This is a genomic window from uncultured Thalassolituus sp. (genome assembly GCF_950066645.1).
Classification (GTDB): Bacteria; Pseudomonadota; Gammaproteobacteria; order Pseudomonadales; family Oceanobacteraceae; genus Thalassolituus.
Genome location: NZ_CATMFB010000016.1, coordinates 1 through 56,777, shown reverse-complemented (window position 1 = coordinate 56,777; position 56,777 = coordinate 1). Strand labels below are relative to the sequence as shown.

Here is a 56,777-nt window from a genome sequence, read left to right as displayed (position 1 = left end):
ATCACCGTAGCAATATACGGTATATGAATCCTGAGCAACGCTGTTACTATCCCAACGGTTAATATTGACCGTTTTTGTAAATACTTCAGCAAGATCTTCAGGGCTTAAGATCTTAAATCGCTTTTCCGGGGTGTCATATTCTTCGCCGTTATTTACAACAGCTAAAGGGCAGTGATAGAGATTAAAGTCGGTCTTATATGTTGCTTGAGAACTAGCCTCTAGCAACTCGTCCGCTAATTCATCTAATTCCATCAAGCCTGAACTCGTTACTTGCGACCCCATTCTTAAGATATTCGTAGATAACGTTCCTTGTGGCTCAGCCGCCCCCCTCCAGCTACCAGCTTCGTGCTTCATCCGGAAGAGTCCAGTACCGGTACCCGCAGAGTTATTCTGAAAACGCTTAATGTCATGGATATACACTCCCGGACCCCGACTGTTTTCACTGCATTCCGCCTGCAGGATCCGATAGAACACCCGTACAAATCTCTGATCGATACTACCGATATCAGAGTAGAACTCAGCCGCATCTCCAACGGACTGGCCAGACTTCACACCGCCAGCAGTAGATGACAGCTGCTGCTGAATCTGAACCGCTACATTGCGCCCGACTTCACAGGTTGGATCAACACATTCCGTGAATGTCGCTATAAGGGAGGGGTCGATGTATACAGCACGTCCAACGCCTTCTTTAGCTTCCGACGAATAAACGAGGTAATTTGAGAGAGGTACATCAGCCATCATGCGTCCTTTGCAATGCAGTTCCATAATGGCCGACAGGATAAACGATTGGCCTGTTAAATCAATCTGTACAGGCCAGTTGTGAGATCTACTTCCGGGGTGGTATCGCGTAGCTGCCGACCGCATGCGCAACGGGTTCAGGCTGGCCTTCTGAATACAGGGATACCTCACCAACAACCAGCGACTTCCCGACTTTCATCAGTGAGCAATCCGCAATAATGTCTTTATCTGCCGCCGGTTTTCTCAGAAAGTTAACATTCAGACTGGTCGTCACTGCCATCGCCACCAGGCCTAGCTCACCGAGTATGGCGACATACAAGGCTGCATCGGCGACTTCCATCAATACTGGCCCAGATACCGTACCACCGGGGCGGAGGTGGTTCTGGGTGATCCGCTTTCGGATTTTCGCCGCTCTGTCACCCACATCTTCGATGACGAAGTCGGCTTGCGGGAAATCATTTTCGAAAAACTGCTCTAACTCTGACTTACTTGCCATAATCAACCTGACTAACATTGGGACAGAACACCATACAGTATAGGCGCCCCACTCAACGGAGACATTCGTCATGGCCCAGAGACTGACCGGAAAAAGCAAAGACCTTGATGGCTTCAGTGTGACCCGGATACTTCCTCACGCTCAGAAACGAATGGTTGGGCCTTTTATCTTCCTTGATCACATGGGGCCCGCCCATTTTGACGCGGGTCAGGGCATTGATGTGCGCCCTCACCCTCACATTGGCCTGGCTACCCTCACCTATCTTACAGAAGGATCCATTCTTCATAGGGACAGCCTGGGAAATCATGTAGAGATACTCCCGGGCGACGTAAACTGGATGACCGCAGGGCGAGGCATTGTTCATTCCGAACGCGAGACCCACGAAACCAAAGCGGCGCCTCACGCCATGAATGGCCTGCAATGCTGGATCGCACTGCCCGAACAGTTCGCAGAAATTGAACCGTCATTTACCCATCATAAGAAATGCCAGCTCCCCCAGTTTAATGAGAAAGGAGTATTCGCTCGCCTGATCGCCGGGGATGCACTGGGTATGACATCCCCCATCAAAACCTACTCCCCGATGTTCTTTCTCGACGTAATATTCAGCCAGGATACTCAGCTGGAACGTCCTGAGCCTGAACAGGAGTGCGCCATGTATGTACTGGAGGGCAAGATACATTACGAAGGCGAGACCTACGCGAAGGGCGATTTCGTACTGCTTGAGGCAGGCACAGAGCTGAATGCCCCAGAATACTCGCGGGTCATACTTCTTGGCGGAGAGCACTGGCCTGTCGTGCCTTACATTTACTGGAACTTCGTGTCCTTCAGCAAAGAACGCATTGAGCAGGCCAAAACCGACTGGGAGGAACAACGTTTTGCGGATATTCCGGGCGATAACCGCGAATACACGCCACTTCCCTGATTTCGCAAGGATCCCGTTGGTCAAACAGGTCACTGTCATCTACGCTTGAATATAGCCTGTTGCTTGCGCAGGCATATTCAATGTTCAGTCACAGTAGCCCGGAAATGAATCAGGACTCAAAAGCCAGCGCCATCGGCAGCTTTCTTAATATCCGAATATCTAACCCTATGGACTGGCGGCCGATCGACCGGTTTATCCTGCTCGCCTGTCTGGTCATTCTTGCGCCACTATCATTCGGCAGTACCATGTGGATCGCTAACACCCAGGTGCCGGAATGGCTCAACCAGCCTCTCGTCAGCTTCCTGACTGTTCTCTATATCGGGCATATCGCCGTCATGGTGGGCTTTATTCTGGCAGCGCTGAAGCTACGTCGTTACACCGACGACTGGCCGCTATTTGAGAATGTGATCATCGCCAGCTTCCTGATCGTCGTTCTCACAACCGGCTATCTGACCGGCACTTACCTGTCGGAAGCACTGTTGATTATATTTCTGGGAGTCATCATCACCTGTACGTTGGCGGACGTGAACAAAATACAGTTCTGTTTCTGGATAGTTGTGCCCCTTCTGGGCGGTATGTCGGCGCTGGACCTGATGCAGATTCTCCCCCACGCTATGCTTCTCGAAAAATCTCCGGTGGCTGACAACGGCCGTCCGTTTGATGGCTGGATGGCAATCCGGATGACCGTCGCCTTTATTCTCGCCCCCCTGATCTACCTCTGTATTCTGGCAATGAAGCGCTGGGCAGAACGGGAGAACCTCTACCTTGAGATGTCGACCATTGATGGCCTTACGCGTCTGTCAAACCGTAACTCTCTGATCACCCGGGGACAGGAAGAAATCCGTCGCGCCAGAGCCGCAGATTCAACGACCCTGCCGCCTCTCGCCTGCATCATGATCGACCTTGATCACTTCAAGCAGATCAATGACACCTGGGGGCATCATGCGGGTGACGAGGTGCTTGTCGCCGCGTCTAAAGTGATGATGGAGAACGCCCGCCCCAACGATGAAGTCGGCAGATACGGCGGTGAAGAATTTGCGGTACTGTTGCCGGGCACCACGCTGGTACAAGCGAAACTGATCGCCGAGCGTCTGCGCAAGCGCATCAGTCATATGGCCGTTGAAGTGGATGGTCAGAAAATAGAAGTGACGGCCAGCCTGGGAGTCGCCTGCTACCCATCACCGGGGGTTGAAGCCATGAGTGATCTGCTGAAGACCGCAGATAAAGCACTGTACGAGGCAAAAGAAACCGGACGGAATAAAGTCGTATCAGCCTGATACTCGGGGCAGATTTCAGAGGCGGATCAACCGGCCGCCTCTTCATTCAGCTTGTCGCGAACCGCCATCAATACTTTGCCGTAGTTATTTTTACCACGCATATCCCGGCCGCTCCCCCAGAAATAGTCATACATGGTCAGGTTCGAGATCTTAATCTCACCACTTTCCAGTAGTTTGTCCGCCACTTCCCGATGTGTCCGGCACTTGGTATAAGTGCCCCGGATCATGTAAGTCACACTATTTTTCTTCCAGTCTTTACGACGCTTCTTAAACTTCGCATGACCAAGCTTTACGGCTTGCTTCGGATGCTCGGCATGACGAATCTGCTCGCGATAACCGGCATCCTCAAATTTCATTGCCTGATAGTAATGCTCAACCGACGGCCACTCAGCGCCATCAAGCTCAAAAGCATGTTTTGACCAGGCTGACAGCGGATCATTGGCGTCATCGCGGTTGACGGTCAAGAGTTCGACTTTTGGGTGTTCAAGCATTGGTTTGGCTCTATTGCTAAATTACCTTTTCGGCTTATATGTGACTCTTATATTGCGACCCACATCTTCACCTTCTATCGATAATACATCTCTATGAGCAAGCATGTATACATCAAGTGCCAATTCAAAGCTTTCACTTTTTCGAGATAACCAAAGGCCTCGTAAAAATACGTAATGGTAATACAAATAATACGCCAATCGTCCCCTCAAGCGCTCAGCCTCAACAATACGATCGACCTGTGCTTAAACGCTCTTTTGTACCTTAGAGGAAATTCAAAGGAAACGCTCCTTCCCTATTCGAGCTCTTCTATGAAAACGTATCCTAGAAATTTGTTACTCACTACAACCTCCATATTTCTACAGTACTCTTTCCGTCATACTAATCCCGAAGATATCCAGAATATTTTCTCGACTACAATAGTAGCGATATAACACAGCAACCAAAGACTATCAGGATCTTAGTTCTCTGACTTTTCGTTCTATAATTAGAACAATCACTAGGATCAAATTGAACATATAAAAACCAACATACCCAAAAGCTATCGAAATTGAATAAATGAGGAAAAGAAACAGTGAAATTACAGCCAGAGTGCTAGAGTAACCAATTACCCTTGCTAGCAATACTCCTAACATCAGTAGTATTCCAGAAGCCAATGGCACCAGAAAGATAAATAAATAATCCAAACCCGTAAGCGCAATATGCATTTTCAAGAAATAATCTGGAAAATTGGAATCACCTCGAAAAGCGTAGATTGGATTGGCAAGGATCGTATAAAACAATGCCAGAAACATGTGTGCATAAAAACTTAACGCCTTGATCTCACTGAGATCTTTCATCCTTAACACAGCATCTCTCCTAGTGTATCGGCTATGACAATCGGTATAACCGAAATCAAAAAAAGCATACCAGAAGATATAAACTTCTGTTCTGACAACTGACATATAGCGCAAGACAAGTCTCTTCGAAGAAAAATCAGACTAAAAAAATATTATTCGAAAGCATCCAACTCTTTGAAAAACCTAACGGACCTATCAATACTCTAAATAAAAAAAACGCCACTAAAAAGCGGCGTTTTTTTCTAACTCAACCGATAAGCGGTTTCGCAAGTTAGCAATCGCGTCACGAGCGCAGTAGCGATTTGTAAGACCGTCGCGAGCGATGATGAGACAAGGCAAAAATTTCTGGGGGAGCGGAGTGTACAAGTAGTACATGAGCACCCCACGGAAATTTTTAACGCCGTATCATCGAGCGCAGCAGGTATTACTGGCCCTTAATTTCAGAACGGCCCTTGTATGGCGCTTTCGCTCCGAGTTGTTCTTCAATACGCAGCAGACGGTTGTACTTAGCAACACGGTCTGAACGGCACAGTGAGCCAGTCTTGATCTGGCCAGCAGCAGTACCGACTGCCAGGTCAGCGATGGTCGCGTCTTCAGTTTCACCTGAACGGTGAGAGATCACAGCGGTATAGCCTGCATCTTTCGCCATTTTGATCGCATCCAGAGTTTCTGACAGAGAACCGATCTGGTTGAACTTGATCAGAATAGAGTTGGCGATATCTTTTTCGATACCTTCTTTCAGAATCTTGGTGTTGGTTACGAACAGGTCGTCGCCCACCAGCTGTACTTTGCTGCCCAGTTTTTCGGTCTGGTATTTCCAGCCAGCCCAGTCAGATTCGTCCTGACCGTCTTCGATAGAAACGATTGGGTACTGGTCACACAGCTCTGCCAGATAGTCAGAGAATTCTTCAGCGGTGAAGACTTTGCCTTCGCCTTTCAGATCGTACTTACCGTCGTTGTAGAATTCAGAAGACGCGCAGTCCAGAGCCAGAGTGACGTTCTTGTCCAGCTCGTAGCCAGCGTTAGATACGGCTTCTTTGATCGCTGCCAGTGCATCGGCGTTAGACGCCAGGTTTGGTGCGAAACCACCTTCGTCGCCAACGGCAGTGTTCAGGCCCTGAGAAGACAGTACTTTCTTCAGTGCGTGGAAGATTTCTGCACCACAACGCAGTGCTTCAGCGAACGTAGGTGCGCCAACTGGCTGTACCATGAATTCCTGAATATCAACGTTGTTGTCTGCGTGCTCACCACCGTTGATGATGTTCATCATGGGTACTGGCATAGAGTAAACGCCTGGGGTGCCGTTGATGTCTGCGATGTGTTCGTACAGTTCAACGCCTTTTGCAGCCGCAGCGGCTTTGGCAGCAGCCAGTGACACGGCCAGGATGGCGTTTGCGCCCATGTTGGCTTTGTTGTCAGTGCCGTCGATCTCGAGCATTTTGTTGTCGAGTGCGCGCTGGTCCAGTGCATCCATACCGACCAGGGCAGGCTTGATGGTGTCGTTTACGTTAGCAACGGCTTTCAATACGCCTTTACCCAGGTAACGGCTTTTATCGCCATCACGCAGTTCCAGTGCTTCGCGGGTACCGGTAGATGCGCCGCTTGGAGCACATGCTGTACCGAAGAAACCACCTTCCAGGGTGACGTCTGCTTCGATGGTTGGGTTACCACGAGAATCCAGCACTTCGCGTGCTTTGATGTCGATAATCTTCGCCATTTTAATCTCCAGATTTAGGACAGGACGCACTCTCGTGCGCCGCTTATCAGGCAATGTTTAAAGTTAAAGTGTTTAAAAATTATTTGTTGTTCAGAGCCGCTTTAATAAAGGCTGAGAACAGGCCATGGCCATCACGTGGTGTCGAGGTAAATTCCGGATGGAACTGACATGCCACAAACCATGGGTGATCTGGTACTTCCACAACTTCCACCAGTTCGCCGTCAACAGAGCGACCAGCGATACGCAGGCCGGCTTCTTCCAGCTGTGGTACCAGTGAAGAGTTCACTTCGTAGCGGTGGCGGTGACGTTCAGTGATGATGTCTTTGCCGTACGCTGCTGCGGTGTTTGATCCCGGAGTCAGAACACACTCCTGACCGCCAAGGCGCATCGTGCCGCCGAGGTCAGAGTTTTCGTCACGGGTTTCAACGTTACCGGACGCATCCTGCCATTCAGTGATCAGGCCAACCACAGGGTGCTTGGTATCGTGAGTAAACTCAGTCGACTGTGCGTCTTTCCAACCCACAACGTTACGGGCGAACTCGATTACAGCCACCTGCATACCCAGACAGATACCCAGGTATGGAATTTTGTTTTCACGTGCGTACTGAACCGTACGGATCTTGCCTTCAACGCCACGGTTACCGAAACCGCCCGGTACCAGAATCGCATCAACGCCGCTCAGTACCTCAACGCCTTTGCGTTCAACATCTTCGGCGTCGATGTAGCGGATGTTCACTTTGGCGCGGTGGTGAATGCCGGCATGATCAATCGCTTCGATCAACGACTTGTAGGCATCCAGCAGGTCCATGTACTTACCGACCATAGCGATGGTCACTTCTTCTTCCGGGTTGAGTTTGGCGTCGGCCACGTCATCCCATTCAGAGAGGTCAGCTTCTTTGCATGACAGATCGAACTTCTCAACGATCAGGTCATCGAGGCCGGCTTCGTGCAGCATGCGTGGAATCTTATAAATCGTATCGGCGTCTTCCAGTGGAACCACCGCACGCTCTTCAACGTTGGTGAAGAGTGCAATCTTACGCAGCGAAGATGCATCGATCTTGTGATCAGAACGGCAGATCAGGACATCAGGCTGCAGACCGATGGTGCGCATCTCTTTTACTGAGTGCTGAGTCGGCTTGGTCTTTGTTTCACCTGCGGTCGCGATGTACGGCACCAGTGTCAGGTGCAGAGACAGCGCGCGCTTGGAGCCCAGCTCGACTTTCATCTGACGGACCGCTTCAAGGAACGGCTGAGATTCGATATCGCCCACGGTGCCACCGATTTCGACCAGAGCAACGTCTGAGCCTTCAGCGCCTTCAAGTACACGACGTTTGATTTCGTCAGTGATGTGCGGAATCACCTGCACAGTACCGCCCAGATAGTCACCGCGACGCTCTTTCGCCAGCACGTCCGTATAAATACGACCTGTGGTGAAGTTGTTGCGGCGTGACATGGTGGTACGGATGAAACGCTCATAGTGACCCAGGTCGAGGTCAGTCTCGGCGCCATCGTTGGTCACAAAGACCTCACCGTGCTGGAACGGGCTCATCGTGCCCGGGTCCACGTTGATGTACGGGTCGAGCTTGAGCATGGTGACCTTAAGGCCACGGGCTTCCAGAATGGCAGCCAGAGATGCAGAAGCGATGCCTTTCCCCAAAGAAGAAACAACACCACCCGTGACAAAGATAAAACGTGTCATAGAAGGTCCGCGAGCAGAGATGAAAAATTTGTTTCAGAGTGGCTGTCAGGCTTGCTTGAGAACTATGCGCAGCGCGCGGTAAGCAGCTTCAGACCCCTCTCTTAAGATGGGAGGGCAGTTTACCTGAATCGGCTTCGTGGGTAAATGAAACTGGCGCTTTTCTTTGTCTGTGAGGTCTGCTAGTTTTCAGTAATCTTTATCCTTTCCGGACGATACTGAATATGTATCCAGCGCGCGTGATGTGGCTATGCAAACCTGCCTCTCTATGGTGGCAGGCACACTCACGCGCAGCACATAGGTAAGGATCCACAGAGTCCACACCGGTTAAGGCTGCGAAAGAGCAGCTTTGAACGGTTTTTCACCGCACTTATTTTCTCTCTCGCAGCCACCACAAAGCACCATAACGACAAAGGAATCAACATGGCTGCCCCACAGACAGGGCCTGTCCCTGACACCGAAAACACCTCTCCGGATGATCCGGGGAACATACGCTTTGGCCTTATCCTCGCCTTAAGTGCTGCCTTTCTGTTTTCAACCAAGCCGATCATCATCAAGTGGCTGTATGGCCTCGGCATGACGGCGATGCCGCTTATGGGCCTGCGCATGGTCATTGCCCTGCCTGTTTATCTGATCATCGGAGCAGTACTCTGGGGTCGTATGAAGAAGAAGCCGAAGGCGACTGATGTTGCACGCGCGGCGGCGGTCGGCCTGCTCGGCTACTACCTGGCCTCATTACTTGATCTGTCCGGACTGGAGTACGTCAGCGCTCAGCTGGAACGTCTGATGCTGTACGCCTACCCAAGCATGGTGGTGGTGATTGGCGCGCTGTTTTTTGGCGCAAAAGTCAGCAGAACCGTGATCCCTGCGTTGGTGCTTACTTACATTGGATTAGGCATTGTGTATGGCCACGACCTGCAGATCGCCCCTCCGGGCACCAGCGAAGCCGACATTACCAAGGGCACGCTGTTAATTCTTGGGAGCGCTCTGTCGTTCTCGCTGTTTATTCTGTTCAGCAAGCGCAGTATTGCTGAGCTCGGGAGCCTTTTTTTCACCTGTATTTCCATGGGATCGGCCACGGTAGCAACCCTACTGCACTATGCGATCAGTGAAGGGCTGGTGATTCCTGAGATGGACACACCTCGTTGGACAGGCACATTGGTGCTCGCAATCATGGCGACAGTTCTCCCTTCGTTCATGGTCAGCGAAGCCATCAAACGGATTGGCCCAGCGAAAGCCAGCGTCTCAGGCACGATAGGCCCGGTAATGACCACGATTATGGCTATTCTGTTTCTGGGAGAACCGTTTGGCTGGACGGCCGTGATCGGTATGGCACTGGTGATGCTTGGCGTATCGCGCCTGAAGTAGCCCGGAAGCGACCCGTTCAACCGACACTGGAGAATCTATACAGACTGCTACAATTGTATAGATTCTTCTTTCAACCACCGTTGAAAGCGCGGACGCCCCTCAATACACAGCTAGCCAGGAGTTATCCATGTCGAAGTCTGTTGCTGACTATCTCACCCGTGAGGGGGCTGCCCTCCCCAGAACACTCACTAAGGCCGTAATTCTGTCATCCTCTGCACTCCTGATGACCATGGTTTCCTCTCACAGCATTGCCAGCCCGGATATTTCAGGTGGGATATGGTTTAACTACCAGCACCAACAGAACGACGAATCTCAAGAGAACAGCTGGGGAGTAATCGACAGCGAAGCGCTGGTGATTTATGCCGATGGCCAGGTCGCAGGCACACCCTGGAGCTATTCTGCGGAAACGCGGTTCGGCCCGGGTGCCTTCACCGATACCGAAAACAACAGCACTGGCGGTCAGTTCGCTCTTCACAAGGCCTGGGTTGGTTACCAGTTTGACGATGGTCCGCAGGTGCTGATTGGCAAAAACCAGGTTCCTTTTGCATGGGCCACCTATAACTTCTGGCCGGGCGATATGTTTCTCGCCGGCTACGGCGACCAGATGGATGTTGGCGTAAAAGTGTCTCAGACGCTGGACCGGCTGCACTACGACGCCGCCCTCTTTCTGGCGGATGACTGGAGCACCAGTACAGACACCATGGATGACAACGGCCACTGGGGCAGTAAAGCCACATACAGGAAAGTACAGACGCTGGTCGGCAATCTGTCTTATGCACTGAATGGTTATGTTCAGGTCGGTGTGTCTGCTCAGAGCGGCGGCTTGCAGGAGCTGATCTCAGGCACCGGCGAAGTCAGTGGTGATCATTCCGCTGCTGCCCTCTACTACACAGCAAACTATTACGGCTTCTGGGGTAAGGTGTCGGCCATCACCACAGAGCGGAATCTGCCAGAGGAATATCTGGACGCCACTGTAGAAAACACCCGTTACGCCGCCGAACTCGGATACAGCATTGGCAACTGGTCGTTCTACACGGATCTGACCTACGCAGAGCCGGGCACCGAAGGTAACGACAGTAACACCATCCGCGCCTTCGCTCCCGGCCTGAGCTACAAATATGGCCCTGGTTGGATGTACCTCGAGTACCTGACACAAAACGGCTATTTCGACCGTGACGGACAGGCGTTAGAGGGGGACTTTGATGCCCTGTATGCCACGATCGATTTTTATTTCTGAATGGATTAAATAAATACCCACTGCAGACTTTTTAAAGACTCATCCGCAGTTGGCGCTTTTCCCTCTTCTGCCCGCGTATTATGCTGGTCGCTACTGTGCCAATACCTAAAAAGGGAATGACTTATGGCCGCGGGCAGCCTTCTCGCATTACTTGATGATATCGCCTCAATACTTGATGACGTTGCAGCGATGTCAAAACTCGCAGCTAAGAAGACTTCAGGTGTACTTGGTGACGACCTCGCGCTGAATGCTCAGCAAGTGACTGGCATCCGTGCTGAACGCGAATTACCTGTCGTCTGGGCCGTTACCCGGGGATCGCTGTTAAACAAGCTGATACTTGTGCCATCGGCTCTGATCATCAGTGCATTTCTGCCCCAAGCGATTATCTGGCTGATGATGATTGGTGGCGCATATCTCTGCTTTGAAGGGGTAGAAAAACTGGTACATAAGTTTTTCCCCCACGAAGAAGAGAAAGAGGAGCGACGCGCAGCCGTGGCAGATCAATCTGTCGACATGGTGGCTTTTGAAAAAGAGAAGATTAAAGGGGCTATCCGGACCGACTTTATTCTGTCCGCAGAAATTATTGTTATTTCACTGGGCACCATGGCCGAAGCTGCACTTCTGACACAGATTATTGCACTGTCCGTACTGGCGCTGTTATTTACTTTTGGCGTTTATGGTCTGGTGGCAGGGATAGTGAAACTGGATGATGCCGGCCTCTGGCTGACAGAGCAGCGCAATGCTGCATTAGGCAGATTTAAAGCCCTGCTCGGACGATTCTTGCTGAACCTCGCGCCCCGCCTGATGAAGCTTCTGTCCGTGGTTGGCACTCTGGCAATGTTTCTCGTGGGAGGCGGTATTCTCGCTCACCATATTCCGGCGCTCGAACACTGGGTTCATGACACCTCACAAAGCCTGAGCTACCTTGCCATCCCTGGTGCAGCCACCCTGATCGCCATGATGGCTAATCTGACGACTGGCGTTCTGGCCGGAATCGCAGTGCTGATCCCGGTGACTCTGATTAAAAAGCTCCGCTCTTAAACCGGGTTGTCGATGTCGATAAATTCGACGTCGACCGGAAACTCATCGGCCAGATATTCACCCAGAGCCTTTGCACCGTAACGCTCTGTGGCGTGGTGTCCGGCACTGAAAAAGTGAGTACCGGTTTCTCGCGCAAGGTGCACCGCAGGCTCGTTAATCTCGCCAGTCAGGAAGGCATCGACGCCAGCATTCACAGCTTTCTGCAGGTATCCCTGAGCACCACCAGTACACCAGGCGATGGTTTCTATGGTGTCATTCTCTTCGCCGATATGAAGCGGTTCACGTTTAAGGCACTCACCCAGCCAGGCGCGGAATTCTTTACCACTCATCGGACGCGGCAGGCGCCCTATATTTCCGGGCACGGACAGGTCGCTTTCGTCCAGAGGCCCATCCACCTGAAGCCCAAGCACGTCAGCCAGCTGAGCGTTATTTCCGTATATGGGGTGCATATCCAGTGGCAGGTGATAGGCAATCAGATTGATATCGTTCGCGAGGAGGCTTTTCAGTCGCTCACGTTTTATGCCGGTGATACGTTCGTCCTCACCTTTCCAGAAATAACCATGGTGAACCAGAATGGTATCCGCCCCACGCTCAATCGCGGCATCGATCAGCGCCTGACTGGCGGTGACCCCCGTTACGATACTGGAAATATGCTCTGCGCCCGCCACTTGCAGACCATTGGGACAATAATCGCGGATACGATGGCTCTGCAGAAGATTATCGAGATGCTTTAACAGTTCCTTACGCTCGACAGCCATGGTCTTGTCACCTGTAAATTTGTTAAATTAGCAGCAGTTTATCACCAGCACCCCGGATCTCTGAACTGTGCCAGTCTGCATCGGCCAACATGAGGGTGCTTTATGCTCTCCGTACAGGCCGTCAGGTCTGTCGGAACACCAGGAGTTATCAGATGTCTTTGGTGCAAGGATTTGCAGTGCGCTTTCTGCTTCCGGCAATTGTCGGGGGCGTTATCGCTATCTCAATTCTTACCCTGGCCCCACACTGGGTCTACCCTGAGCGCCTGATTCTCAGCGCGCCACTGATTGAAGAGGAGGTCGTAGTCCCTCCCACTGAAACTCCGGTAACGCCACCGCCTGTTGCCAGCGGCCCGGTCAGTTACGCAGACGCTGTCGCTTCTGCGGCACCTGCAGTGGTGAATATTTATACCCGTAAGCGGGTTCAGCGTAAGACACACCCACTGCTGAATGACCCCGCTTTCCAGCGATTTTTCCGTAACAGCCCGCAGCCCAGCGAGCGAATGCAGTCCAGCCTGGGCTCCGGCGTCATCATGTCGGAAAATGGCTACATCATCACCAACTACCATGTGGTTAACGGCGCCGATGAGATCGTTGTTTCTCTGCATGATGGTCGTGAAGCCAACGCAACGATCACAGGAACCGACCCGGAAGCGGATCTCGCGGTTCTGCACGTCAACCTTCAGCCATTACCCGTAATTACGAAAGCCGCTGCAGATAAAGTGCGTGTTGGTGATGTCGTGCTCGCGATCGGTAACCCTTTCGGTGTGGGTCAGACCGTCACCATGGGCATTGTTTCGGCGACAGGACGCAATCGCGTTGGGCTGAACACCTTCGAAAATTACATCCAGACGGACGCAGCGATTAACCCCGGCAACTCCGGTGGCGCCTTGATTAACGCATTAGGGCAACTCGTTGGGATCAATACCGCAATTTACTCTCAGTCAGGGGGGAGCGAAGGAATAGGTTTTGCAATTCCTGCGCACCTCGCACTGAGGGCCACCAACGATATCGCAAAATACGGCACGACTATCCGCGGCTGGCTGGGGATTGAAGTACAGGAAGCCACACCTGAATTATTGACCGCACTGAAACTTCCCGGTGCCCTGACAGGCTTGCTGGTCACCGGCATATTTCCCGATGGTCCTGCGAGTCAGGCCGGGCTGAAAGTCGGTGATATTATTCTTTCAATTAATGGGGAAGAGACCAGCAACGCCAGAGCTGCCATGAACCGGATCGCTGAATTACGTCCGGGAGACGAGATTGCTGTTGAGTATCTTCGGGCAGGAAAGACGGCGACAACCCGCGCAATTGCGGGTCGACGCCAGACCAAGTAATACTCAGAGAATGTCCTGAAGCGCAGCAAACAGCTGCGCATTTTCTTCAGGCGCTCCAACCGTAAAGCGCAGACAGTCACTCAACAGAGGGTGGCCACCATCCAGGCACTTAATCAGAATTTTCTTCTCTTTCAACGCATCAAAAATAACGCGCGCATTTTTTTCCGGGCATCGGGCAAGAATAAAATTTGCCTCTGAAGGATAAGTTTCGAACCCCAGACCAGCCAGAACATTCATCATGTTTTCGCGCTCGCTCCGCAACACTGCGCACTGCTCCATCAGCACGTTATAGTGCTTCAACGCAAATGCTGCAGACGCCTGAGTCAGAACATTGATGTTGTAAGGCATGCGGATTTTATCAATTTCATTCAGCCACTCAGAACGACCAAACAGCATACCCAGACGCAGACCCGCAAGACCGACTTTAGACAGCGTACGCATCACCACCACGTTATAGAAACGGTCGAGCCAGCTCAGGTGGTTGCGACTGGAGAATGGCAGGTATGCCTCATCAAGCACCACCAGACCATTCGACGCCTCGATAATCGCCACCAGATCATCTTCTGCCCATAAATTGCCGGTCGGGTTATTCGGCTGCGCCAGGAAAATCAGCGCCGGATTCTTCTCAGCGATCACCGCCAGCATCGCATCGCGATCAAGCGAGAAATCAGACTTCAGCGGGACACCGACATAATCGGTGCCAACGAACGTCGAAATCATCTTATACATCACAAAGCCCGGCTCTGGTGCCATTACACAAGCCCCCGGCTTTGCTACTGCCATCGTCAACAGCTGAATAATCTCGTCAGACCCATTGCCGAGCAGAATGCCATATTGCTCAGGCACTTCCATCACCTCACGCAGACCGGCAACCACCTCTGGCGCAACAGGATGCGGATAACGATTCAGCGCGCAGCCGGCTAATAAAGTCTGCCACTCGGCCTTCATCGCTTCAGGCCACTGGAATGGATTCTCCATCGCATCGAGCTTGATCATGCCGCTGGCGTTACCGACGTGGTATGCCTGTAATGCGCGGATTTCAGGGCGGATGAGATTTTCGACGAGTGCGTCTATCGACATGAGATGGGCCTGTGGTCTGAGGTTTCGAGGCGGGCATTATACATCGGTGGCCACCTTCGGTGGGAGGGGGCTTAGGCTGCCGCCGGGTTCCTATGCCCTTGTTGGCAGTAGCTGCCTTCGGCAGGGAGGCTTTCCTGGCTGCCGCCAGGCCTTTGTTTTTTCTGCAAGGGGCAGGCCCCTTCCGATCCTCAAGGTTTATAGCTGCCTTCGGCAGGGAGACTTTTTTGGCTGCCGCCAGGTCTATATGCCCTTGTTGGGGGATTGCATCCCCCGGGCGGGCGGCCCATCCCCCTGCTTTCGCGCTTTCTGGGCCGTGAACCCGATATTTACTGGCTTTTCCGGCAACCGGCTCCGTCGGGCATCCATGCCCGTATGGAGCCTCGTTCGGCATCCTGCCTCACGTTGCCTGCAAAGCTGGCGTAAATCCCGGCGGCCCCAGAGGCGCATTACCATCCCGCGAAACCTACTCTCAAAATGAAAAACGATGTCACCGCGAAGCGCTGATAAAACCCGGCTTGTGATGACCCCGCGGGATCGCAGATAACGATGGGTGCTAACCGGCAGGACGCCGGTTAAGCCTGCCCCTTGCAGAAAAAACAAAGGCCTGGCTGCAGCCAAGAAAGCCTCCCTGCCAAAGGCAGCTACAAACCTTGAGGATCAGCAGGAAGCCAAAACCAAAAAGCCCGGCATCGCCGGGCTCTTCAAACCAGATAAGACGTCAGTCCTTAATCCGATACTCCGCTGAACGCGCGTGCGCGGTCAGGTGCTCTCCCCGTGCCAGCACGGAAGCCACTTTCCCCATTTCAGACGCGCCGTCTGCAGAGAACTTCACCAGCGATGAACGCTTCTGGAAGTCATATACCCCCAGCGGTGATGAGAAGCGCGCAGTACCAGAAGTCGGCAGTACGTGGTTTGGCCCAGCACAGTAGTCACCAAGAGCTTCTGCGGTATAGCGGCCCATAAAGATGGCACCGGCGTGGCGGATACCTGGCAGCCAGCTGTCCGGATCTTCCACTGAAAGCTCAAGGTGTTCTGGTGCGATACGGTTGATCAGCGCCAGCGCGTCTTCTTTACCGCTGGCCAGTATCATAGCGCCGCGATCAACCAGCGAAGTACGGATGATCGGCTCACGTTCCATGGTTGGCAGCAGTTTTTCGATGCTGGCCTGTACCTGATCCAGGAAGGCTTCGTCGGTCGCGACCAGTATCGACTGTGCGTCTTCGTCGTGCTCGGCCTGCGAGAACAGGTCCATGGCGATCCAGTCTGGGTTGGTATCACCATCGCACACGACGAGAATTTCGGATGGGCCAGCGATCATGTCGATACCCACCGCACCAAATACCATGCGCTTAGCGGTCGCGACGTAAATGTTGCCCGGACCAACAATTTTGTCGACCTTAGGAACGGTTGCTGTGCCGTAGGCCAGCGCAGCCACAGCCTGAGCACCACCGACGGTGAATACGCGGGTTACGCCTGCAGCTGCAGCGGCTGCCAGTACCAGCTGATTCAGTTCGCCGCCCGGAGTCGGTACGACCATGATGATTTCAGATACGCCTGCAACGTGGGCCGGAATCGCGTTCATCAGCACAGACGATGGGTACGCTGCTTTGCCGCCCGGTACATAGATACCAACGCGGTCCATTGGTGTGACCTTCTGGCCCAGCATAGTGCCGTCGGCTTCGGTGTAGCTCCAGGAATCCTGTTTCTGCTTTTCGTGGTATGCACGTACGCGCTCGGCTGCAGTCACCAGAGCGGTGCGCTCAGCATCGCTAAGACCATCGAGTGCGGCCTGAAGTTGTTCCTGCGACAGTTCCAGTTCAGCCATAGTCGCGACTGAGGTACGGTCAAATTTGTTGGTGTATTCGATCAGGGCTTCGTCACCACGTGCACGGACATCGTTAACGATGTTGGTCACGGCGGTCTGAACGCCAGCGTCTGACACGGCTTCCCATGCCAGCAGCTCGTCCATCTGTTGGGCGAAGTCTGCCTGATCAGAACGGAAACGACGGATGTTAATGCTCATGCCGGTACCCCTCAGGCGTTACGCTGACGCTCAACGGCGGCAGCCATCTGGTCGATGATAGGTTGGATCTGGTTGTATTTTACTTTCATCGAGGCACGGCTCGCTACTAAGCGTGAGCTGATCGGTGCGATCAGATCACGGGCTTCGAGGCCATTAGCCTTGAGGGTATTACCGGTATCAACGATATCTACAATCAGATCGGCCAGACCCATAATAGGTGCCAGCTCCATACCACCATAAAGCTTGATGATATCCACCTGACGGCCCTGCTCTGCAAAATAGCGCTTAGCGACATTCACAAACTTAGTCGCGACTTTTAAACGGCCTGCTGGCAGTTCAGCATCTTTCAGTGCCGCCGTCATAAGGCGACAGGTCGCGATATTCAGGTCCAGTGGCTCGCAGAGGTTGTCGCTGCTGTATTCCATCAGTACGTCTTTGCCCGCGACGCCCAGGTCGGCCGCACCGTATTCAACATAGGTAGGAACGTCGGTCGCACGGATCACCACCAACTTGATGTGCTCATGGTTGGTATCGAAAATCAGCTTACGGCTTTTCTTGATATCTTCAGCCGGATGAATACCCGCTTCCGCCAGCAGGGGAAGTGTGTCATCCAGAATACGCCCTTTGGAGAGTGCGATGGTCAATGGCTGAGTCATGGTAAGTCTGATCCTCTCTGAATCTCAGATGTTCTTGTGTCAGGCAGGCAGGCGACGGATGTTCGCGCCCAGCTGCTGGAATTTTTCTTCAATGCATTCGTAACCACGGTCGATGTGGTAAATACGGTTTACGTCGGTCGCCCCTTCGGCCACCAGGGCAGCCAGTACCAACGAGGCTGAGGCCCGCAGGTCGGTCGCCATTACCGGTGCTGCGCTCAGAGTGTCTTTGCCAGTCACCACGGCGGTATTACCCTCGACGTGGATATCTGCCCCCATACGCACCAGTTCCTGAGCGTGCATAAAGCGGTTCTCGAAGATGGTTTCAATAACCGTCCCGGTGCCTTCCGCAATTGCATTAAGTACAACAAATTGGGCCTGCATATCCGTCGGGAAAGCCGGATGAGGCGCGGTACGGATGTTCACAGCCTTTGGACGCTTGCCGTGCATATCCAGCTGAATCCAGTCGTCACCGGAGGTGACTTCGGCACCTGCTTCCTTGAGCTTGTGCAGAACCGCCTCAAGCAGAAGTGGATCAGTGTCTTTACACAGGACTTTGCCCCCGGTGACGGCAGCGGCCACAAGAAACGTTCCGGTTTCGATACGGTCTGGCAGAACACGGAACTCACACCCGTGCAGTTTTTCAACTCCCTGAATCACCAGAGTGTCAGTGCCTGCACCGCTGATCTTCGCGCCCATGGCATTGAGACAGTTCGCCAGATCGACCACCTCCGGTTCACGGGCAGCGTTTTCAATCACGGTTTCACCGTCGGCCAGCACAGCGGCCATCAGGATATTTTCTGTCCCGGTAACCGTCACAGTGTCCAGGAAAATATGCGCACCTTTCAGGCGTCCTTCCGGGGCCCAGGCTTTGACATAGCCTTCTTTAACCTCAACCTCAGCACCCAGGGCTTCCATACCACGCAGATGCAGATCAACCGGACGTGAGCCAATCGCGCAGCCACCCGGCAGCGACACTTCGGCTTCACCATAACGAGCCAACAGTGGACCCAGCACCAGAATAGAGGCGCGCATAGTGCGGACCAGGTCGTAAGGGGCAACCAGGCTGTTCAGCTCGCCACAGACGGTCTCAACGGACATGTCTTCATTGATCGCCACCTCAACACCCATGCGGCCAAGCAGCTCCAGCATGGTGGTAATGTCGTGCAGGTGAGGCAGGTTGCCTACATGCATCGGGCCTTCTGCCAGCAGGGTGGCTGCCAGAATAGGTAGTGCGGAGTTTTTCGCTCCCGAAATACGGACTTCGCCCTCAAGTCGGCGGCCGCCTTCAATTCTCAGTTTTTCCATAGAAGGCTCTTAGGCACCTGCTTTTTCAGCGGGCGTGAAGGTTTGAATGGACACCGCATGCAGACGGCCATCCACGATAAAAGGATTCAGGATTTTGTAGACATACTGCTGACGTTTCACGGCGTTCAGGCCATCAAATACCTCGCCAACACCGGTGATTTCTTTGACATAGCCGTCGGCGACCTGCCAGCTCACATCCGGGGCTGCAGTCTGCAGTACTTCGAGGATTTCTTCCGGGGACATAACCCTTTTACCACTCAATTCAGGAAAAGCGCCCAATAATAGCGGATTTATCCCACGAACCGAAGTGGCTGAACCTGATCTGGGTTAAGAGCAGGGTCTGCCGGACCACAGTTCAGGTTATTTTCCTGTCAGGGGCGCAAAAACAGATTCCAGGTCGCAGACATCAATGATGGCCTGCATATCGGCAGGAATGTTATCCAGTCGCAACGATACTTTCTGTGACAGACAGAAGCGCATCCAGTTCAGTAGCAGAGCCACGCCGGCGCTGCTGAACCGATCTACCCCAGACAGATCGAGGGTCCACTCCCCGCCTGCCGCTCTGATCGCGGCTTCGCCTGCGTCAATAACTCCGGCAACAGAGTGCACCGTCAGATCACCACTGAGGGTCGCGGTGGTTGCCGAAGTCGCAGTCAGAACTGGCGCGGCCATCAGCCTTCTGCCTTATCCAGGAAGAAGCGACCGATCAGCTCCTCAAGCACGATGGCAGACTGAGTTTCGTGGATCCAGTCTCCATCGGCCAGATAGTCAGCCTCGGCTCCCACCGTCAGCCCGATATACTTTTCGCCTAACAGGCCTGCCGTCAGGATTGCCGCAGACGTATCAGTGCTCAGTGTCGCCATGGCATTGGAATCAATCTCCATCTCGACGACCGCCATGTACCATTCTTTGTCCAGATAAATGCGGCTGACTTTGCCTACCGTCACCCCCGACATAGATACTTTGGCGCGCTCGGTGAGCCCCCCCAGATTTTCAAAGCGGGCCTTCAGCGTATAGGTCTCACCGCCTGCTTCCATCGACAGCCCACTGACCCGGAATGCCATCAGTACCAGAGCGATGATTCCCATTACCATAAATCCGCCGACCATCAGCTCGACATTACGCATTTGCATGGCTTATACGCCTCCCAACATGACCGCAGTCAGTACAAAATCCAGTCCCAGCACGGCCAGTGAAGAAATCACTACCGTCTGGGTTGTTGCTTTACCAATACCTTCAGAAGTAGGCGCAGAGTCATACCCCTGATACACCGCGATCCAGGTCACCACCAGACCAAACACGCTGGCTTTGATCAGTCCTTTGACCACATCTTCATAAAACGTCACTGTGTTGGCCATATTGCTCCAGTAGGCACCGTCGTACAGCCCAAGCAGGTCAACGGCAACGAAAGCGCCTCCCCAGATGCCGACTGTGCTGAACAACAGCGCCAGCACAGGCACGCTGATCACACCCGCCCAGAGGCGCGGTGTGACGACCCGTTTAAGAGGATCAACCCCCATCATCTCCATCGCGGACAACTGTTCGGTGGCTTTCATCAGACCAATCTCTGCGGTCAATGCAGAACCAGCACGTCCGGCAAACAGCAGCGCCGCCATCACCGGCCCCAGTTCACGGAGCAGAGTAAGCGATACCATAGTGCCCAGTGCAGACACGGAACCAAACTTAACCAGAATGTTGTAACCCTGGAGCGCAAGCACCATACCGACAAAAAAACCGGCCACGATAATAATGGAGAGTGAGCGGACACCCACTGAGTAGATCTGGCGGATCAGGTCGCGGAAACCTGCACTGCCTGGCCCACCCCAGGTCACTGACTGAGCAAACAGCATCCCGGCACGACCGATTGACTGGATCGACTCGACACCATAACGCCCCAGGCTGCGGATTTGACTGACCATGTGTTACTTCACTCCTGTCAGCAGGTCCTGACGGTAATCATCCGCCGGATAATGGAACGGCACAGGTCCGTCCGGATCACCATTAAGGAACTGACGGACTTCGGCATTATCGCCATTGCGTAACTCGTCAGGGGTCCCGAACCCGATCACTTTGCCTCCTGACACGATGCACAGAAAATCGGCAATCTGACAGGACTCCTCAACATCATGAGACACCAGCAGACTGGTCAGCCCCAGAGCCTCGTTCAGCCCTTTAATTAAGCGGAGAATCATCCCCATTGATATCGGATCAAGGCCAGTGAAAGGCTCATCGTACATGATGAGCTCAGGGTCCATCGCGATGGATCTGGCCAGAGCAACCCGGCGCACCATGCCACCAGACAGCTCCGCTGGGAACAGATCCCGCGCGCCGCGCAGTCCAACCGCCTCCAGCTTCATGAGTACAAGATCACGGATCATGGCTTCTGGCAGGTCAGTATGAACGCGCAGGGGAAATGCGACGTTTTCAAAAACGGACAGGTCAGTAAACAGACCACTGGTCTGAAACAGCATGCCCATCTTGTCACGTCGGAGCGCCAACAGTTCGTTGCGGGACATTCGGCCAACGTCACCACCGTTTACCAGCACCTCTCCGGAGTCTGCTTTCAGCTGTCCGCCGATCATGCGCAACAGGGTCGTTTTACCTGTCCCGCTCGGCCCCATAATCGCAGTAATTCTGCCTCGGGGGAAAGAGACGTTGAGTCCGTCGTAAATCAAGCGCTCGCCACGCCGGAAGCGGACATCCCGGACTTCGACGTGTGCACTGCTGTCAGACATCTTCTGTGCCTTTTTAAATCACGAAAAGTCGCTAGCATATCGGAATGTGACTGGCATACCAACGGCCAAAAGCCGACCGGCCCGGCCTGTACCGGGAACGACCTGTTGCAATTGCGCGGAAAATTACCTCCGGTACAATGGCAGGCTGTTTTTTCTCACGGGTTTTTCTATGTACGCTGAAATCGGCGCCGTCGTCGCAGGCCTCATTCTTCTGGTATGGAGTGCTGACAAATTTGTGATCGGTGCGGCAGCGACTGCCAGACACATGGGAATGTCCCCTCTTCTGGTGGGCCTGACGATAGTCTCTATCGGCACGTCCGCGCCTGAAATGTTCGTATCGGCGATGGCTGCTCTGGATGGTGCAGGTAACCTTGCGATCGGTAACGCACTGGGCTCCAACATCACCAACATTGCGCTTGTGCTGGGGATTACCGCGCTGGTTGCTCCCATCCCGCTGCAGAAAGGTCTGTTGAAAAAAGAACTGCCGTTACTGGTGATCGTCAGCCTGCTTGGCGGGGTTGTCCTGTTTGACCTGACACTGGATATGACTGACGCCATCATTCTGATCGTCGCCTTTCTCTTCGCCCTCTACCTTATGTTTCAGGATTCGTCCGACAGTGGCGACGCTATCATGGACGAAGATGAAGCCGCTGAGATTGAAAGCACGCCGACCGGCATGGCAGTTTTCTGGTTGATTACCGGTCTGGTTCTGTTGATGGTTGCCTCAAAAGCACTCGTCTGGGGAGCGACCGGGATTGCTACGGCCATGGGCGTGAGCGAACTGATTATCGGACTCACTATCGTCGCCATCGGCACCAGCCTCCCGGAGCTGGCAGCCTCTGTCACCAGCGCCCTGAAAGGCCATCACGACATCGCCATCGGCAACGTGATTGGTTCCAACATATTCAACCTGCTTGCTGTAATGCCGATTCCCGGTCTGCTGGCAGTCACCGCCGTTGAGCCAATGGCACTTTACCGCGATTACGCTGTCATGATGGCTGTGACCATTGCCCTACTGGTTTTTTTCCTGATCAGTTACCGCAAGGGCACCATGGGTCGGATCACCGGCACACTGCTGACCGGATCCTATGTCGCGTACCTCGGCTTTCTTTTTATAGCGAATCAATAAGTTATGAGCGAATCGAACACATTTAATTTTATCGAATCAGCACGCCGCACCCTGCGCCTGGAGCAGGAAGCGGTTGGTCAGCTGCAGAATCACCTTGATGAGAATTTCACCCGCGCCTGCCAGCTGGTCATACAGTGCCGCGGCCGCGTTGTCGTTACAGGCATGGGCAAGTCCGGTCACATCGGTAATAAAATGGCCGCAACCCTCGCAAGTACGGGCACGCCTGCCTTCTTCGTGCATCCGGGCGAGGCCAGCCACGGCGATATGGGAATGATCACCTCAGCCGACGTTGTGATCGCGCTGTCGAACTCAGGCGAGACCAGTGAAGTCACCAGCCTGCTGCCTCTGCTCAAGCGCATGGGAACCCGACTGATCAGCATGACCGGAAACTCTCAATCCACCCTGGCAAAAGCAGCAGACAGTCACCTGTATACAGGCGTTGAGCAGGAAGCCTGCCCTCTCGATCTGGCCCCTACTTCATCAACGACCTGTGCATTGGTGATGGGGGATGCGCTGGCAATCGCTCTGCTCGAAGCCAAAGGCTTTACGGCTGAAGACTTCGCCTTCTCCCATCCGGGTGGCAGCCTTGGCCGACGCCTGTTGCTGAAAGTAGAAGACATCATGCACGCAGGTGAGCAGATCCCCGTCGTTGAGACCGGAACATCCCTGTCACAGGCGCTTCTGGTTGCCACGTCCAAAGGGCTTGGCATGACAACGGTCGCGGCGAGCGACGGTTCACTCGCCGGTATTTTCACAGACGGTGACTTACGTCGCGCAATCGATCACGGCGTGGACATCCATACGGCTACGATGAACGACGTTATGACCCGGAACTGTAAAACCATCGCACCGGGCACTCTGGCCGCCGAAGCCCTGAAAGTAATGGAAGACAGCAAGATCAACGCTCTGGTGGTGCAGCACGACGGTAACACCGTCGGCGTCATTAACATGCACGACCTGTTACGCGCTGGTGTGATCTGATGCGTAAGCGCTACCTGCTGCTTTTTCTTACAGTCGCTCTGGGCCTGTCGCTGATGGCGGTTGACCGCTATACCCGCGAGATTTCCGCCCCGACTGCAGAACAGCAGGTAGCGGAGCCCGATTACTATGGCTCCATGTTGATCAGTCGTCGTTACGGCGAGGATGGCCAGCTGATCGATACGTTTTATGCGACATCATCCGTGCATTACCCGCAGAACGACACCAGTGTATTCACACAGCCACAGCTACTCGTCAGTCAGAATAACGACTGGCTGATGACGGCCGATGAGGGCGTTCTCAGCGGCACCGATCACCTGCTGAAGCTCAGTGGGAATATTCTTATCCGTCCACAATCTGACGACAGTGACTGGCAACTGAACACCACCCGCATGCAATACGATTTAAACCGCCGCATAGCCAGTTCAGACGAGTTGGTTACCATCACAGGTGAAAGCAGCACAATGACAGGTACCGGTATGCTTTTTGACGCCGACCACCAGCGCCTTGAGCTGAAGACTGGAGTACGAACTCATTATGTCCCTGAATAAATTACTGCTCGCAGCACTCGCCTGCCTGCCGGTACTGAGCAACGCCCTGCAGCAGGACTGGCAACAGGAGATGACTATCCTTTCCGACCGCGCCGAGATTGATCGTCGGGCTGGCACCGTTATCTACGAGGGCAATGTTGTTCTTACTCAGGGCACCCTGAAAATTGAAGCAGAAAGACTGCTCATCCTGCGTGATGGTGATGTTCTGGAAAAAGCCGTCGCCGAAGGCTCGCCCGCGCGCTATGAACAGGAAATCGAGCCCGGTAAACCGGTGACGCACGCACACGGTAACCGGATCGATTATTACACCGCAGACCGCCGTATTACCCTGCGCGGCGACGCTGAACTGGAGCAGGACGGCAATGTCTTCAGCGGCGACACCATTACCTACGACATGAACACAGAAACCGTTAAAGCCAGCGGCAATAAGGCCAACGAGAATATCGGTCAGACAACTGAAGACGGCCGGATCAAAGTCGTTATCCAACCGCAGAAAGCGCCGGAAACTCCTTGATATGAAAACATTGAAAGCCCTGAATCTGGCCAAGAGCTATAACGGTCGAGAGGTGGTCAAGGATGTATCCATGACCGTAGAGAGCGGGCAGATCGTTGGCCTGCTCGGCCCGAACGGTGCGGGCAAAACCACCTGCTTCTACATGATCGTCAACCTGGTTCAGGCTGATCGCGGCCGCGTAGAAATAGATGGAGAAGACATCAGTCATCTGCCGATGCATGGCCGTGCACAGAAAGGCATTGGCTACCTGCCTCAGGAAGCGTCGATTTTCCGCAAGCTCAGCGTTGCAGACAATATCATGGCCATCCTTGAGACCCGCCCTGAGCTGAACAAAGCGCAACGGAAGCAGCACCTTGAGCAGCTGCTCGATGAGTTTCATATTCAACATATCCGCGACAGTCTCGGCATGGCGCTGTCAGGCGGCGAGCGTCGTCGGGTAGAAATTGCCCGTGCACTGGCGGCAGAGCCCTCCTTTGTCCTGCTTGATGAACCTTTCGCTGGGGTTGACCCAATTTCCGTGTCTGACATTATGGACATCATCCGCCAGCTTAAATCACGGGGCATAGGTGTACTGATTACAGACCATAACGTCCGTGAGACACTGGCTATCTGTGAGAAGGCATTTATTGTCGGCGGAGGCCATATCATTGCGGAAGGCACACCGGAAGAGGTCCTGGCCAGCGAACAGGTGCGCAAAGTTTACCTCGGTGATGATTTCCGACTTTAAAAGTTGGTGTAAGCTCTAGCAAAATAGATTCCATCATTCGCTGCTTAACCTATAATATCGGTCATAGCAGACGATTAAGATGTTTGGTTGCACAGGTCGGTTATTAATTTTTTATGAAGACATCTCTCCAGCTCAAGATGGGTCAGCAGCTGACCATGACGCCGCAGCTGCAACAGGCCATCCGACTGTTACAGCTGTCGACGCTGGATCTGCAACAGGAAATTCAGGAAGCCCTGGATTCCAACCCAATGCTGGAAAGCGAAGAGTTCGATGAAGCACCGTCTGAATCAGACAACAGCAATCAGGACAGCGACTACAGCGACTCAGGGGCAGAGACGACCGCCTCAGACAACAACGATTACGAATTTGAACACAGCTCTGACCAGCAGGATCTCAATGATCAGTGGTCGGATGACAAACTCCCCGACGACCTCCCGGTAGACAGCCAGTGGGAAGACACCTTTCAGGTGTCAGCGACGGTCGCGAGCAGTGGTGGCCCGGTAGACGATGACTTCGACTATGATGCCCGCCATGCCACCACCGACAGCCTTCAGGATCACCTGCTCTGGCAACTTAACCTGACTCCCATGAGTGACACCGACCGCGAGATAGCAACGATGCTGATCGACGGGGTCGATGACGATGGTTACCTGCACACAACGATCGAAGACGTCCTGGAAAGCATGGACCCGTCACTGGATGTCGAAGAAGACGAGGTCCAGGCGGTTCTTAAACGCCTGCAGCAGTTTGATCCGGCGGGCGTATTTGCCCGAGACCTGCGCGAATGTCTGATGTTGCAATTGCATCAGCTGCCGGAAGGCACTCCCTGGTTACCCGAAGCCCGCTCTGTACTGAGAGATTATATTGATCTCCTTGGCAGTCGTGATTACCCGACGCTGATGCGTAAAACACGCCTGAAAGAAGAAGATCTGAAATCTGTTCTGCGTCTGATTAAAGAGCTGAATCCAAAGCCCGGCTCTGGCATTTCTGAGCAGCAGTCAGAATATGTTATTCCCGATGTCATCGTCCGCCAGTTGCGCGACGAGTGGCGCGTTGAACTGAATCCGGAAATTGCTCCTAAGCTCCGGGTGAACGCTGACTATGCCGCCTTGATCCGCCGCTCAGATAACAGTGCCGACAATTCTTTCCTGAAAGATAACCTGCAGGAAGCCCGCTGGTTTATTAAAAGCCTGCAGAGCCGCAATGAAACTCTGCTTAAAGTGGCCACGAAAATTGTCGAATATCAGATCGAATTTTTTGAGCGCGGTGATGAGGGCATGAAGCCACTGGTGCTGCACGATATTGCCGAAGCAGTAGGCATGCATGAATCGACCATTTCACGGGTGACGACGCAGAAATATATGCACACACCGCGTGGAATTTTTGAGCTTAAATATTTCTTCTCAAGTCACGTCAGTACCGACAGTGGCGGGGAGTGTTCTTCTACCGCAATCCGTGCCATGATCAAAAAACTGATTGCCGAAGAAAATACCCGCAAACCGCTGAGCGATAACAAAATCGCGACTATGCTGGGTGAGAAAGGTATTCAGGTGGCACGTCGCACCGTAGCCAAGTACCGGGAGGCAATGATGATTCCGCCTTCCAACGAGAGAAAGCAGCTCATCTGAGCTGAAACCATCCCAAGCCAGTACACATAAGGAGACTGGGTATGCAGATCAATATCAGTGGTCATCATGTTGATGTAACAGATTCAATGCAGGCATACGTAGAAGAAAAAATGTCAAAGCTGACACGACACTTTGACAATATCACCAATGGACAGGTTACCCTCACGGTCGTTAAAGACCGCCAGACTGCTGAAGCGACAATCCACGTAACAGGGCACGACCTTCACGCCAAGGCGGAAAATGAAGATATGTACACCGCCATTGATCAGATGACTGACAAGCTTGATCGTCAGGTTCTGAAGCACAAAGAAAAACTGGTGGCGCGTCAACACGGACAAGGCTGATTTCATGGCACTTCGCATCGAGGATATCCTTTCACCGGAACGATCTCTGGTGGATGTCCAGGTGTCCAGTAAGAAAAAACTGCTGGAACAACTCGCAACCATCATCGCCACTACCCTCGGCGATGCTTCTGCGGATGATATTTACGAGCGACTTCTGAACCGGGAGCGCATGGGCAGTACCGGGATTGGTGAAGGCATTGCTATCCCCCACTGCCGCCTGCTGCAATGCCAGCAGGCCATTGGCATGTTGCTCCGGTTAGAAGAACCAATTGATTACGACGCTATCGACGGCAAACCCATCGACCTGGTGTTTGCCCTGTTGGTACCGGAAGAAGCGACTGACGAGCACCTGCAGATTCTTGCAACACTGGCCGGTAACTTCAGTCAGGAAGAATACAGGGATGCGCTGCGCAAAGCGCCCGATGCCCGTCACCTCTACCTGCGGGCCATCGCTGGTAAGGAATAACATTCAGGGAGAAAGCAATGCGACTGGTTGTCATCAGTGGTCGTTCCGGGTCGGGCAAGTCAGCCGCCTTGCATGTACTCGAAGATCAGGGTTTTTACTGTATCGACAACCTGCCGATTGGCTTACTCCCCGAACTGGCCCGTCAGGCCGAAGCGGATGAGAAACTCACCCGTGTGGCTGTCAGTATTGATGCCCGCAACCTGTCTCAGACAGGTGAGCCGATTGATCAGCTGCTGTTTGATCTCCCCCATGAACAGTATCAGCTGGACGTTGTTTATCTCGATGCTACTGACAGTGTCCTGCTACAGCGCTTCAGCGCGACACGCCGCAAGCACCCGCTGACAAGTTCAACATTATCCCTGGCAGAGGCAATTGAGCAGGAAAGAACCCTGCTTGATCCTATTGCCAATATGGCTGATCTGTCGCTTGATACGACTCATATGTCAGTGCATGACCTGCGCAGTCTGATTCGCTTACGCGTCGCTGATAAAGAAAGCGCAGAGATGTCGATCCTGTTCGAGTCTTTCGGTTTCAAACATGGCATCCCGATAGATGCGGATTACGTCTTCGATGTTCGGCATCTGCCTAACCCTTATTGGGATGAGCGCCTGCGCCATCTCACCGGGCTGGACACCGATATCCGTCATTTCCTGGGTGACCACAGCGTCGTGGCAGACATGCGCCAGGATCTCGAATCTTTCCTTGAGCGCTGGTTACCACAGTTTATCGAGGCCAACCGCAGTTACATGACCATCGCGATCGGCTGTACCGGGGGGCAACACCGCTCTGTATTTATGGCAGAAGAGCTGGCCGCGCTGTTCCGCAAGAAACACCCCAATGTCCAGGTTCGCCACAGAGAACTGGCACGAAAATCAGAATCAGGACATTAACCATGATCCAGCAGAACCTCCTCATCATTAACAAACTGGGGCTTCATGCCCGTGCCGCAGCAAAGCTGGTGTCGACAGCAGCGGCGTTTTCCAGCCAGATCCGTGTCGGACACTCCGGGCGGATGGTCGACTGCAAAAGCATTATGTCCGTCATGATGCTGGCCGCGAGCAAAGGAACGGAACTGACCTTCGAGATCGAAGGCAGCGATGCCGAAGCGGCTCTGAGCGCCATCGACGACCTGATCAACCGCCGCTTTGATGAAGAAGAATAAGCCCCGTAAAACAGAGTTTTAGCCACATTTCTGCGAGTAGTTTCGTGGTATCAGCGGTCCAATCAGGCTAAAATCTGATAACCCCGATATTTTCTGGCTCAGGCTCGCAGATGGCACAGCATACGGAAAAGGCAAAAGCAAAACTCCACAGCCTGAATCTTGCGCTGGAAAGCGGAGCTATGGCCAAAGTTCAGCGCATCCTGAACTCCGGTCTCGCATCTGCAGACGTCGCCCACCTTATTGAATCCTCCCCTCCTAAAGTACGTAAGGTACTGTGGGAGCTCGTTGATAAAGAACTGGAAGGTGAAGTCCTCCAGTATCTGAGCGAAGAACTGCAGACGCACTTCCTGTCTGACATGAGCGCTGAAGAAGTGATCGATATCACTTCTGACCTCGACGCCGATGACGTGGCTGATATGCTGCAGCAACTTCCTGAGCGGGTGACGCAGGAAGTTCTGGATGCCATGGATCACGCCGACCGTGCGCGCCTGGAAGCCGTACTTGGTTATCCGGAAGACAGCGCTGGCGGTCTGATGAACACCGATACGGTGACCATCCGTCCGGACATCACCCTTGAAGTCGTGATGCGCTATCTGCGCCGCCACCACGAACTTCCCGAAATGACAGACACCCTGCTGGTCGTTAACCGTAACAACGAATACATCGGTGTACTGACAATCAATAAGCTTCTGGTCAGTGATCCTCAACAGACAGTGCGTGAGGTCATGAGCACCGAAGCACGGGTAATCCCTGCAACGATGCCTGATACCGAAGTGGCCAAGCTGTTCGAACGCCACGACCTTGTTTCGGCGCCGGTCGTCGATGCCGAAGGACACCTGATCGGTCGTATCACTATCGATGACGTGGTTGACGTCATCCGTGAGACCGCTGATCACTCACTGCTGAGTTCTGTGGGTCTCGATGAAGAAGAAGACACCTTTGCTCCGGCACTGAAAACCAGCCGCCGCCGGGCGGTCTGGCTGGGCATCAATCTACTGACCGCCCTCGCGGCTTCTGCCGTGATTGGGCTGTTCGATAAAACCATCGAACAGGTCGTGGCTCTTGCTGTCCTGATGCCGATTGTCGCCAGTATGGGGGGCATTGCCGGCAGTCAGGTTCTGACACTCGTCATCCGGGGGCAGGCCGTCGGCCACCTGTCAGGTGCAAACTTCCGCTGGCTGTTTAACCGGGAAATTATTGTCGCCGGTATCAATGGTGTGCTCTGGGCTCTGGTGATCGCGCTGATTACTCTTCTCTGGTTCAGAGACGCCGGTATTGCGGTCATTATCGCCGCCGCCATTATTATTAATCTGCTCGTAGCTGCGGTTACGGGCGCCGCACTGCCACTGATACTCAAAGCGCGGGGAATAGACCCCGCCCTTGCAGGTGGTGTTATCCTTACGACCGTCACTGATGTGATCGGCTTTTTATCTTTTCTGGGTCTCGCGACCCTGTTTTACCTCTGAGCGGAGCCCGTATGAGCAGCTACGAAGATGATGAAGACTTCATCAGCAAATCCGAACTGAAACGCGAAATGCACAGGTTTCAGGAGCTGGGTGAAAAACTGGCTGCCCTCTCTCCGGAAAAGTGGGCAACGATGCCCATGACGGAAACCCTGAAGAATGCACTGCAAGAGAGCCGTCGTGTGACCAAACATGAAGCACGCCGCCGTCACTTTCAGTACATCGGCAAAGTCATGCGCCATGAAGATGTTGACGCTCTCCAGGAAGCGCTCGACCTGCTTGACCCATCGAGCGAACTGTATGGCCGTCGTATCCGTCAACTGGAGCAGTGGCGTACGCGCTTAGTGGAAGACAGCAACGCACTGAACGACTTTATTGATGAGCACCCGGCAGTCGACCGCCAGCAACTCCGTAACCTGGTCCGTAACGCTCAGAAAGAAATGCAGCAGGAACCGCCAAAGCCCGGGAGCGGCTACAAAAAACTGTTCCAGTTCCTGAAGGAAGAAATTGCAGCAGCCAGTTAAGGCTGCTGCACCATCACTGTTCAGATCGCTGTTAATACTGCCCCAATTTCAGGCAAGTTCCTGCCAACCCCTCTCTAAACTTATCTTAAAAATACCTTTTTAAGCGATATTTTTATCTTGGCACAGGCGTTGCAAAAGTCCTGACATAGCCAACGGCGGCTTGCGTTTTTCAATCTGATTTATCCGACAACGGTGTCGTTACCTGCTGCAGAAGCACAGCGGGAGCGACGCCGTTTTTTGTTTCCGGAATTCTCTTCTGAGATTTCCACAACTTGAGCACAGAGGAAAACCCTATGGCCTATTTAATGCCTTCCGAGTTCGCTACCAAAATGGTAGATGCAGGTGCAGAAAAAATCTTTATGTCGAGCAAAGACACCCTGATCAGGGCGTTTATGGCAGGCGCGATTCTGGCACTGGCAGCAGCCTTCGCTATTACGGTGATGGTAAAAACCGGCTCACCCCTGGTAGGAGCACTCCTCTTCCCAGTCGGCTTTATCATGCTGTACCTGATGAAATTCGACCTGCTGACTGGTGTATTTACCCTCGTACCACTGGCTATCATTGATAAGCGTCCGGGATGTACTGTGCCTCAGATGCTGCGTAACTGGGGACTGGTTTTCATCGGTAACTTCGCTGGTGCCATCTCAGTCGCATTTATGATTTCTTTTATTCTGACCTATGGTTACAACACAGACGGCGGCGCTATTGCGGCAAAGGTATCCACCATTGGTGAATCACGTACCGTCGGCTACGCGGCTCACGGCGTTGATGGCTGGATCACCATTTTCATCCGCGGCATGCTGTGCAACTGGATGGTATCTATGGGTGTTGTCGGTGCCATGATTTCTACGTCTGCCACTGGCAAAATGGCGGCCATGTGGATGCCAATCATGCTCTTCTTCTTCATGGCATTCGAACACTCCATCGTTAACATGTTCCTGTTCCCATTCTCCATGATCATGGGTGGTGACTTCACCTTTATGGAATACATTATCTGGAACGAGCTTCCAACTGCACTAGGTAACCTGGTTGGTGGCTTTGTGTTTGTTGCACTGCCTCTCTACTACACTCACGTTCGCCAGAGTGCCGACCGTAAGCTGTAATCCGCTATAGTCTGGATCATCCAGATAACGCAGAATGACCTGCACCTCCCCATGGAGGTGCAGGTTTTTTAATTCAGGAGACGTTAATGGCTAGTCAGTTGAAGGTTTCAACAGGCCAATGCACCGATAAGGGAATCAAGCCCATTAACCAGGATTTTCATGGTGTCGAAATACCTGATCTTCCACTTCTCAATACCAAAGGCATTGCGATGGCACTGGCCGACGGAATCAGCAGCAGCACCGTCAGTCAGGAAGCGAGCGCCACCGCAGTACAGAGCTTTCTCAGTGACTACTACTGCACCTCAGAAGCATGGTCAGTAAAAACCTCAGGGCTTAAAGTTCTGGCGGCGACAAACTCCTGGCTGCACGCACAGGCCCGCCGCAACCTAAGAGCCTGGGACCCGAATAAAGGTTATGTCTGCACCTTCAGTGCTCTGGTGATTAAATCCCGCACGGCTCACCTTTTTCATGTCGGCGACAGCCGGATTTACCGCGTACAGGACGACGCTCTGGAGCTATTAACCAAGGACCACCGGTTCTACGCGTCTGAACACCAGAGTTACCTCACCCGCGCACTGGGCATGGATGACCAACTGGAAATTGATTATCGGGCACTTTCCCTGACCAGAGGTGACGTGTTTATTCTGGCGACCGACGGTATTTACGAATTTGTCAGTGAAGAGCATATCCTGGGCTTTCTGAGCGAGTTCAGTCGCGATCTGGATCAGGCCGCACTGGCCATTTTAAATCATGCCCGGTCCAACGGCAGTGATGACAACCTGACGCTGCAGATACTGCGCGTTGATCAGCTGCAATCACAGGATAAAGAGGACCTGCATCAGCAGCTAACAGAACTGCCCTTCCCGCCGGAACTGTCTGCCCGGACGGAATTTGATGGATACGATATTCTGCAGAAAATACACAGCAGCCCTCGCAGCCACGTCTTTCTTGCTCAGGACCGGGAAAGCGGCACCCGCGTTATTCTGAAAACACCCTCGGGGGAATTGCGCGACGACACAGGTTATCTTGAGCGGTTTCTGCTGGAGGAATGGATCGCGCGCAGAATCGACAACCCACACGTCGTGCGTCCGGGGCCAGCTCAGCGATCACGCAGTTATCTCTACACCACAACAGAATATATTGAGGGCCAGACTCTGAGTCAGTGGATGCGCGACAATCCCCGGCCGTCACTGGAAAAAGTACGCGGAATCATCGGCGAAATATCCAAAGGCTTACAAGCCTTTCACCGGCTGGAAATGCTGCATCAGGACCTGAAACCGGACAATATTCTGATCGGCGATGACGGTGTGATCCGGATCATCGACTTTGGATCAACACGGGTGGCGGGGATTACTGAAATTGATTCCCCGCTTGAGAGGCTGACTCTTCTGGGAACGGCTCAATATTCCGCTCCCGAATATTTTCTCGGCGAACAGGGCAGTACTGAGTCTGACGTGTATGCACTGGGGGCTATTGCTTATGAAATGCTGAGTGGAAAACTGCCGTATGGAATGGATGTCGCCCGGATAACGTCCACCAAAGACCGCAACAGGCTCCACTACACACCTCTGCACAGAACCGGGCGGTCCATTCCTGTCTGGGTAGATGAAGCGATCAGAAAAGCGACGCACCCCGTGCGTGCAAGGCGGTATCAGGAACCCGCAGAATTTGTCTACGAATTACGCCATCCAAACCCTGCCTACGTAACGCGCAACCGTCCCCCGATACTGGAACGCGACCCACTGACGGCCTGGAAAGCGAGCACGTTTATTCTTGCTGCACTCGTGCTGGTACTACTCTATGAGCGCTTCAGCGGCATCTGAGCACGAATATCGCGCAAGCTCTGAAGATCAGGAGTCGCCAACGCGAACCCGATCTCATCGGCACAACTCCCAAGCACACGCCCCCAGGGGTCAATAATCATGGAATGCCCCCAGGTGCGGCGTTTTTCGTCATGCCAGCCGCACTGATTGGCCGCGAGTACAAAGCACTGAGTTTCGATCGCACGGGCGCGCAACAGGATCTCCCAGTGCGCTTCACCTGTGGTATGAGTAAAGGCAGCCGGAACCACCAGTAGCTCCGCGCCTTGCTGGCGCAGAGCCTGAAACTGCTCAGGGAAACGCAGATCAAAACAGATACTGAGCCCTATCCGCCCGGCTGGCGTATCGACGACCACGAGATCCTCACCCGGCGCAAAGCGCTCGGATTCCCGGTAGCTGCCCTGGCTGTCAGCAACATCGACATCAAACAGGTGCACTTTATCGTAGCGGCTGACCAGGTCACCCTGACTGTTGAATACCAGAAGTGCGGAGCGCACCCGCGGGTCATCATCAGGGCAAGGCTGAGGCACCGCGCCCGCCAGTATCCAGATACCATATCGTGCGGCCAGGGCTGCGAACCATTCAGGGACAGTCCGGTCCGCCGCCAGCTGCGCATACTGAGCACCGTCCATCGTGAGGCACATCTCAGGGAGGACAACCAGCTCCGCACCGTCCTGTGCCGCCTGTTGCACCAGACGTTCAATCTGCGCTTTGTTCGCGGCGATATTATCCCGGCTGTTGGTCTGAATCACTGCCACTGTGCATAACATCAGTCATCCCCTCCCAGTCCGAAAATACTGAGTACGCGGTCCATAAAGCTCCGGCTGGTCTTACCATCTACCTTGTTATCGAAGGCCTTGTTCAGTTTTACCTCGGGCTCTTCCCAGGTACCGGTGATGTTGTAGCTGGCGCTGGTAAAACGCTCCAGCTCATCCCCTATCAGGCGTTCGGTGACATAGATTGAGGCCGCAACCGGGGGAGCAAAGCCCGCCAGTACCGCCACCAGCGGCAGAGTACTTGTCACAGGAAAAGTCACCGCCAGCTTCATATCCAGCTGACCGGTATTCAGGTCGGTCATTCCAGACGTCAGGAACTTACCACCCGGCCCATCCACCGTTACCGGCTCGCTCAGAGTGGCTACGCCATTCACGATCACCATTTTGCCCTTCATCGTATCGAAGGCCATACCCGAGCCCACCAGATCGGAGAAATCGAGCCGCAGGCGGCGGAATACCGAGTTAAAATTCAGCGCACCGAACGCTTTCATTGCGCCGGTGCCGTCAGCATTCACAGAACCGTTGCGCACGCGGAAACCCAACTCCCCATTCAGGGTCGCAGCGTTAAAACCGCCCGGTGACCCCATCCAGTTCATATTAATAGTGCCATCCAGTTCTTTACCGCTAATGATCGCCTGCTGGCGGAACGACTTCTGAATGTTTTCAATATCATTCGCACTGAACTGAAAATCCCGCAGACGGGTCGCGTGCTGACCTTCCCGCAACATCCAGTCGAGCGAGCCCTGCAGCTTCAGTCCTTTCATATCACTGTCGAGAATATCGACCGTCACCCCGCTGGCGACCGGTCGACTGGTGCCTTGCCAGCGTCCGAAGTTGCGGGTGCCGTAGTAAATTTCCTGAATGGTAAAGTCGATCGCAGAAATATCCGCTGGTACGAGATCCTGCAATGGGTCGTACACTGTAGAAGAACTTTCCTCTGACAGACCTTCGGGCTCTTCACTCTCCGGAATATGCACAAAGTCCATCAGCAATACGATGGGGTCGCTCTCTTCCGCACGAATCACAATGGTACCCCGCGCCAACTCGTTATTGAGTTGCATGGTCCATTCATTAAATTCCTGGCGCCCTGCCAGACGCGTCAACCCGACAGGCACATCCCAGGCATCAATGCCCTCAACGGTGATATCAACCGTCGAGACCGGATTGGTGTTTCCTAATGAGTTTGGCGGCAGGGATGGATCAAGACCGGAGGCCAGATCCCGGGCATCTGCTTCGTCAATCCATAGCATCATGTCATCCCAGACATCCCACCACTGGGAGGCATTCACGACAGCAGGAATATGGCCGCGGACCGAGATACCTGTGTCCGGGCCAACACCAGGCTCGTCGCCACCGAATACGACGTCTCCGCGCTCAACGCCGTTATCGCCCAATACCACACGTGTGCGCATCAGGCCGTCGTAGTTGATTGCTATTTCTGTGCTATCTCCCGGAGCCACCAGCGCAGTCATCGTCCGCTGCTCATCGGCGGATTTTCCCGCAGGCGCCGGCAAATCAATCACACTCCCCTGAAGATCTGATTCCACCAGCAGGTGCACCGGATCATCAAGGCGAGGATCGACAGATAAAGAAGCGTGGTAGTTCAGGGAGCCTGACACAGGGTTTAGTAAAAACAGGTCGGCCCACTGGCGGAACGACTGCCACTCTCCCTGCCCCTTGGCATCCGCCAGAATATGGAAGCTGTCTTCCACCTTTTCAGAACGCAACGACGCCGTCAGCGGGCCATCGAATATCCGCGCCCGGAGGGTTTCCGCACTGAGGCCCTTGTCGGTATCAAACACCAGCTGACCCGTCAGGTCACTGAAGGTCAGATCAATATCTGTCAGTGACAGCGAGGCGCCCTGCAACTGACTTGTCAGTGATACCTCAGGCGTCGCTTCGGAATCTCCCAGCAACATATCCAGCGTCAGATCCGTTTCTGCCGGACCGGACGCCTCCCACTCGTCCAGCGCATGGCTGACCATGTCAGCGAGAGGAGTCTCCTGCAGATACGCCAGACCTTCAGAGGTATCTCCAGCCAGCTGCCCATCAAGATGCAGCATGGTTCCACCCGCGGCTTCCCGAAGGCTGACGCGGGCGCCTCTGGCAGTGACAGATCCCCCAAGTGTTGTCGCGGTAGTCACCTCAACATCCAGATCAGGCGCATCCATAAACACGCGCCCGCTGACAGCAGAGACATCAGGCCACTCTTCAAGATACTTTACCCGGGTATTTTCCGCCTCAAGGTACAACTGCGTCGTCACACTGTTGGGCAGAGTACCGGAGCCAATATGCCCGTTGAGTACAAAACCAACATTGCTCAGATCACCCTCGGGCAGCCCCTGGTCAAGCCACTCATTAATGGCAGGGTCGAGGATATCCGGCACCAGATCCTGCTGCAGAACCACTGGCCCTTCATCGATGCCCAGCAACAGCGCAAAATGGTATTCCACATTACTGTCGCGTTTGGGAATACGGATCGCCAGATCTCCATGAACACGGGTGCCTTTCAGCCCGGCATCCAGGTCGTTAAGCCGCAGATCAAAAAACTCGGGACGGATCGCCCAGTAAAAACGCGCAGATGCCTGCTCCAGCTCCCAGACCGGCTGATATACCCCATCGATATGCATGGCCAGGGCATCGTCCTGAATATCTGCCACGCCTCCCTTAGGTTGCATGTGCAGACTGCCGTGAGCATCACGGAATGCCGGTATCCCCATGTAAGAGTCAGAGGTCAGTCCATTCACGGTCGCCCGTATATCAATCCCGGCGTCAGAGTCTGGTACCAGACTGATCCGGGCATCCCTCACCTGCCCGCGCAGATTCAGATGGGTAACGTAATGATTAAAGCGCTCAGGAAGCAGGTTATAGCTGAGGATATATTCGCTGATCTCGGCCAGATCCGCGCTCGGAAGACCGAACTGCCAGCTGCGTTCGCCATCCAGTTTGACTGAGCTGACCCGCAGCTCAGACACAGGCAGTGGCTGGGCAAACTCCGGGATGACACGCAGGTGCCAGTCGTCGTCTTCACGCTCGCCTGAAATCAGCAGACTGCCATCGGTAAGCGCCAGCGTGTGCTCTGGAGCCTGCAGGGTCATTTCCGGAACCTGCCCCCGCACATACAGTGATTTCAGATCGCCATCAGAAATAGATAGCCAGCCTTCCATACTGCCGCGCAGGGTATCTATCTTCAGCTCACGCGGCAGTTCGTCCGGAATCCAGCGTGTCCACTGCTGCTCATCGACGCGCAGGTAGACCTCTCCATCCTGCTCTCCCCAGGGCCAGAGGTCTCCTTTGAGTTCCGCGGCGACGTAGATGTCCGCCATTTCTTCGCGGCCCCACGAAACATCACCTTCCAGGGCGTGCTGATCACCACGGTTACGCCACAATACTTTGCGGACAAGAAGTGACTCGTCTTCGCCCTCACGGGCGTTAGATATATCCCAGTCGGTAAGCTCCACGGCCTGCTGCAGGCCCAGCCAGTTCAACCACTGCAGTGACCGCCCACGGGACTTTCCGCTATCGGTCGTACTGGTTTTACGCACCCCCGTCAGCGGCTCACTTCCCAGAAATACATTGCCCTGCTCATCCTGACTGAATGCAGCACTGACCTTCTGTATCTGAATACGCTTGAACACAGGGGTGAAATAGAAGGCCGAGGCGCTGAGATCCAGCTCGGCTTCGACCTTGCCAATGCGGATCTGCTCATCCGCAGGACCAATGCTGACGCCCTGAATACGAACAACAGGAGACAGAAGGTTCCAGTCTCCCTTCAGTTGACCAATGCTGACCGGCAGGCCCAGCTGACTGGTGAGGAGACTCTCCAGGCGTGGCTTCTGGGTTTCGATCATGGGGATCAGCTGGCGCCCAAGACTGGTATAGAAGGCAAGCAGCACCGTCGCTACTACCAGCGTTATCCATACCTGAGTCCAGATTGAGCGCAGCATCAGAGGCTCACCTTATTGAAGGATAATGTCGTACTGATCCTGAGTGTACTGGCTTTCCACCTGCAGTTTGATGGCTTTACCAATAAACGCTTCCAGATCAGCCATTCCGTGACTGTCTTCGTCCAGCAAGCGATCCACCACCTGCTGGCTGGCCAGAACCAGATAAGTACCGGCCTGATATGCACGCTCCTCGCGCAGGATCTCCCGGAAGATTTCATAGCAGGTGGTTTCTGGCGTCTTCACGACTCCACGCCCCTGACAGGCCTTGCAGGGCTCCATCAACATATGCTCGAGAGATTCCCGGGTACGCTTACGGGTCATCTCGACCAGCCCCAGCTCAGACACGCCACTGATCTTGGTCTTGGTGTGGTCTTTCTCCAGAACCTTCTCAAGCATACGCAGCACCTGACGCTGGTGCTCCGGATCAGCCATATCAATGAAATCCAGAATAATAATGCCGCCAAGATTTCGTAGCCGCACCTGACGACCGATCGCCGTCGCGGCCTCAAGGTTGGTCTTAAAGATGGTCTCTTCAAGATTCCTGCGCCCGACAAAGCCACCTGTGTTTACATCAATGGTTGTCATGGCTTCGGTCTGGTCGATCACCAGATAACCGCCTGACTTAAGGGGCACTTTGCGCTCCAGAGCCCGTTGAATTTCGTCTTCGGCACTGTAGAGCTCAAAGATCGGGCGGGGGCCCGGATAGTATTCGATTTTCTCAGCCACTTCCGGCACGTACTGCTGGCAGAAGTGCTCTATTTTCTGGAAGGTCTCGCGGGAATCGATCAGAAGTTTACTGGTCTCGGGGCGGGCCAGATCGCGGATCGTCCGCAGCGATAAAGGCAGCTCGTCGTAGACCAGGCTGGGCGCCTTGTTCTCTTTGATACGCTCTTCAAGTTTGCGCCACAGTCTGCGCAGGTAACGGGTATCGGCGACAATTTCTTCTTCTCCGACGCCCTCTGCGGCAGTTCGCAGGATAAACCCGGCTTCACCCGTCAGGCCTTCGCTCTCCATGCAGTCAGTCACCAGCTGCTTGAGGCGCTCGCGCTCGCCTTCTTCCTCAATTTTCTGAGAGATACCCACGTGCACGGAGCCCGGCATATACACCAGATAGCGTGACGGAATCGCCAATTGAGTCGTCAACCTTGCCCCTTTGGTACCAATGGGGTCTTTCGTGACCTGAACAACCAGGGATTTGCCTTCGTGCACCAGCTGATTAATCGGAGTATTCGCATCGCCTTTCCCGATCTCTGCGGCATGAATAAACGCCGCCCGCTCAAGGCCGATGTCGACAAAGGCAGCCTGCATGCCCGGCAGAACACGGACAACCTTGCCTTTGTAGATATTTCCAACCAGCCCACGGTGATTGGTGCGCTCGATAAAGATTTCCTGCAGCACACCATTTTCGACCACCGCCACACGCGTTTCGGTCGGTGTGACGTTCATTAATATTTCTGCGTTTACATTCATCAGCAACCGGCCTGCCAGACAGGCACTTCAAACTCGTTTAATAGTGCCGCAGTCTCGGTCAGCGGCAATCCCACCACACTACTGTAGCTACCCTCAATGGCAGCCACCAAAATGGCTCCCATCCCCTGAATTCCATAACTGCCCGCTTTATCGGCGGGCTCGCCGGTAGCGACATAACGACGGATCTCGTCATCCGACAACTCGCGGAAACGCACCTGAGTCGCGACACTCAGTACCCGGCTCTGCTTTCCGGAGACAAGAGCCACGGCACTGAGCACCTGATGGGTCGCCCCAGAGAGCTTCTTTAAGGTAGAAACCGCATCCGCGTCATTCTCTGGCTTACCTAATATGGCGTTCTGAAAGATCACGCTGGTATCAGACCCGAGCACCACCTCATCAGGATGCCGGGCGGCGACCGTCCGGGCTTTCTCCAGCGCCATGCGCTCAACGTAAGCAACCGCGGCCTCTCCGGCCAATGGCGTTTCATCAATATCGGCGGCATCAACCTCAAATCGGACACCGATCTGTTGCAGTAATTCCCGCCTGCGCGGTGACGACGATGCAAGAATCATCCGCGCTCCAGTCGTCTGAGGGTCCGGTAACCGACCACGTAAATCCAGGGCCAGAGTACGGCAGTGAACAGCGCTGGCATCACCAGCAATACCGGCCGGGCATCTTCACGTAAGACGGCAACCGCCCAGTAGTGAATAATCTGTTCGCCCATAATCATCACGAACAGCACCCCCGCCTGCTGCAGTACATTAAACAGGTACATCCGACGATACAGCAGCTGTAAGACGAAGATATGAAAAGCGACCAGAATGACATGCAGGCCTAACAGGGTTCCCTGCTCAACGTCCAGCATCAGGCCAACCGGCAAAGCCAGCCAGAGACCAAAGATATTCGGTGCGAACAGCACCATCGCTGTTACAACCAGCATCACCCACGCCGGCTGGAACAGATACAGCACATCAGGCAGAGGCAGGTGCTCAAGCACAAAAGCAACGAAGAGCATAATGAATACGTAAACGATCACCTGAAGTTTCATTGCCCCTCCTTCCATAATGCCACCGGCGGTACCCGCGCTGCTTTATCGGTAAACACCAGTAACAGGTGGCGACTGCGATCCAGTTTCGCCGTCGGCTCTGCCTTCACGGTGGCAAAGGACTGGCCCGGAACGTTTTCAACATGAGTGACTGTCGCGACCGGATACCCTTTTGGATATCGCCCACCCAATCCGGAGCTGACCAGCATGTCACCCTCGCGGATGTCTGCGGTATTCGGCACGTAAATCAGTTCGAGTTCGGTCAGCGAGCCGGTCCCCGTGGCGATGGCACGCACACCATTGCGATTTACCTGAACGGGGATCGCATGGTTAGTATCGGCGATCATAAGCACCCGGGACGAGAACGGCAGAACTTCAATCACCTGTCCGAGCAGACCGTGAGCATCCAGAATCGGCTGACCGATAAACACGCCGTCTGAGCCGCCTTTATCGATAAGAATCTGCTGAGTAAAGGGGTCTGGGTCTACCGCGGTGACCGACGTCACGAGCACTCTGTCGTCCACCTGATCAGAGGCAGAAAGAAGGTCGCGCAACTCCATATTCTCAGCCTCAAGTGAGGCCATACGCTGCGCTTTGCGTTCCAGAATAAAATTGCGGGCCGCCAACTGCTTGTTCTCTTTCAGAAGTTCACGTCGCAGACTGGCAGAATCACCGAGCCACTCGGCCACCGACAGAGGCACGACCGCAGCTTTCTGAGCAGGCGCCACCGCATAACCGATGACATAACGCACCGGCTTCAGCCAGTCGTACTGATCATCCGCCCACATCAGCAACATGGCCAGTACCACAATGACCGCCACGCGCTGTCCCTGTAACGGGTGCATCTGAAACTGCGATTTAATGGTCGTATCCCAACAATGATGAATAAAAGATCAACTATACCTGCTGACCTGCCCTGCGCAAAGCAACGTCAGGTGTAAAAGCGTCAGGCTCATTCCAACAAAAAAGGAGCCTTCCGGCTCCTTCTTTACGATCCAGTAGTTCGGCACCGGTCACTCCAGTGCGAGCATTTCCAGCTGCTGTTCGGTCGCTGTCTCAAGGAAGCGACCACCGCCACGCGCTACGCAGGTCAGCGGATCTTCTGCGACGATCACTGGCAAGCCAGTTTCTTCGCTCAGCAGTTTGTCGAGGTCACGCAACAACGCACCACCACCGGTCAATACCATACCGCGCTCAGCAACGTCAGAAGACAGCTCTGGTGGAGACTGTTCCAGCGCACCTTTCACGGCCTGGACAATCGCAGCCAGTGACTCCTGCAGCGCCTCAAGAACTTCGTTAGAGTTCAGCGTGAAGCTGCGCGGAATACCCTCAGCCAGGTTACGGCCACGCACGTCGATTTCACGCACTTCACCGCCAGGATAAGCGGTACCGATTTCCTGCTTGATGCGCTCTGCCGTGGCTTCACCAATCAGGCTGCCGTAATGCTTGCGCACATAAGCCACAATGGCTTCGTCAAAACGGTCACCACCAACTTTGACGGATTCTGCGTATACCACACCACTCAGAGAGATGATCGCAATCTCAGTAGTACCACCACCGATATCAACGACCATAGAACCGCGGGCTTCATCAACCGGCAGGCCTGCACCGATGGCTGCCGCCATAGGCTCATAAATAAGATACGCTTTGCTGGCGCCAGCATTGATCACTGAATCACGGATGGCCCGGCGCTCAACTTTGGTTGCCTGGAACGGCACACAGACCACCACGCGGGGGCTTGGTGGCATCAGGCTGCGCTCGTGCACCTGCTTGATGAAGTACTGCAGCATTTTCTCAGTGACTTCAAAATCAGCAATCACACCGTCTTTCAGAGGACGGATCGCCTGAATATTCCCCGGCGTCCTGCCAAGCATACGCTTAGCTTCGGCACCAACGGCCTGGACGGATTTTCCGTTTGGCTGAATGCGGATGGCCACCACAGACGGTTCGTTCAGTACAATTCCTTTGTCACGCATGTAGATCAGCGTGTTAGCAGTACCCAGGTCAATCGAAAGATCACTGGAGAACAGACCGCGAAGCTTTTTAAACATCCACCGAGTTCCCGTAAACAAAATATGGCAAAAAATTGCCGTAACTCTAGCAACGGCGGGGATTTAGGGCAAGGGACATTTATGTTAGGCTCGCCCACTTATATATAAGCTTGTATTCAATGGAGTAAGCCCATGGCTCTGGAACAGGATCAGGTACGCAAAATTGCCAGCCTGGCGCGCCTGCAACTCGATGAAAATCAGATCGCAGATTATCAGACCAACCTGAGTAATATTCTCGACCTGGTGGACCAACTGTCGGCCGTGGATACCTCCGGCATCGAACCGATGGCCCATCCACTCGACGCCGTTCAGCGTCTGCGTGCTGACGTTGTTACCGAAGAAAATCAGCGCGAACATTTCCAGAAAATCGCACCAGCCGTGGATCAGGGTCACTACCTTGTGCCACGCGTAGTGGAATAAGCGGCACCGAGTCAGGACACAGACATGCACAACAAAACCATTGCCGAAATCTCCCGCGATCTTGCATCGGGCGAGTACTCAAGTACCGAACTGACGACAGACCTGCTTAACCGCGTTAAGCAGCTCGATGGCGACATCAACAGCTTTATTACCGTCACTGACGAGCAGGCGCTGGCACAGGCCAAAGCCGCTGACGAACGTCGTGCTGCCGGAAATGCCGACGCCTGGACCGGCGTACCGATCGCGCATAAGGATATCTTCTGCACCAACGGCGTACTGACGACCTGTGGTTCAAAAATGCTGAGCAATTTTGAAGCACCTTACGACGCCACTGTGGTCAGTAAATTCAACGACGCAGGTGCGGTATCACTGGGCAAACTGAACATGGACGAATTCGCCATGGGCTCGTCCAACGAAAGCTCGTTCTTCGGCCCCGTGGCCAACCCATGGGATAAAGAGCGCGTACCGGGTGGTTCTTCCGGTGGCTCTGCCGCTGCCGTGGCCGCACGCCTGGTACCGGGCGCGACCGCGACCGACACCGGTGGTTCTATCCGTCAGCCGGCCGCTCTGTGTGGCGTCACTGGTCTGAAGCCGACCTACGGCCGCATTTCACGCTGGGGCATGATTGCCTACGCCTCCAGCCTCGACCAGGCAGGCACCATTACCCGTACGGCAGAAGATGCCGCGCTGATGATGAACGTCATGGCGGGCTTCGATCCGAAAGATTCAACCTCGGTTGATCGCGAAGTACCCGATTACACCAGCTCGCTCGACAACAGCATCGAAGGCATGACCATTGGTCTGCCAAAAGAGTACTTCCGCGACGACCTGTCTGCCGACATGCAGCAACAGGTGCGTAACGCCATCGCTGAGTACGAAAAAATGGGCGCGAAAGTGAAAGAAATTTCACTGCCGAATACTCACCTGGCGATTCCTGCTTACTACGTCATCGCGCCTTCCGAGTGTTCCGCCAACCTGTCCCGTATGGACGGTGTGCGTTTCGGTTACCGCTGTGAAGATCCGAAAGACGTTGAAGACCTCTACTGCCGCTCCCGTGGCGAAGGCTTCGGCAACGAAGTAAAACGCCGCATCATGATTGGTTCTTACGCTCTGTCTGCCGGCTTCTACGATGCCTATTACAAAAAAGCGCAGCAGGTTCGTCGCCTGATCCGCAACGATTTCACCAACGCCTTTAATGATGTTGATGTAATCATGGGGCCTGTGACCCCGACACCGGCATTTAAGCGCGGTGAGAAAACCTCCGATCCGGTAGAAATGTACCTTGAAGACATTTTCACCATCGCCCTCAACCTGGCAGGTCTGCCGGGCATGTCGGTGCCATGTGGTCAGGTGAACAATCTGCCTGTGGGTCTGCAACTGATCGGCAACTTCTTCGATGAAGGCCGCCTGCTCAACGCAGCGCATAAATTCCAGCAGGCAACTGACTGGCACCTGAAAACCCCGGCGGACATCTGAGGAGCAGCATAATGGAATGGGAAGTTGTTATCGGCCTTGAGATCCATGCTCAGCTGGCCACCAAATCGAAAATCTTTTCTGGCGCCTCCACCGCTTACGGTGCTGATGCCAACACTCAGGCCTGCGCGGTAGACCTCGGTCTGCCGGGCGTACTGCCTGTCTTTAATGAAGACGCTCTGCGCATGGCCGTGAAATTCGGCCTCGCGATTGATGCTGAAATTGGTCTGAAAAGCGTCTTCGACCGGAAAAACTATTTCTACCCGGATTCACCTAAAGGCTACCAGACGACCCAGCTGCATCATCCTATTGTGGGCATGGGCCACATCGAGATCGAACTTGATAACGGTGAAACCAAACGCATTAACGTCACCCGTGCGCACCTTGAAGAAGACGCCGGTAAATCAGTACACGAAGGGTTCGACGGCATGTCCGGTATCGACCTTAACCGTGCCGGTACGCCGCTGATTGAAATCGTATCTGAGCCAGAAATGCGCACCGCGAAAGAAGCCGCCGCGTACTTTAAAAAGATGCACAGCATCGTCACCTATCTGGGCATCTGTGACGGTGATCTGTCTCAGGGCTCCATGCGATGTGACTGTAACGTATCCCTGCGTCCAAAAGGCCAGGAAGAATTCGGTACCCGTACCGAGATCAAAAACGTCAACAGCTTCCGTAATGTAGAGCGCGCAATTAACGCCGAAATCGAGCGTCAGATGGATATCCTCGAAGACGGTGGCAAGATCCTGCAGGAAACCCGCCTGTACGATGCAGACAAAAACGAAACCCGTGCCATGCGCTCAAAAGAAGTAGAGAACGACTACCGCTACTTCCCATGTCCGGATCTGCTACCGGTCATTATTGATCAGGACTACGTAGACGCCGTAGCCGCCACACTGCCAGAACTGCCGAACGCCAAGCGCACGCGCTTTGAGTCTGAACATGGCCTGTCAGCCACCGACGCCGGTGTACTGGCGGCTAACCGCGAGCTGGCCGATTTCTTCGAAACCGCCGCCAAAGCCGCAAGCGACTACAAGCTGGCAGCTAACTGGGTTCAGGGCGACGTATCTGCCGCGCTTAACCGCCTCGAAATCAGCATCGGTGAACTGAGCATCACCGCTGAACAGCTCGGCCGCATCCTGCAGCTGATCAAAGACAGCACTCTCAACAACGGCGGCGCTAAAGAAGTCTTTAACGCGCTGATCGACGGCAAAGGTGATGATGTCGACGGGCTTGTCGACTCACTGGGCCTGAAACAGGTATCGGATACCGGCACGATTGAAGAAATCGTTGCCAAAGTACTGGCAGACAACCCGAAACTGGTCGAAGGCTACCTGGCCACTCCGGTTGAAAAACGCGGCAAAGCCATGGGGCCATTTATCGGCCTGACGCGTAAAGCTGCCGCTGGTGTAAACCCGCAAGTGGTGATGGAAGTGCTGAAGAAGAAGCTTGAGGAACTGGGCTGATTCTTAAGTAATAAAAACGGGAGCTACGGCTCCCGTTTTTGTTTTGGAAGGCTGTTTCTAAAATGGTAGTGTAGACAGCAACATCGCAGGAGTTTGGATATGGACATTCCCGAAAGCATCAAGAAAACACTGAACGAGTCAAATCTGACTAACCCATCAAAGCTTTATACTCCGTTTACTCTATTTGTAGTTTTTTTCTCGATCTATTTCAAAGCAGAGACCCTTGGCCAAATATTTCTTTCTAATGACTGGAAGACAATAGAGTTAGCACTCAAGAGCCTGTACGACCCGGGTCCATGGAGATGGTTTGCCTTCGCAGTGAAAGTGATATCCTACTCTTTAGGCATGCTCGCACTATATGGACTGGCGCAAGTCGCTGCAGTTTTGATTTGGAGCACCTCTAATTGGTTACACATCAGGATTGCAGCCATTTTTGAAAAACTAAGATATAAGAGCAATAAAGAATACGAAGAAATGGAGTCGAAATACATAGAATCCAAGGAAGTCATAAGGGGATTACACGAAAAGCTGAATAAGTTCAGGGACTGGACACCACAGGATTACGCAAAACTAGAAGAAAATTTCGAAGCGTTAACCAATATAAATGAAAAATTAAAGAAGGATAGTAATAATGAATCAGAAAGATCCAAACAATTACAAAGATCTTTTGATGACCTAACCCAAAAAAGTAAAACCAAAATAGCGAAGTTAGAATCTGAAATCGAAAGACTTTCCGGATTCGAGAACAATGAAGAGTTTATTAATGCTCTAATAGAACGAGTACATCAAATAAGAAATGGCAACAGCTATATTGATTCACACAAGGTAATAGAACTAATCGAAGGTATTCTCCAGCAAGAAAATGAATTTCATGTCATACCATTATCAGAAGATTATAAAGCTTGCGGCCAACTTTCCGCCATACTGACAAGCATAGATTCCGTTAAGGTATGCATGACCGATAATGGGCTAGCCATGGACGTAAACACCAATAAAAATACAATAAATTACCTCAGACACTATCTTGAAAAATGAACTCAGGCCTATAAACTTCAGAAGTAATAAAATGTCGATCTTAAAATAAAAATATTGCAATCAGTATTTCTTAAAGTGAATCCCGTGTTTCGATTATAAAATTAAGACTTCACCCATTCTCGAAGTTATTACTCTTTCACAACATTACATGGAATTTCTATGTAGAACACTTCCATACAAAAGGACAAGAAGAATGATCGAGGAATACCCTTTTCTTACGCTTAGCCCTGCAAAGATAGGATCCAGTGTGGTATCCATAAACTATTCCTTCAGGATAACGCCTGCAACGCCAGAAAAAATTTCCGAGAAAAGACCGAAATAGACTCAACCACAAACTGTACCAGCTATCTATCAAGAACCAGCAGCCAGACTCTCACGCACCCACTTGTGATACTCCAGAATATCCATCACTGCGATATTCCCTGCGGAGTATTCTCCGCCCTGAAACAGAGGCTTCGTGAACCCAAAGCATTCGTTAGCGGTCAGGGTCATGCCCGCCTCTGACAATGCGGTCTGAGCATCCAGGTGGTACCACTCGTCGCCGAGGGCGAAATCGACCGGTGGCAAACCGAACTCGTTGATCTCTTCGGTAACGTTCTGCACACCGCCGTCGGTGACAGACACCATCACAAACTCACCGTCTGGCAGCTCAAAGAAGGCATCGCCCATGGGCGTGATATCGAGCAGTCTGGCATCAGCCGGAAGATCCCAAAGGGTTTTAATGCCATCGGCAGTAGCGGTATCGAAGTCGACTTTGAATTTCATATGGGTTCCAGTGGCATCGTGTTCATTGACTAACACGGTCTATTCTACCGGGTTTTGGTCGTAGAGCATGCCTTTACTCTCTACCGTCATTCCCACGAAAGTGGAAATCCAGCGTATTGTCTTTTAGTTCGCCGCCTTCGCGGGGATGACAGGCCGTCCGCATGCTCAGAACGCCTCCTGTTGTGAGTACTCACTATCAAGCACCAAAGTGATTGTTATCCTGCAGTAAATTGATATTCTCGAAGTTGTCAGATAACACTTTAAAGAGAAGCTCTGAACAGGATGTTTCCAGTGAACTACACCGCTTCGAAAAAAGACGATGCCAAATAATTACAGGTCTGCAATCAGAGGCTGTTTCAATGAGGACTTACGCCGCTGGCTAACGATTGGGCGTGATCTTTCGCCTGTCGCTATGGGGCTGCTGTTTGCTATTGCACTTCTGGCATATCAATTTTCAGAAACGCCCGCCAGGTCTGAAGCCCGAACGACCGTCATGAGCCTACAGGTTATTCTGGCGGGATGGTTACTTCTGCTTTTAAAATTCAGAGTCACATTAAATACCGGCGTCTGGTCGATCGCCGGTGCTCTATGGCTGATACTATCCAGCGTAGCCATTTTCCTGAGCGATCACCCATATGCCGGAATCTACCGACAGAATGAAATTATCATCACTGTTATAAACGCCTGGCTATTTTGCTCTTACTTCTCAAAATCCAACAGAGGCTTGGTCGCTTTCACGGCATCTTATCTGGTAGCGATCAACATCACATGGTTGTTGCTTCTGATTAAATTCCTCACTCCAGAGTCGTTGAGTCAGATAGACTGGATGGACGGCGCTGGGATTTACACCAATATCCGCCACATGGGAGACACGGCTGCCGCGGCTGCGGTTATAAGTGCATATTTCATTTCCAGAAGAAGTATCCTGAGCCGCACTTATGGACTGATCTCGCTCTATGCATCGCTCGTAACATTGTTGTTTGCGGCGGGTCGCACTTCTACCTGTTGCGCATTACTGGGCGTAGTTACTCTCATGTGGCTACACAGGAACCAACACGGTTATGTGACAACTATCGTTTTTACGGTGGCCCTGAGTGTCTATACTGCAATATCGATGACACCAGACACCGAAATGGATGGTTGGGAAGGCATCTGGCGGTTTCTTGGATCTACCATTTCTTATCAAGGCAACGACTTCACCAGTGGACGGTCAGATATCTGGATTGCCGTACTGGAGCAGATGAAGACCCAACCCTGGTTTGGTGGTGGCCCAGATTCCTACTATTACATGAGCCCTTTCCCTTTTGGGCAAGCCCCACACAACACACTCCTGGAATTTGCTCTGAACTGGGGGTGGCCAGCCGCTACCATCGCCGTAGCCTGGCTAATCTGGATGGGCGTCAGAGGACTCTGCTTAATTATAGATAACGGATTGAAAGGGAAGGATCATCTGTCAATTTACTGGGTAATGGCCTTTGGCATCTTTTTTATCCAAAGCATGCTGTCTACCACTCTCCATGAGCCATCTTCGTTGTTTCTGTTCATCCCGATGCTGGCCATAGCCATATCAGCAACAAAAAAGAAATCGAACGAATACAGTCAGACCTCGCCGTTACTTACCGTACTGATAGTTATATTTCTCTCGTTTGCATACCTCGTAAACTCTCAATATGAGACCACTAACAATTTCAATCGAAAGGTCCTTAGCAATCAGGAAGTAACCGCACAAGAACTACTATGGGTAAAAGAACACCCGTATCAGCTTGAAGGGATATGGCAGCTCATATACAAGCATCGTCTTGACGAGAGCGTAGCCTACGAACTTTCTATTGAACTACAGTCAAAAATTGAAAAACGATCCGCTGAAATCCTGGCATGGCAGTCAGCATATTGGCGGAAACATGGCGATTCAGCAAAGGCAGATGAACTTCTCGATATGGCAATAGCAAAGCGACGTATCCTTAAAGGGCGCTTTCACCTTAAATCTATCTGTTCTATTGCAGGAGTCATAGAATGGTACGAACAATGCGCTGACGCCAGGGATCTGTCGAGGCAGTTAGCCGAAAAATACCGAATGGCCCGAAAGCTGGAGCCATAATCTTTATATGGATATATGTTGATGTCACTAAGACCTGCTTTAGCCCTGATTTTACTCGCACAGGTACCACTAACTCATTCGGACGAAACCGAAGCGGGCCCAGAATTCGGACGTGCCGGCCTGTTTGCTCACTACATGATTCTCAGCGAATCCAAAGCACGGGAAGAAGGACTGGAGCAAGGCCTGGTCTCTATCGGATTTGATGCAACACGCGTTCTCACCATGGGAAAGTCATTCGACATTGCCTTCAGCATGAGACCGTCCCTGGTGTCTGGCTCCGACCGTTATGACAACAGCATTCAGGGATGGCTACTGAACATCGAAAGCAGTCTGACCTACCATATTAATAACACTATCGGCATTTCGTATGGGATCGGGACCAATCTGATCAATATTTCACGCCCTCAGAATCAGTGCTCAACATGTGAAAATGACAATACCAGTAGCAAGTTTGACTTGTCCGGTGCATCTTATTTAACTACGGGTGTTCTATTCAGTTCGAAGGAGGACTTCCCGATGTTCGCTATTAATTACAGAAGAGTGCGAAGCAATGATTACGGGAATTACCTGTCTCTCCATCTACTTTACTCTTTCTGAAATGAAGAGCTCATAACCATGGCATCTGCACTTTCACTCATTTCCGCTGGCGTTTTTTTCCTTTTCGGCCTGCTCACCGGCGTGATCAAATATCAACAGATCATGGTGTCACCACAGGGTCGGGCGCATATTTATATTGATATCTGCCACCGGGCTTCACTCATGTATGCCTTTGCCTGCATATTGATCTATCAATTCGTACTGATCAGTCAGCTGTCTGACTGGCTGGAAATGCTGTCAGTGATTCTTCTCGTTGGCTATTTTGCCACTGCAGTAATCAGTTACTTCGTGCACGGAATTAAACAGGATACCCGCAATCAATTGCGGCTGGCTGACGGCGAGAAAGCGGGCTTCATCCACAAGTCGATTCCCGTGTATATGTGGACGCTGATCGCCGCAGAGATCGGTGGATTTCTGGTGCTGTTTTACGGAGTAATTATCGAGTTAGTTTGATGCGTAGGCTGGCGGCGAAGGTGCTCGCCGTTAATTCCTGCGGAATTAAACGCCTCCTACATGGCGCCCCAACAATGATGGTTCCCCGCATTCGCGAGGATGACGGGTTTTTATCCACAGTCACGAGTACAGATAAGGCTCCTGGGCGTGCCTTCAATCTGTCATTCCCACGAACGCGGGAACCCAGCGAGTGTGTTCAGTGCAGCCCTGAAACGGCTAGCTGCCATCATTGCTCTGCTTTTCAGCCCACTCTTTGAGCAAATTGGCGTTCCGGATATTCGCTTTAAAGCCAATATCAAACAGATCGCCAATCAGGGGAATACTGCCAATCACAGTATCAATCACAATATTCAGAAACATCCGTATCATCAGCTCGCGACCAACTTTCATGCGCTTTGCTTCAAACAATGGATACAGGGCAAGAACAAAAGATACAGCGTCGCCAACCCCGGGAAGAAGGCCAATCAGTCCATCCACACCTACCGTAAAAGGTGTAAAAGGTACCCTGAACCGAGCATCCATCAGGCGGGCATAGTTCTCAACGCGCCGAAGAGTGCCGAAAAAATCCGGACTAGCCTCCACTTCTTTGGCTCTCATACCATTGAGCAAGGGACTCAACACCTCTATACATCAGCGCTTTTTGATACAACGAAACACAGATTACAGCATTGAACATACAGCCAATCCACTCCAATGACCGAGACACAGTCTCTACAACATCATCATCAACGCCGAGCTTAGTGAGCACAAAACCGAGGGCGATGCCGCCGAGGAAGGCACTTCCCCACAAAATCATTATTAGTAAAAAGAACTTTGGATATGTGCCTTTAAATGCTACGACACTATTGCCAACAGCCTCAATGGGACCCGCCCTCTCAGACAAAACCAGCACAGGGACGAGAACTGAAGCAGCCATAATCAACAAGCCAGGGATAAAAAAGAGTAAGAATCCGAAACTAGCTATCAAGCTGACTAATGTATAGGCAAATATAAAGGTGATACAACGACCAAAAGACAAGTGGCTTTGTATGCCTGAAGCCACAAGTAGATAGTGCACGAGAATCAAAAGGAACACAGAAGAGATAATCAGCTCGACTGCAGCTAGTCCGTAGTGATTTCCAGGGAAATAATATCGACCCACCTCCAGTAACACGATAAAAGGCAGGATGATGAGAAACCGTGCTAACAAGCCCGATAAGCCATCCGATAGCATGCGAAAAAAGTCTCTGAGTGAGGCAACTACTTCCATTGGCCATTCCTTGTATGAAAAAACCGCCCTTAGGCGGTTCTTTTATTTCACGACTTTCAGTGATGGCCGGGGGCCAGCGGGCTTTTCAGCCGGTGCTTTTTTCACTGACTTAGGCGGCGGAGGTGTATCATCCGGGTTAGGGGCACCCGCCTCAGAACCGAACACCATGCCCTGACCATTCTCTTTGGCGTATATCGCAAGGATAGCGACCAAAGGGACATAGACATCCATCGGAACGCCGCCAAAACGTGCATTAAATGACAGCCCATCCTGGTTCATTAACAGATCACGAACTGCAGAAGGGCTGATATTCAGCACGATCTGACCGTTATTCACGTAATCCTGTGGAACCTGTACGCCTGGCAGACCGGCATCAACGAGCACGTAGGGCGTGCAGTCATTGTCGAGTATCCATTCGTTCAGCGCCCGCATCAGATACGGGCGGCTGGGTGTCATTTTATCAGCCATCAGTCGCGCATCTCGCGCTCTGCTTCGGACAGAGAAGCCTGGAAGCTTTCACGATCAAACAGTCGCTCCATGTACTGAGTCAGTGGCTTGCACTGCTTCTCTGGCAGTTCAATGCCCAGTACTGGCAGACGCCACAGAATCGGAGCAACGCAGCAGTCAACGATAGAGAATTCTTCGCTCATGAAAAATGGCATTTCAGTAAAGATAGGCGCAGTTGCAACCAGGCTGTCGGTCAGCTCCTTACGCGCTTTTTCTGCTTCTTTAACTTTGCCTGACATGATGGTTTCTACCAGACCGCACCAGTCTTTTTCGATACGGTGCATCCACAGACGACTCTGCGCACGGGCAACCGGGTACACTGGGAGCAGTGGCGGGTGCGGGAAACGCTCGTCGAGGTATTCCATCATAATATTTGGTTCATACAGAACCAGCTCACGGTCAACCAGGGTTGGCAGTGAGTTGTATGGGTTCAGATCAGCCAGTTCCTCTGGCATGTTGTCCGGGTCAATATCGTGGATATCAACAGTGACGCCTTTCTCAGCGAGAACGATACGGACGCGGTGGCTGTAATGATCAGCAGCGTCGGACAAAAACGTCATGGAAGAGCGCTTGGCTACAACTCCCATAGTTTCCTCTCTTAGTGAATTCAGAATCTTTTAGGCAAACCCGAAAAACGAATACAGCCCGACCGCTTTCACACGGCCGGGCTATGCTTCTGACGCGTAAGAAATTTCTTACTTAACGTCGCGCCAGAATTCTTTGTTCAGGAAGTATACAGGAACAAAGAAGATCGCCAGGAACAGGAGTACCCACCAACCCAGGCGCTCACGCTCCAGGGCAATAGGCTCTGCCATGTAAACCATAAAGTTCACCAGGTCGAATACCAGCTTGTCGTATTCTTCAACAGACAGCTGACCTTCTTCTTCGATGTACAGTACATCGTGGTGTTCTTCCAGGATTTCCTGACCAGTCAGGGTATCAAAACCAACCGCAACCTGAGCAGTGCCTTTAACCTGAAGGCCCTGAAGGCCAGCCAGAACGTGTGGCATACCAACGTCTTTGAACACAACGTTGTTTACGCCCCATGGACGGCTGTTATCTTCGTAGAAGCTACGCAGGTAGGTATACAGCCAGTCTGGACGGCGTACACGAGCAACCAGCGTCAGATCCGGAGGCGTTGCACCAAACCAACGCTTAGAGTCAGTCTGATCCATCGCGATGGTCATCAGGTCACCGAACTTCTTATCGGCAAACACCAGATTTTCCATCATCATTTCTTCAGGAATACCAAGGTCTTTCGCTACGCGGTTGTAACGGGCGTGCTCCATTGAGTGACAGCCCATACAGTAGTTAGCGAAGGTCTGAGCACCACGCTGCAGCGACGCAGTGTCACGCAGGTCAGTCAGGTGCTCGTCCAGGTGTACATTGCCGCCAGCTGCCAGTGCTACCGCTGGGAAGAAGGCAGCAACCAGTGCAAATATCTTTTTCATGCCCAATGTCATCTTAGTGGCCTCCGGTTACGCGCTCAGGAACTGGCTTGGTTTTCTCGATCATCGGAGAGATGACGAGGAATGCAAACCAACCGAAGTAGATCACAGATGCGATCTGAGCAATCAACGTCAGCAGTTCTGTAGCAGGCTGAGTGCCCAGCCAGGTTAACAGTGCAAAGTTGAAGCCGAAGATCACGATATAGATCTTGCTTGGCAGACCTTTGTAGCGCCAGCTACGTACTGGGCTACGATCCAGCCAAGGCAGTACGAACAGTACAGCGATAGCAGCACCCATGGCGATTACACCCAGAAGCTTATCCGGAACCGCACGCAGAATGGCGTAGAACGCACCGAAGTACCATACAGGAGCAATGTGCTCTGGCGTCTTCAGACCGTTCGCAGGTTCGAAGTTAGCGTATTCCAGCATGAAGCCGTTACCTTCCGGGAAGAAGAACAGCACAGTACAGAACACCATCAGGAAGACCACAATACCCACCAGATCGTGCACGGTGTAGTAAGGGTGGAACGGGATGCCATCAAGTGGCTTGCCGTTTTCGTCTTTGTGTTTCTTGATATCAACGCCATCTGGGTTGTTAGAACCTACTTCGTGCAGCGCCAGCAGGTGCATAACAACGAGGGCAACAATCACCAGAGGTACAGCAACTACGTGCAGTGCAAAGAAGCGGTTCAGGGTAGCGCCTGAAATCAGGAAGTCACCACGGATCCACTCAGTCAGCAGGTCGCCATATGGCATAACAGAGAACAGGGAAATAATTACCTGCGCACCCCAGTAGGACATCTGGCCCCATGGCAGTACGTAACCCATGAAGGCTTCCGCCATCAGAGCCAGGTAAATCAGCATACCAAAGATCCAGATCAGCTCACGTGGCTTCTGGTAGGATCCGTACAGGATCGCACGCATCATGTGCAGGTATACCGCAACAAAGAAGAAGGTCGCGCCGGTGGAGTGCATGTAGCGGATCAGCCAGCCCCACTCAACGTCACGCATGATGTATTCAACAGACGCGAAGGCAGCTTCAGCGCTAGGTGTGAACTGCATGGTCAGCCAGATACCAGTCAGAATCTGGTTTACCAGCATGAGCATGGACAGTACGCCGAAGAAGTACCAGAAGTTGAAGTTCTTCGGAGCATAGTACTTAGACATATGCTTTTCATAGGTCTGGGTTACCGGCAGGCGGTCATCGATCCAGGCCATGATTTTGTTAGTGTTCTGACTCATTATGCATTCTCCTCATCAACACCAACGACAACAACGTTCTCACCCTCGTAGGAGTATGGAGGAACAATCAGGTTGTCAGACGCAGGAGAGCCGTTGAAAACACGGCCGGACAGGTCGAAACGTGAACCGTGACATGGGCAGAACCAACCACCCTGCCAGTTCGGGTCGAACGGCTCAGGTTTTACTTCAGGGAAGTACTTCGGTGCACAACCGAGGTGCGTACAAACACCCAGCAGTACGATCACATCAGATTTGCGGGAGCGGTACAGGTTGTCAGCATACTCAGGCTGCTGAGCTTTGTTACCGTTCTCTGGATCTTTCAGACGACCAGCCAGAGTTTCGAGATTCTTAAGGGTCTCTTCTGTACGACGGGCAACGTACACAGGCTTGCCACGCCATTCTGCAGTCAGCATCGCACCAGGCTCGATCTTGCTGATATCTACCTTCGCTGGTGCACCTGCAGCCTTCGCTTTCTCACTGGGCATCCAGGACTTAACGAAGGGGACTGCGAGGAAGCCAGCACCGACAGCACCGACACCGGCAGTCGCGCCGACCAGCAGAGTACGCCGGGCCTTATTCACGCCGTCTTGACTCATTACCATCTTCTCCCATCA

General features: G+C 52.9%; 57 protein-coding genes (1 of these 57 running past the window's edge). 27 read left to right on the top strand and 30 right to left on the bottom strand.

Going from position 1 to position 56,777, the window contains the following annotated elements; all coding sequences use genetic code 11:
• Together Q1L85_RS14125 and Q1L85_RS14120 are read right to left on the bottom strand one after the other, a co-directional pair.
• Positions 1-738: the 5' portion of a hypothetical protein gene (locus Q1L85_RS14125; protein ID WP_300433443.1), read on the bottom strand. It extends 324 nt beyond the left edge of the window; the window shows 738 of its 1,062 coding nt (coding positions 1-738); it begins with the start codon at positions 736-738; its stop codon lies beyond the left edge, outside the window.
• A gap of 88 nt (positions 739-826) precedes the next feature.
• Positions 827-1,234: a PaaI family thioesterase gene (locus tag Q1L85_RS14120; protein WP_300427833.1), complete on the bottom strand. Its 408-nt coding sequence runs from the start codon at positions 1,232-1,234 to the stop codon at positions 827-829.
• 70 nt (positions 1,235-1,304) lie between these two features.
• Here Q1L85_RS14120 and Q1L85_RS14115 point away from each other — a divergent pair, with 70 nt between their 5' ends.
• The gene (locus Q1L85_RS14115; RefSeq protein ID WP_300427831.1) at positions 1,305-2,156 is read left to right on the top strand and encodes a pirin family protein; all 852 of its coding nucleotides are present in this window, start codon (positions 1,305-1,307) and stop codon (positions 2,154-2,156) included.
• Between the two features lie 80 nt (positions 2,157-2,236).
• Complete coding sequence (locus tag Q1L85_RS14110; protein WP_300427829.1) at positions 2,237-3,433, top strand: GGDEF domain-containing protein; 1,197 nt, start codon at positions 2,237-2,239, stop codon at positions 3,431-3,433.
• Between the two features lie 26 nt (positions 3,434-3,459).
• On the opposite strand, the gene Q1L85_RS14105 is transcribed toward Q1L85_RS14110, so the two are convergent.
• The 3 genes from Q1L85_RS14105 to Q1L85_RS14095 all read right to left on the bottom strand — a co-directional run bounded on the left by Q1L85_RS14105 (position 3,460) and on the right by Q1L85_RS14095 (position 8,177).
• Positions 3,460-3,924 (bottom strand): NADAR family protein, encoded by a 465-nt coding sequence (locus tag Q1L85_RS14105; protein WP_300427827.1) that lies wholly within the window; start codon positions 3,922-3,924, stop codon positions 3,460-3,462.
• A 1,261-nt stretch (positions 3,925-5,185) separates the two neighbouring features.
• Entirely contained in the window at positions 5,186-6,478 is a 1,293-nt protein-coding gene (gene eno / locus Q1L85_RS14100; RefSeq protein ID WP_300427826.1) for a phosphopyruvate hydratase, read from the bottom strand.
• A 79-nt stretch (positions 6,479-6,557) separates the two neighbouring features.
• Complete coding sequence (locus Q1L85_RS14095) at positions 6,558-8,177, bottom strand: CTP synthase (protein WP_300427824.1); 1,620 nt, start codon at positions 8,175-8,177, stop codon at positions 6,558-6,560.
• Positions 8,178-8,597: 420 nt separating this feature from the next.
• Here Q1L85_RS14095 and Q1L85_RS14090 point away from each other — a divergent pair, with 420 nt between their 5' ends.
• The 3 genes from Q1L85_RS14090 (at position 8,598) to Q1L85_RS14080 (ending at position 11,820) form a co-directional block, all read left to right on the top strand.
• Complete coding sequence (locus tag Q1L85_RS14090) at positions 8,598-9,542, top strand: DMT family transporter (RefSeq protein WP_300427822.1); 945 nt, start codon at positions 8,598-8,600, stop codon at positions 9,540-9,542.
• Positions 9,543-9,669: 127 nt separating this feature from the next.
• Positions 9,670-10,779, top strand: coding sequence for a hypothetical protein (locus tag Q1L85_RS14085; protein ID WP_300427820.1), 1,110 nt, complete (start codon positions 9,670-9,672; stop codon positions 10,777-10,779).
• Between the two features lie 123 nt (positions 10,780-10,902).
• Complete coding sequence (locus tag Q1L85_RS14080; protein WP_300427819.1) at positions 10,903-11,820, top strand: DUF808 domain-containing protein; 918 nt, start codon at positions 10,903-10,905, stop codon at positions 11,818-11,820.
• Here Q1L85_RS14080 and Q1L85_RS14075 read toward each other — a convergent pair.
• The gene (locus tag Q1L85_RS14075) at positions 11,817-12,578 is read right to left on the bottom strand and encodes a Nif3-like dinuclear metal center hexameric protein (protein WP_300427817.1); all 762 of its coding nucleotides are present in this window, start codon (positions 12,576-12,578) and stop codon (positions 11,817-11,819) included. The two genes, Q1L85_RS14080 and Q1L85_RS14075, sit on opposite strands and share 4 nt — an antisense overlap.
• 152 nt (positions 12,579-12,730) lie before the next feature.
• Between Q1L85_RS14075 and Q1L85_RS14070 the strand changes: the two genes are divergently transcribed.
• Entirely contained in the window at positions 12,731-13,912 is a 1,182-nt protein-coding gene (locus Q1L85_RS14070) for a trypsin-like peptidase domain-containing protein (protein WP_300427815.1), read from the top strand.
• Between the two features lie 3 nt (positions 13,913-13,915).
• Here the strand turns inward: Q1L85_RS14070 and hisC are convergent, their stop codons facing one another.
• The 9 genes from hisC to Q1L85_RS14025 form a co-directional block, all read right to left on the bottom strand.
• Entirely contained in the window at positions 13,916-14,992 is a 1,077-nt protein-coding gene (gene hisC / locus Q1L85_RS14065) for a histidinol-phosphate transaminase (protein WP_300427814.1), read from the bottom strand.
• 718 nt (positions 14,993-15,710) lie between these two features.
• The gene (hisD, locus tag Q1L85_RS14060) at positions 15,711-17,015 is read right to left on the bottom strand and encodes a histidinol dehydrogenase (RefSeq protein ID WP_300433442.1); all 1,305 of its coding nucleotides are present in this window, start codon (positions 17,013-17,015) and stop codon (positions 15,711-15,713) included.
• 11 nt (positions 17,016-17,026) lie between these two features.
• Positions 17,027-17,671 (bottom strand): ATP phosphoribosyltransferase, encoded by a 645-nt coding sequence (gene hisG, locus Q1L85_RS14055; RefSeq protein ID WP_300428022.1) that lies wholly within the window; start codon positions 17,669-17,671, stop codon positions 17,027-17,029.
• Positions 17,672-17,710: 39 nt separating this feature from the next.
• On the bottom strand, positions 17,711-18,976 hold the full coding sequence (gene murA / locus Q1L85_RS14050; protein WP_300428023.1) for a UDP-N-acetylglucosamine 1-carboxyvinyltransferase: 1,266 nt from the start codon (positions 18,974-18,976) through the stop codon (positions 17,711-17,713).
• A gap of 9 nt (positions 18,977-18,985) precedes the next feature.
• Positions 18,986-19,219, bottom strand: coding sequence for a BolA family protein (locus Q1L85_RS14045; RefSeq protein ID WP_300428025.1), 234 nt, complete (start codon positions 19,217-19,219; stop codon positions 18,986-18,988).
• A gap of 117 nt (positions 19,220-19,336) precedes the next feature.
• On the bottom strand, positions 19,337-19,648 hold the full coding sequence (locus Q1L85_RS14040) for an STAS domain-containing protein (RefSeq protein ID WP_300428026.1): 312 nt from the start codon (positions 19,646-19,648) through the stop codon (positions 19,337-19,339).
• Positions 19,648-20,109 (bottom strand): outer membrane lipid asymmetry maintenance protein MlaD, encoded by a 462-nt coding sequence (mlaD, locus tag Q1L85_RS14035; protein WP_300428027.1) that lies wholly within the window; start codon positions 20,107-20,109, stop codon positions 19,648-19,650. The genes Q1L85_RS14040 and mlaD overlap by 1 nt, the downstream gene beginning before the upstream one ends.
• A gap of 3 nt (positions 20,110-20,112) precedes the next feature.
• A complete protein-coding gene (mlaE, locus tag Q1L85_RS14030; RefSeq protein ID WP_300428028.1) occupies positions 20,113-20,895 on the bottom strand; it encodes a lipid asymmetry maintenance ABC transporter permease subunit MlaE in 783 nt (260 codons plus the stop codon).
• Between the two features lie 3 nt (positions 20,896-20,898).
• Entirely contained in the window at positions 20,899-21,711 is an 813-nt protein-coding gene (locus Q1L85_RS14025; protein ID WP_300428029.1) for an ABC transporter ATP-binding protein, read from the bottom strand.
• A gap of 169 nt (positions 21,712-21,880) precedes the next feature.
• Between Q1L85_RS14025 and Q1L85_RS14020 the strand changes: the two genes are divergently transcribed.
• The 14 genes from Q1L85_RS14020 to Q1L85_RS13955 all read left to right on the top strand — a co-directional run bounded on the left by Q1L85_RS14020 (position 21,881) and on the right by Q1L85_RS13955 (position 34,123).
• Positions 21,881-22,840, top strand: coding sequence for a calcium/sodium antiporter (locus tag Q1L85_RS14020; protein ID WP_300428030.1), 960 nt, complete (start codon positions 21,881-21,883; stop codon positions 22,838-22,840).
• Between the two features lie 3 nt (positions 22,841-22,843).
• A complete protein-coding gene (locus Q1L85_RS14015; protein WP_300428031.1) occupies positions 22,844-23,821 on the top strand; it encodes a KpsF/GutQ family sugar-phosphate isomerase in 978 nt (325 codons plus the stop codon).
• Positions 23,821-24,369 (top strand): LPS export ABC transporter periplasmic protein LptC, encoded by a 549-nt coding sequence (lptC, locus tag Q1L85_RS14010; protein WP_300428032.1) that lies wholly within the window; start codon positions 23,821-23,823, stop codon positions 24,367-24,369. The genes Q1L85_RS14015 and lptC overlap by 1 nt, the downstream gene beginning before the upstream one ends.
• Positions 24,356-24,883, top strand: a complete 528-nt coding sequence (lptA, locus tag Q1L85_RS14005) for a lipopolysaccharide transport periplasmic protein LptA (RefSeq protein ID WP_300428033.1) — start codon at positions 24,356-24,358, stop codon at positions 24,881-24,883. Before lptC ends, lptA begins: the two co-directional genes overlap by 14 nt.
• A 1-nt stretch (position 24,884) precedes the next feature.
• On the top strand, positions 24,885-25,610 hold the full coding sequence (gene lptB, locus Q1L85_RS14000) for an LPS export ABC transporter ATP-binding protein (protein ID WP_300428034.1): 726 nt from the start codon (positions 24,885-24,887) through the stop codon (positions 25,608-25,610).
• A 113-nt stretch (positions 25,611-25,723) separates the two neighbouring features.
• The gene (locus tag Q1L85_RS13995) at positions 25,724-27,238 is read left to right on the top strand and encodes an RNA polymerase factor sigma-54 (protein ID WP_300428035.1); all 1,515 of its coding nucleotides are present in this window, start codon (positions 25,724-25,726) and stop codon (positions 27,236-27,238) included.
• A gap of 41 nt (positions 27,239-27,279) precedes the next feature.
• Positions 27,280-27,582, top strand: coding sequence for a ribosome hibernation-promoting factor, HPF/YfiA family (hpf, locus tag Q1L85_RS13990; RefSeq protein WP_300428036.1), 303 nt, complete (start codon positions 27,280-27,282; stop codon positions 27,580-27,582).
• Positions 27,583-27,586: 4 nt separating this feature from the next.
• The gene (gene ptsN / locus Q1L85_RS13985; RefSeq protein WP_300428037.1) at positions 27,587-28,048 is read left to right on the top strand and encodes a PTS IIA-like nitrogen regulatory protein PtsN; all 462 of its coding nucleotides are present in this window, start codon (positions 27,587-27,589) and stop codon (positions 28,046-28,048) included.
• Between the two features lie 17 nt (positions 28,049-28,065).
• Entirely contained in the window at positions 28,066-28,938 is an 873-nt protein-coding gene (gene rapZ, locus Q1L85_RS13980) for an RNase adapter RapZ (protein WP_300428038.1), read from the top strand.
• 2 nt (positions 28,939-28,940) lie between these two features.
• Positions 28,941-29,210 (top strand): HPr family phosphocarrier protein, encoded by a 270-nt coding sequence (locus tag Q1L85_RS13975; RefSeq protein WP_300433441.1) that lies wholly within the window; start codon positions 28,941-28,943, stop codon positions 29,208-29,210.
• Between the two features lie 110 nt (positions 29,211-29,320).
• Positions 29,321-30,676: a magnesium transporter gene (mgtE, locus tag Q1L85_RS13970; protein WP_300433440.1), complete on the top strand. Its 1,356-nt coding sequence runs from the start codon at positions 29,321-29,323 to the stop codon at positions 30,674-30,676.
• Between the two features lie 11 nt (positions 30,677-30,687).
• Positions 30,688-31,197, top strand: a complete 510-nt coding sequence (gene yjgA / locus Q1L85_RS13965; RefSeq protein ID WP_300426271.1) for a ribosome biogenesis factor YjgA — start codon at positions 30,688-30,690, stop codon at positions 31,195-31,197.
• 293 nt (positions 31,198-31,490) lie between these two features.
• Entirely contained in the window at positions 31,491-32,300 is an 810-nt protein-coding gene (locus Q1L85_RS13960; protein ID WP_300426273.1) for a formate/nitrite transporter family protein, read from the top strand.
• An 86-nt stretch (positions 32,301-32,386) separates the two neighbouring features.
• The gene (locus Q1L85_RS13955; protein ID WP_300426275.1) at positions 32,387-34,123 is read left to right on the top strand and encodes a bifunctional protein-serine/threonine kinase/phosphatase; all 1,737 of its coding nucleotides are present in this window, start codon (positions 32,387-32,389) and stop codon (positions 34,121-34,123) included.
• On the opposite strand, the gene Q1L85_RS13950 is transcribed toward Q1L85_RS13955, so the two are convergent.
• The 7 genes from Q1L85_RS13950 to Q1L85_RS13920 form a co-directional block, all read right to left on the bottom strand.
• On the bottom strand, positions 34,099-34,890 hold the full coding sequence (locus Q1L85_RS13950) for a carbon-nitrogen hydrolase family protein (RefSeq protein WP_300426277.1): 792 nt from the start codon (positions 34,888-34,890) through the stop codon (positions 34,099-34,101). The two genes, Q1L85_RS13955 and Q1L85_RS13950, sit on opposite strands and share 25 nt — an antisense overlap.
• The gene (locus Q1L85_RS13945; protein WP_300426278.1) at positions 34,890-38,843 is read right to left on the bottom strand and encodes a YhdP family protein; all 3,954 of its coding nucleotides are present in this window, start codon (positions 38,841-38,843) and stop codon (positions 34,890-34,892) included. The genes Q1L85_RS13950 and Q1L85_RS13945 overlap by 1 nt, the downstream gene beginning before the upstream one ends.
• 12 nt (positions 38,844-38,855) lie before the next feature.
• Positions 38,856-40,313 (bottom strand): ribonuclease G, encoded by a 1,458-nt coding sequence (gene rng, locus Q1L85_RS13940; RefSeq protein WP_300433439.1) that lies wholly within the window; start codon positions 40,311-40,313, stop codon positions 38,856-38,858.
• Complete coding sequence (locus Q1L85_RS13935; RefSeq protein WP_300426280.1) at positions 40,313-40,885, bottom strand: Maf family protein; 573 nt, start codon at positions 40,883-40,885, stop codon at positions 40,313-40,315. Before Q1L85_RS13935 ends, rng begins: the two co-directional genes overlap by 1 nt.
• Positions 40,882-41,361 (bottom strand): rod shape-determining protein MreD, encoded by a 480-nt coding sequence (gene mreD, locus Q1L85_RS13930; RefSeq protein ID WP_300426281.1) that lies wholly within the window; start codon positions 41,359-41,361, stop codon positions 40,882-40,884. The genes Q1L85_RS13935 and mreD overlap by 4 nt, the downstream gene beginning before the upstream one ends.
• The gene (gene mreC / locus Q1L85_RS13925; RefSeq protein WP_300433438.1) at positions 41,358-42,179 is read right to left on the bottom strand and encodes a rod shape-determining protein MreC; all 822 of its coding nucleotides are present in this window, start codon (positions 42,177-42,179) and stop codon (positions 41,358-41,360) included. Before mreC ends, mreD begins: the two co-directional genes overlap by 4 nt.
• Positions 42,180-42,371: 192 nt before the next feature.
• Entirely contained in the window at positions 42,372-43,409 is a 1,038-nt protein-coding gene (locus tag Q1L85_RS13920; RefSeq protein ID WP_300426283.1) for a rod shape-determining protein, read from the bottom strand.
• A gap of 132 nt (positions 43,410-43,541) precedes the next feature.
• Between Q1L85_RS13920 and gatC the strand changes: the two genes are divergently transcribed.
• The 4 genes from gatC to Q1L85_RS13900 all read left to right on the top strand — a co-directional run bounded on the left by gatC (position 43,542) and on the right by Q1L85_RS13900 (position 47,803).
• Positions 43,542-43,829: an Asp-tRNA(Asn)/Glu-tRNA(Gln) amidotransferase subunit GatC gene (gatC, locus tag Q1L85_RS13915; RefSeq protein ID WP_300426284.1), complete on the top strand. Its 288-nt coding sequence runs from the start codon at positions 43,542-43,544 to the stop codon at positions 43,827-43,829.
• Positions 43,830-43,853: 24 nt separating this feature from the next.
• Complete coding sequence (gene gatA / locus Q1L85_RS13910) at positions 43,854-45,305, top strand: Asp-tRNA(Asn)/Glu-tRNA(Gln) amidotransferase subunit GatA (RefSeq protein ID WP_300426285.1); 1,452 nt, start codon at positions 43,854-43,856, stop codon at positions 45,303-45,305.
• Between the two features lie 11 nt (positions 45,306-45,316).
• The gene (gatB, locus tag Q1L85_RS13905) at positions 45,317-46,768 is read left to right on the top strand and encodes an Asp-tRNA(Asn)/Glu-tRNA(Gln) amidotransferase subunit GatB (protein ID WP_300426286.1); all 1,452 of its coding nucleotides are present in this window, start codon (positions 45,317-45,319) and stop codon (positions 46,766-46,768) included.
• A 99-nt stretch (positions 46,769-46,867) separates the two neighbouring features.
• Positions 46,868-47,803: a hypothetical protein gene (locus tag Q1L85_RS13900; RefSeq protein ID WP_300426288.1), complete on the top strand. Its 936-nt coding sequence runs from the start codon at positions 46,868-46,870 to the stop codon at positions 47,801-47,803.
• 351 nt (positions 47,804-48,154) lie between these two features.
• Here Q1L85_RS13900 and Q1L85_RS13895 read toward each other — a convergent pair whose 3' ends face one another.
• On the bottom strand, positions 48,155-48,568 hold the full coding sequence (locus tag Q1L85_RS13895; protein WP_300426289.1) for a T6SS immunity protein Tdi1 domain-containing protein: 414 nt from the start codon (positions 48,566-48,568) through the stop codon (positions 48,155-48,157).
• 319 nt (positions 48,569-48,887) lie between these two features.
• On the opposite strand from Q1L85_RS13895, the gene Q1L85_RS13890 reads away from it, so the two are divergent.
• The 3 genes from Q1L85_RS13890 to Q1L85_RS13880 are packed head-to-tail and all read left to right on the top strand — an operon-like array spanning position 48,888 to position 51,716.
• Positions 48,888-50,666, top strand: a complete 1,779-nt coding sequence (locus Q1L85_RS13890) for an O-antigen ligase (RefSeq protein ID WP_300426291.1) — start codon at positions 48,888-48,890, stop codon at positions 50,664-50,666.
• A gap of 21 nt (positions 50,667-50,687) precedes the next feature.
• Positions 50,688-51,263 (top strand): hypothetical protein, encoded by a 576-nt coding sequence (locus Q1L85_RS13885; protein ID WP_300426292.1) that lies wholly within the window; start codon positions 50,688-50,690, stop codon positions 51,261-51,263.
• An 18-nt stretch (positions 51,264-51,281) separates the two neighbouring features.
• A complete protein-coding gene (locus Q1L85_RS13880) occupies positions 51,282-51,716 on the top strand; it encodes a hypothetical protein (RefSeq protein ID WP_300426293.1) in 435 nt (144 codons plus the stop codon).
• 216 nt (positions 51,717-51,932) lie between these two features.
• On the opposite strand, the gene Q1L85_RS13875 is transcribed toward Q1L85_RS13880, so the two are convergent.
• From Q1L85_RS13875 to petA, 7 genes are all read right to left on the bottom strand, one after another.
• Entirely contained in the window at positions 51,933-52,313 is a 381-nt protein-coding gene (locus tag Q1L85_RS13875) for a DUF4112 domain-containing protein (protein WP_300433458.1), read from the bottom strand.
• Entirely contained in the window at positions 52,288-52,965 is a 678-nt protein-coding gene (locus Q1L85_RS13870; protein WP_300426295.1) for a hypothetical protein, read from the bottom strand. Before Q1L85_RS13870 ends, Q1L85_RS13875 begins: the two co-directional genes overlap by 26 nt.
• A 42-nt stretch (positions 52,966-53,007) precedes the next feature.
• The gene (locus Q1L85_RS13865; protein WP_300426303.1) at positions 53,008-53,421 is read right to left on the bottom strand and encodes a ClpXP protease specificity-enhancing factor; all 414 of its coding nucleotides are present in this window, start codon (positions 53,419-53,421) and stop codon (positions 53,008-53,010) included.
• A gap of 11 nt (positions 53,422-53,432) precedes the next feature.
• The gene (gene sspA, locus Q1L85_RS13860) at positions 53,433-54,059 is read right to left on the bottom strand and encodes a stringent starvation protein SspA (protein WP_300426296.1); all 627 of its coding nucleotides are present in this window, start codon (positions 54,057-54,059) and stop codon (positions 53,433-53,435) included.
• Between the two features lie 108 nt (positions 54,060-54,167).
• Positions 54,168-54,923, bottom strand: coding sequence for a cytochrome c1 (locus Q1L85_RS13855; protein ID WP_300426297.1), 756 nt, complete (start codon positions 54,921-54,923; stop codon positions 54,168-54,170).
• 13 nt (positions 54,924-54,936) lie between these two features.
• Positions 54,937-56,163 (bottom strand): cytochrome b N-terminal domain-containing protein, encoded by a 1,227-nt coding sequence (locus tag Q1L85_RS13850; protein WP_300426298.1) that lies wholly within the window; start codon positions 56,161-56,163, stop codon positions 54,937-54,939.
• Positions 56,163-56,759: a ubiquinol-cytochrome c reductase iron-sulfur subunit gene (petA, locus tag Q1L85_RS13845; protein ID WP_300433437.1), complete on the bottom strand. Its 597-nt coding sequence runs from the start codon at positions 56,757-56,759 to the stop codon at positions 56,163-56,165. Before petA ends, Q1L85_RS13850 begins: the two co-directional genes overlap by 1 nt.
• Positions 56,760-56,777: the final 18 nt, after the last annotated feature.

What these genes read in the sequence shown, in the direction of transcription:
- hisG (WP_300428022.1), bottom strand. Translation starts at nt 17,671, where the DNA reads ATGACTCAGCCATTGACCATCGCACTCTCCAAAGGGCGTATTCTGGAT.
- Q1L85_RS13895 (WP_300426289.1), bottom strand. Translation starts at nt 48,568, where the DNA reads ATGAAATTCAAAGTCGACTTCGATACCGCTACTGCCGATGGCATTAAA.
- Q1L85_RS14120 (WP_300427833.1), bottom strand. Translation starts at nt 1,234, where the DNA reads ATGGCAAGTAAGTCAGAGTTAGAGCAGTTTTTCGAAAATGATTTCCCG.
- mlaE (WP_300428028.1), bottom strand. Translation starts at nt 20,895, where the DNA reads ATGGTCAGTCAAATCCGCAGCCTGGGGCGTTATGGTGTCGAGTCGATC.
- Q1L85_RS13900 (WP_300426288.1), top strand. Translation starts at nt 46,868, where the DNA reads ATGGACATTCCCGAAAGCATCAAGAAAACACTGAACGAGTCAAATCTG.
- mreD (WP_300426281.1), bottom strand. Translation starts at nt 41,361, where the DNA reads ATGAAACTTCAGGTGATCGTTTACGTATTCATTATGCTCTTCGTTGCT.
- Q1L85_RS13960 (WP_300426273.1), top strand. Translation starts at nt 31,491, where the DNA reads ATGGCCTATTTAATGCCTTCCGAGTTCGCTACCAAAATGGTAGATGCA.
- hisD (WP_300433442.1), bottom strand. Translation starts at nt 17,015, where the DNA reads ATGAGCATTAACATCCGTCGTTTCCGTTCTGATCAGGCAGACTTCGCC.
- Q1L85_RS14110 (WP_300427829.1), top strand. Translation starts at nt 2,237, where the DNA reads ATGTTCAGTCACAGTAGCCCGGAAATGAATCAGGACTCAAAAGCCAGC.
- gatB (WP_300426286.1), top strand. Translation starts at nt 45,317, where the DNA reads ATGGAATGGGAAGTTGTTATCGGCCTTGAGATCCATGCTCAGCTGGCC.
- Q1L85_RS14045 (WP_300428025.1), bottom strand. Translation starts at nt 19,219, where the DNA reads ATGTCCCCGGAAGAAATCCTCGAAGTACTGCAGACTGCAGCCCCGGAT.
- sspA (WP_300426296.1), bottom strand. Translation starts at nt 54,059, where the DNA reads ATGGGAGTTGTAGCCAAGCGCTCTTCCATGACGTTTTTGTCCGACGCT.
- Q1L85_RS13870 (WP_300426295.1), bottom strand. Translation starts at nt 52,965, where the DNA reads ATGGAAGTAGTTGCCTCACTCAGAGACTTTTTTCGCATGCTATCGGAT.
- lptC (WP_300428032.1), top strand. Translation starts at nt 23,821, where the DNA reads ATGCGTAAGCGCTACCTGCTGCTTTTTCTTACAGTCGCTCTGGGCCTG.
- Q1L85_RS14020 (WP_300428030.1), top strand. Translation starts at nt 21,881, where the DNA reads ATGTACGCTGAAATCGGCGCCGTCGTCGCAGGCCTCATTCTTCTGGTA.
- Q1L85_RS14080 (WP_300427819.1), top strand. Translation starts at nt 10,903, where the DNA reads ATGGCCGCGGGCAGCCTTCTCGCATTACTTGATGATATCGCCTCAATA.
- Q1L85_RS13950 (WP_300426277.1), bottom strand. Translation starts at nt 34,890, where the DNA reads ATGTTATGCACAGTGGCAGTGATTCAGACCAACAGCCGGGATAATATC.
- Q1L85_RS13890 (WP_300426291.1), top strand. Translation starts at nt 48,888, where the DNA reads ATGCCAAATAATTACAGGTCTGCAATCAGAGGCTGTTTCAATGAGGAC.
- Q1L85_RS13875 (WP_300433458.1), bottom strand. Translation starts at nt 52,313, where the DNA reads ATGAGAGCCAAAGAAGTGGAGGCTAGTCCGGATTTTTTCGGCACTCTT.
- Q1L85_RS14070 (WP_300427815.1), top strand. Translation starts at nt 12,731, where the DNA reads ATGTCTTTGGTGCAAGGATTTGCAGTGCGCTTTCTGCTTCCGGCAATT.
- petA (WP_300433437.1), bottom strand. Translation starts at nt 56,759, where the DNA reads ATGAGTCAAGACGGCGTGAATAAGGCCCGGCGTACTCTGCTGGTCGGC.
- rng (WP_300433439.1), bottom strand. Translation starts at nt 40,313, where the DNA reads ATGAATGTAAACGCAGAAATATTAATGAACGTCACACCGACCGAAACG.
- Q1L85_RS14085 (WP_300427820.1), top strand. Translation starts at nt 9,670, where the DNA reads ATGTCGAAGTCTGTTGCTGACTATCTCACCCGTGAGGGGGCTGCCCTC.
- Q1L85_RS14095 (WP_300427824.1), bottom strand. Translation starts at nt 8,177, where the DNA reads ATGACACGTTTTATCTTTGTCACGGGTGGTGTTGTTTCTTCTTTGGGG.
- lptB (WP_300428034.1), top strand. Translation starts at nt 24,885, where the DNA reads ATGAAAACATTGAAAGCCCTGAATCTGGCCAAGAGCTATAACGGTCGA.
- Q1L85_RS13995 (WP_300428035.1), top strand. Translation starts at nt 25,724, where the DNA reads ATGAAGACATCTCTCCAGCTCAAGATGGGTCAGCAGCTGACCATGACG.
- Q1L85_RS14115 (WP_300427831.1), top strand. Translation starts at nt 1,305, where the DNA reads ATGGCCCAGAGACTGACCGGAAAAAGCAAAGACCTTGATGGCTTCAGT.
- yjgA (WP_300426271.1), top strand. Translation starts at nt 30,688, where the DNA reads ATGAGCAGCTACGAAGATGATGAAGACTTCATCAGCAAATCCGAACTG.
- mgtE (WP_300433440.1), top strand. Translation starts at nt 29,321, where the DNA reads ATGGCACAGCATACGGAAAAGGCAAAAGCAAAACTCCACAGCCTGAAT.
- Q1L85_RS14105 (WP_300427827.1), bottom strand. Translation starts at nt 3,924, where the DNA reads ATGCTTGAACACCCAAAAGTCGAACTCTTGACCGTCAACCGCGATGAC.
- Q1L85_RS14090 (WP_300427822.1), top strand. Translation starts at nt 8,598, where the DNA reads ATGGCTGCCCCACAGACAGGGCCTGTCCCTGACACCGAAAACACCTCT.
- Q1L85_RS13945 (WP_300426278.1), bottom strand. Translation starts at nt 38,843, where the DNA reads ATGCTGCGCTCAATCTGGACTCAGGTATGGATAACGCTGGTAGTAGCG.
- rapZ (WP_300428038.1), top strand. Translation starts at nt 28,066, where the DNA reads ATGCGACTGGTTGTCATCAGTGGTCGTTCCGGGTCGGGCAAGTCAGCC.
- Q1L85_RS13865 (WP_300426303.1), bottom strand. Translation starts at nt 53,421, where the DNA reads ATGACACCCAGCCGCCCGTATCTGATGCGGGCGCTGAACGAATGGATA.
- Q1L85_RS13880 (WP_300426293.1), top strand. Translation starts at nt 51,282, where the DNA reads ATGGCATCTGCACTTTCACTCATTTCCGCTGGCGTTTTTTTCCTTTTC.
- murA (WP_300428023.1), bottom strand. Translation starts at nt 18,976, where the DNA reads ATGGAAAAACTGAGAATTGAAGGCGGCCGCCGACTTGAGGGCGAAGTC.
- Q1L85_RS14025 (WP_300428029.1), bottom strand. Translation starts at nt 21,711, where the DNA reads ATGTCTGACAGCAGTGCACACGTCGAAGTCCGGGATGTCCGCTTCCGG.
- eno (WP_300427826.1), bottom strand. Translation starts at nt 6,478, where the DNA reads ATGGCGAAGATTATCGACATCAAAGCACGCGAAGTGCTGGATTCTCGT.
- Q1L85_RS13955 (WP_300426275.1), top strand. Translation starts at nt 32,387, where the DNA reads ATGGCTAGTCAGTTGAAGGTTTCAACAGGCCAATGCACCGATAAGGGA.
- Q1L85_RS13920 (WP_300426283.1), bottom strand. Translation starts at nt 43,409, where the DNA reads ATGTTTAAAAAGCTTCGCGGTCTGTTCTCCAGTGATCTTTCGATTGAC.
- mlaD (WP_300428027.1), bottom strand. Translation starts at nt 20,109, where the DNA reads ATGCAAATGCGTAATGTCGAGCTGATGGTCGGCGGATTTATGGTAATG.
- ptsN (WP_300428037.1), top strand. Translation starts at nt 27,587, where the DNA reads ATGGCACTTCGCATCGAGGATATCCTTTCACCGGAACGATCTCTGGTG.
- hpf (WP_300428036.1), top strand. Translation starts at nt 27,280, where the DNA reads ATGCAGATCAATATCAGTGGTCATCATGTTGATGTAACAGATTCAATG.
- Q1L85_RS13850 (WP_300426298.1), bottom strand. Translation starts at nt 56,163, where the DNA reads ATGAGTCAGAACACTAACAAAATCATGGCCTGGATCGATGACCGCCTG.
- Q1L85_RS13855 (WP_300426297.1), bottom strand. Translation starts at nt 54,923, where the DNA reads ATGAAAAAGATATTTGCACTGGTTGCTGCCTTCTTCCCAGCGGTAGCA.
- lptA (WP_300428033.1), top strand. Translation starts at nt 24,356, where the DNA reads ATGTCCCTGAATAAATTACTGCTCGCAGCACTCGCCTGCCTGCCGGTA.
- Q1L85_RS13885 (WP_300426292.1), top strand. Translation starts at nt 50,688, where the DNA reads ATGTCACTAAGACCTGCTTTAGCCCTGATTTTACTCGCACAGGTACCA.
- Q1L85_RS13975 (WP_300433441.1), top strand. Translation starts at nt 28,941, where the DNA reads ATGATCCAGCAGAACCTCCTCATCATTAACAAACTGGGGCTTCATGCC.
- hisC (WP_300427814.1), bottom strand. Translation starts at nt 14,992, where the DNA reads ATGTCGATAGACGCACTCGTCGAAAATCTCATCCGCCCTGAAATCCGC.
- Q1L85_RS14075 (WP_300427817.1), bottom strand. Translation starts at nt 12,578, where the DNA reads ATGGCTGTCGAGCGTAAGGAACTGTTAAAGCATCTCGATAATCTTCTG.
- gatA (WP_300426285.1), top strand. Translation starts at nt 43,854, where the DNA reads ATGCACAACAAAACCATTGCCGAAATCTCCCGCGATCTTGCATCGGGC.
- gatC (WP_300426284.1), top strand. Translation starts at nt 43,542, where the DNA reads ATGGCTCTGGAACAGGATCAGGTACGCAAAATTGCCAGCCTGGCGCGC.
- Q1L85_RS13935 (WP_300426280.1), bottom strand. Translation starts at nt 40,885, where the DNA reads ATGATTCTTGCATCGTCGTCACCGCGCAGGCGGGAATTACTGCAACAG.
- Q1L85_RS14040 (WP_300428026.1), bottom strand. Translation starts at nt 19,648, where the DNA reads ATGGCCGCGCCAGTTCTGACTGCGACTTCGGCAACCACCGCGACCCTC.
- Q1L85_RS14015 (WP_300428031.1), top strand. Translation starts at nt 22,844, where the DNA reads ATGAGCGAATCGAACACATTTAATTTTATCGAATCAGCACGCCGCACC.